Source organism: Streptomyces sp. SD15 (genome assembly GCF_054462255.1).
Genome location: NZ_JBTLMO010000030.1, coordinates 56,993 through 110,094, shown reverse-complemented (window position 1 = coordinate 110,094; position 53,102 = coordinate 56,993). Strand labels below are relative to the sequence as shown.

The following is a 53,102-nucleotide window of genomic DNA, read 5'->3' as shown; positions in this document are numbered from 1 at the left end:
CCACCTCGGCCTACTCCAACTCGCCTGCAGCATCATCTGCTTGAGACGACTCCGAACCTCATTCTGAAACGATCAGTAAGCCGTAGGTGCCGGGATCAATGGACGCAGTGCCGGCCAAGCACCGTGTGCGGCGCTGTCCTCCCGAAGACGCGCTGTCGCGCACCGGAGGTCGCCCTCGGCTCGTGCGTCCAATGAGAGGTCGTCTTCGCCTGGGCTCCCCGGGTGGTGCAGTCGGTCGGTAACCGGACAGCCCGGACACCTGCATTTTGATCTGTCCGGCCTGTTTGTGCAGGTGAGAGCCTTATCCGGACGGCCGGACAGGTAGGACACGGCCTGTCCGATGACGTGCTGTGTCCCGCGTGGCACCCTTGGCAGCGAGTGATGGAGAGAGGAGCCGAAGTGCCTGAGGCCAGTCCGCGTGGAACCTACCTGGTCGTTGCGGAGGCGTTGCGAAGCGAGATCGAAGAGGGAGAGGGCGTCGACGCCCTGCCGTCAGAAGCTGAGTTCATGCAGGCGCACGGCGTCTCGCGCAACACAATCCGCCGTGCTCTGAAGGTTCTTGAAGCCGACGGTCTTGTTGAGTCCGCTCCCGGGATCGGGTGGCGCGTCGTTCGGGGCGGTGACCGTCGGTCTCTCGCAGAGCGGATGGCCGATGTGATCACAGAGGACTCACTCTCACTGGGTGACACATACCCGTCCGAGGCGAGACTCTGCGAGCGGTTCGGTGCCTCCCGCACTGCCGTGCGCCGTGTGCTTGCCCAGATGGAAGGAAACGGCCTGCTCGCCACCGTTCATGGCAAGGGGCGAACCGTACGCGCTCTCCCGACCTCCACCGTCCGGCCGTAGTCTTGGCCGCCATGGGACTGACTGAGTGGGCGTACTCGCTCGCCGAATCGCTGCTGTCCGATCCGCTCCCGCGTAGGTGGGCGCACTCGCTAGGGGTTGCCAAGCGAGCTCGCTTTTTGGGCCCGGTCATGGGTGGCGATGCTGAGTTGCTGGAAGCCGCCGCGGTGCTGCATGACATCGGGTACTCGCCGAGCATCGCCCACACCGGCTTTCACCCGTTGGACGGGGCGCGGTTCCTCCGAGACCAGGAAAAGGCAGACGAGCGGGTCGTTCGTCTCGTGGCTCACCACTCTTGCGCCCTGCTGGAAGCCGAGGAGCGCGGGCTGAGGCAGGAGCTAGAGGGGGAGTTCGAGCTAGAGCGTCCGGACCTGGTCGATGCCCTGCTGTACTGCGACATGACGACGACGCCCGACGGGACGCAGACCACGCCGGCCGAGCGGCTGGACGAGATCGTGCAGCGGTACGGTCCGGACACGATCGTCGGGCGGTTCATTCAGCGTGCGGCCCCCGAGATCCACGGAGCGGCGAAGCGTGTCGAGGGACGGTTGGCGCAGGTCTCCACCGAAGCTCAGCCGATGTAGGGCTCTCGTCGCGATTTATCGAGTCCGTGCCGGATGCGCAGCATCATCGACGGGTGAATATCCAGTCCGTCAAGGTCCGCTGGGTCAACCCAGCGGACCTCCTTCGACTCGCTACTCGTGCGCAAGGAACCGCCGACGGGGTGTGCTCGGAAGCAGATGGAGAACTGTTGCCGGACCTCTCCATCGTCGTAGGCCAATACGTGCTCAGGGTCGGTGTAGAGCCCCACGATGCTGTCTATCTCAACGTCAATGCCGGTTTCTTCCGCGACCTCACGGACGACCGTGTCACCGATGCGCTCGCCGATGTCGTGGCCACCGCCGGGCAGTGCCCACAGATCGTTGTCCGTCTTGTGGATGAGCAGCAACCGCCCCGCGTCGTCTCGGACGATCGCGGTGACCGAGGGCACCACCGAGTTGGCCTGAGGAGCGTTCGGGTCGCGGAAGTAGTCGATGCGGCTCATCAGGCAGTGCCTTCCCAATCGGCAGGTGAAGAGATCGGGCGGGCCAATTCCCAGACCTTCTCAACGCTCTCAGCGTAGGCGTCGAAGAGTTCACCGCCGGGCACGCGCCGCAGGTGCAGCACGGGGGCCATGTAGGCGCCGACGCCGTAGAGGTGCCCGTTTGCCAGCATCTCGTCATCGGCCCGGTAGATGGAGTTGTAGAGGGTCGTACCGTGCAACCGGAACTCCACGCCGGGGAGGCCGAAGAGCGGGCCGTAGTTGATGAGGGCGTTCCGGATCTTGCCTGCCATCGCCGGGCCGATCCCTTCGTCCTCGCCGCGCACCGCCACGGCAGGCGACGTGGGCTCTCCCAGGATGAAGCGGATGGGCACTCCGTCGGCTGACTTCTCTTTCACGATGCGGTGTAACGACGCGTCTTCCGTGAGCCAGAACCCGGAGTACACCAACAGGTCAAACTGACGGGTCGCCTTGGAGTAGAGGTTCGTCCAGAGGGTTTGCATTACGACGGACCGGTGTGGATAGAGCCTGACCAACTCCGCGTTGCCGGCGGCCGCGACCTCAGCTGACGTGCGCTCGTCCGGCCACAGATAGGACACCTCGCACCGCAACAGCGATGCTGTTGCGAGCTGGAAGCGGCGATATGGCTTGCGCTCAGGTTCGTTGATCCATCGCTCGACCGTCTTGGCCGCGACCCCGAGTCGTTCGGCGACCTCATCGAGTGTCAGGCCCAAGTCCACTATCGCGCCGCGCAGTCGCTCGTTTGCCACGTCCAACCTCCCACCACTCGGGACGACTTGGTACGACTTCACGCTAGCGAAGAACGACCCAAGTCGTACAGGTACGAAGTCGAGCGTCGCCGATGCCGACGCCAGTCTGTAGGTACATCGAGCGCAAGGGGCTCGCAGCACTCAAACAGCCGAAGGGCTTGACGGAGCCAACCCATCTCTGCAAGATGAGGAACACGTAATACATGTTCCTCGAGGTGCCGGGGGCTCCGGACTCCGTACCGCCTTGACCGTGCACGTGTCCGACCTGCGGGACTCCCCAGCAAGGTCGCCCGCCGTCGGACATCTCCCTGCCCCATCGACTCAGGAGAACGTCCATGCGCATGTACATCGGCCATCAACAGGCCGTCTCGGCTGAGGACTTCGTGGAACTCGCCCTTGGCACGCCGGTTGAGCTGTGGCTCGGGGTCGAGGGCGAGACGGATGAAGAGCGCGCGGCCCGCCTGGACGCGGCGCGTGACATCCTCGCCGACCCCGAGTACAGCAACCTGCCGGACGACGTGGCCCGCATCGCCGCCGAGGTGATCGAGGCGCACGCCCCGGAGCTGTTCAACGTCGTCCCGCTGGCGCGCCCGACCAGGCGCCGCCGGTCCTCCCGGAAGGGAGCAGCGGCATGACGACCGCAACCGAAACGGCACGGCCGACGGTGCCGCCGCTGACGAAGCCGGAGATGGGCCTTGCCGGACTGGGCGCGCTGGCCGCGGCCGGGGTCGGCGCCCTGGGGCTGATCGCCTCGTTCGACGCGGTCTCCTCTGCCGCCGCCCGGTGGGGCTTCGGCGCGCCGTGGATGCTGCCGGTCGGTATCGACGTGGCCATTCCGGTGTTCACCGTGGCCAACCTGCTGCTGATCCGGATGGACATGGCTTTGGCGTGGGTGCGGTTCGTGCCCTGGGCGCTGACGCTGGTCACGTGCGGGCTGAACGTCGCCGCTGGGCACTCCCTGTGGGCGAAGGTCGCGCACGGCACGATGCCCCTGCTGTGGGTGGTGTTCTCCGAGATCGGCGCCCACGTCTACGCCGTGCGGATCGGCGCCGCGACCGGCCGGCGGATGGAGAAGGTGCGGTTCTCCCGCTGGATGCTCGCCCCGCTGTCGACGTTCGCCCTGTGGCGGCGGATGACGCTCTGGGAGATCACGTCGTACTCCGAGGCACTGAAGCGAGAGCGTGAGCGGCAGTTGGCCCGCGCCCGGCTGCGCGAGCGGCACGGGCGGCGGTGGCGCTCCAAGACGCCGCGCCCGGAACGCGTGCTGCTGAAACTGGGGGAGCTGGCCCCGGCGGGCGAGGAAGTCCCGCCCGTGCCGCCGCAGGGCCCGGAGCCGTCGAAGCAGGAGGCGCCCAAGCCGCCGCGCAAGCGCACCACGCCTGGCAAGGCCAAGGGCAAGACCGCCAAGGCGCCGCGGACCCCCGCGGAGCTGCTGGCCGAGGCGCGGAAGGCCACTGCCGAGTGGGCGGACGACGCGATCAACGCGGAAGCGATCCGCAACGTGGTGCACTGCTCGGCTGCCAACTCCCGTGTGCTGCGTGACCTGTTGCTGAGCGAGCGGGGCGAGGGGCGCCGTCTGCACCCGGTTGACGAGGACGGAGCGGCGGCATGAGCGGGCTGCGGATCGGTTCGGTGTGCACCGGATACGCCGGTCTGGACATCGCCGTACAGCAGGTGTTCGGCGGCTCGCTCGCGTGGGTCGCGGACAACGACCCCGGCGCGTCCCGGATCCTGGCCCACCACTACCCGCACGTGCCCAACCTCGGGGACATCACCGCCGTCGACTTCACTCGCGTGGCGCCGGTCGATGTGGTCTGCGGGGGCTACCCGTGCCAGCCGTTCAGCACCGCCGGCCGCCGGAAGGGAACCGCAGATGCCCGGCACATCTGGCCCCACATCGCCGCCGCCCTTGGCGTTCTTCGACCCCGCTTCGCGGTCTTTGAAAACGTCGCAGGGCACCTTTCCCTTGGCTTCGACACCGTCCTCGGTGACCTTGCCGCCCTCGGGTTCGATGCGCGCTGGGTGTGTGTACGGGCGTCCGACGTCGGCGCGGCTCATCAGCGCAACCGGCTCTTCATCCTCGCGTGGCCTGCCGACCCCGGCAGCGCGGGACTGGCGCGGGGGCGGGCAGCGCGGACAGCTCCCGACCGCTGTCAGCCTGCTGCCGACACCGTCGACCTCGGAGAACACCGGTCCGGGACACGCGGCACAGGGCGGGATGAACCTGCGGCACGTCGTCTCGCTGCTGCCCACCCCCCGCGCGTCGGAGAACGAGAACCGGCAGACCAAACGCACCCCCTCGCAGGAAGCCGGGACGCACGGCAAATGCCTGGCGGCGGAGGTGGCCAGCCTGCTGCCGACACCGGCCGCGGCCACGTGGCCGGGCAATCAGTCACCGACGCCGGGGGCGACGCTACGGCCGTCCCTGCACGCGGTGAGCACGTTGCTTGGGGCGAGTACGGTCCCGCCGTCGCCCGCTGGGAAAGCGTCCTCGGACGCCCCGCTCCCGGGCCAGTTGACGCTGTGGGACGACTGAACCCGCCGTTCGTCGAATGGCTCATGGGCCTGCCCGATGGTCACGTCACCGCCGTGCCGGGGCTGTCCCGCTCCGCTCAGCTCAAGGCACTGGGCAACGGCGTGGTGCCACAGCAGGCGGTGGCCGCGCTCTGCGCCCTGGCACTGCCCGACGGGCTGCCGGAAGCGGCGGTGGCCTGATGCCCGCAGCGTTCGGCAAGTGCTACGACCCGACCGGCGCCCTGCACGGCATCCCCACCTATCCGTGGCGCCTGGCCCCCGACGGCCTGGCCACCCGCCGGCAGCTCCGCACGCGTGGGTTGCGTCCGGGAGGTCAGCCGATCGCGGCGCAGGTGATGCGCGTCAATCGGCGGGCCGGGGGCGTGCGGGTCGCCTACTTGTACGGCGTCGACCACGCCATGCCGGTCCGGCCGATGACGTCGCGCAAGTGGGGTGCGCTCGCCCTGGCGATGCTCGCGCGGCGTACCTGCCCCCGCTGCCTGATCGATGTCGGCTACTGCATCCCGCGCTCGTACGGGATCTGCGGCCTGTGCATTGCCACCGAGGAACAGCGCGCCGCGTGACAACCGCGACGGGCCCGACCGCCCACCTCTCACAGCGTCGGCCGGGCCCGCCAACCTCCCCGTTTGGAAGGAACCCTCAGTGAAACACCCCGACGACGACCACGAACTGTTCAACCGGCTGGAAGCCGAGATGGCCTCCGCCTCCAAGGGCGACGTGGTCGACCTGGACAAGGTCCGGTCGGCCCGTGCCGAATCGGCCGACGGCACCCCCAACCCGTCGCCCGACGCGTCCGCTGACTCTGAGCCGACCGAGTTGGCCGACTCGGAGACGGGGGAGTCGGCCAACTCCGGCCCGACTCTGGTCGACCGCCCGGCGCCGACTCAGTCGGGCCCCGGTCTGATCGACCGCATTCGCGACTCCAAGCGGCTGGACGTCATCCCGGCGTGGATGAAGTCGGGTACCGAGTTCAAGGACGCGATGAAGTGGCTGGCGGGGCACGCCTGGCACACCATCGCCTTCCACGCGGTGCGGGTGCCGTTCCTGTACGTGCCCAAGCTCATCTGGCGCTCCCCGCGCGGTCTGGCCAACACCCTCACCAGGGTGGGGCGCTGGGCCGTGGATGCCGAGGGCGAGCCGCTGCGGCAGGCCGAGGCGCGCCGCGAGAACTCCGAGCTGTACCTGAAGCTCTCCCGTCAGCGCGACCGCCGGGTACGCCTTCGGATGCTCCTCACCGTGCTCGCGGGACTGTTCACCCTGGCCATGGGCCTGTTCCTGGTCTTCGGCGCGGAGCTGCGCACGCAGGTCATCGCCGCCGCGGTCACCATGCTGGCCCTCGGCTGGCTCGGAGCGCCGGCGGATGCGCCGCTGGCCACCCGCGCGGTCATCAAGACCGAGGTGCAGAAGCTGACCAGCGACATCGTGGTCAAGGCCATGGCGTCCATCGGCATCGGCCAGATCGCGTCCGCGGTCGCCAAGGGCCAGGACGGCATCAGGTTCGTCGCCCCCATCACCCGCGAGGGTCCGGGCTGGCGCGCGGACATCGACTTGCCCCTCGGGGTGACCGTGGCGGATGTGGCCGACCGGCGCGCCCGGCTCGCCTCCGGTCTGCGGCGCCCGCTGGGCTGCGTGTGGCCGGACGCCGACCCCAACGAGCACGAGGGACGGCTCGTCCTGTGGGTGGGTGACCGGGACCTGTCCAAGACCGGCATCGTCAAGTGGCCGCTCGTGAACGCCCGTCGGCACGACATCTTCAAGCGTGTGCCGTTCGGCATCGACCCGCGCGGCCGTGCCCAGTCGGTGCCGATGATCCAGCACAACATCCTGGTCGGCTCTCTGCCCGGCCAGGGCAAGACCGCTTCCGTGCGAGTGCTCGCCTGCGGTGCGGCCATGGATCCGTCGGTGGAACTGTGGCTGCACGAGAACAAGGGCACCGGCGACCTGGACTCCCTCGAATGCGTCTCGCACCGGTTCGTCTCCGGCATCGACGACGACTCGATCAAGTACGCAGCCGACTCCCTCAAGCTGCTGCGGGAGGAAGTCATGCGCCGCGCAGGCGTGATCAAGAAGCTGCCGCGGGACCTGTGCCCGGACAAGCGCATCACCCGCGCCATCGCCGACAAGCGCTCGCTGAAGCTGTGGCCCCTGGTCGGCGTCTTCGACGAGTGCCAGAACCTCTTCGCCCACCCCAAGTACGGCAAACAGGCAGGTGACGACGCCGAGTTCATCATCAAGCTCGGTCGCGCCCTGGGCGTAATCCTGGTTCTGGCCACGCAGCGACCGGACAAGGACTCGCTGCCCACCGGGATCAGCGGCAACGTCTCCATCCGCTTCGCCCTCAAGGTCGCGGGCCAGGTCGAGAACGACATGATCCTGGGCACCTCGGCGTACAAGAACGGCGTGCGCGCCACCTCGTTCCGCCCGGAGATCGACGCCGGTAACGGCTACCTCGCTGGCGCGACGGCGCTGCCGGTCGTGGTGCGCACCGCCTACCTGGACGACAACGCCACCCACGCCATCGCTCAGCGCGCGCTCGCGCTGCGCAAGGCCGAGGGCACGCTGTCCGGGCACGCGCTCGGGGAGGACGCGGAGAGCACGTCGGGGCCGTCGTACGACCTGCTTGCGGACGTCACCGCGGTCGTGCCCGCCTCGGAGGAGCGGGTGTGGAATGAGCGAATCGCTGCTCGGCTCGCGGAATTGCGGCCGGAGGTCTACGGCGGCTGGAAGGGCGAGAACGTCACCAGCGCGCTCAAGCCGCACGGCATCAAGACCACCGGCGTGGCCGGGACAACGGACGACGGCGCGCGCACCACGCGCCGCGGCATCGTCCGCGCCGACCTCACCAAGGCCATTGCGGAACGTGACGAAAACCGGGGCGTCGCCTAGCCCCACGGGGTCGCTACCGGTAGCGGGCTCGCCTGCTACCGGTAGCACCCCCGTTAGCACCCCAAACCGCACCTGATCTGCGATCTAGCGGATAGCACCCCACCTGCGCAAACCCCGAAAACCCCGAGAAAGGGCCCCCGATGACCCCTGCTCTCCTTACTGCCGCCTGCCTGATCATCGTCACGCTCGGTTACGCGACTGTGTGTGCAGGCAGCCCGTTCGGCACCTGCCGCAAGTGCAACGGCTTCGGTTTCGCCACGACCACCGACCGCAAGGGACGGCCCAAGCGCGGCAAGAGCTGCCGCCGCTGCAAGGCCACCGGCAAGCGCATACGCGTCGGCCGCTGGCTCTTCAACCGCGCTCAGCGGATCTACCGCGAAGGCACCCACTGACCACCCCGCCGCACGACTCGAAGAAGGTTCCGCCCATGGCCGTGACCGTCTCCCTGGTCCTGCTCTTCGGACTCGTCCTGTTCTTCCTGCTGCGCTCCAAGTCCGTTGGCTACGGCGCCGCGTTCATCGCCGCCGGGTTCGGCTTCTTCCTCGCCTCCACCGGCGCCGCCGGACCCATCAACGAACTCACCGCAGCCGTCATCAACGCCATCCCTGACCTGTAGAGGAGTACCGCCGTGAACCGCAACCGTCCCCCGGACGCCACCGTGGGGTTACTCGCCCCGCACATCCCCGCCGAGATCTACCGCCGTGCCGAGGCGACCGGACAGCCCATCGTCATCGTTCAGGCCGCCACGCCGCCGCGCACCAACCGGCGCGACCACCTGTATTACCTCGCCATCGGACTGGCCGGAGCAGCCGGAGTCATGGGCCTGGTCGCCGCTGCCCTGGCCCTGTTCGAGTTCGCCGTGCGCACCGCCGCACTGGTCGCCGGAGCCGCCGGACCCATCGGCATCGGCGGGATCACCCTGCGCCTGGCCCGCCCCACCACCAAGTAGCCCGGAGGAAGCCATGTTCGAGATCCGCGTCATCTGCGACCCGGCCGACAGCGACCGCGTCAGCACGGCCCTGTCTGAGTCTTTCGCCACCGAAACCGTGCGCCAGTACCCCACCCGCGACGGACAGCGCGCCCGCCTGTACGTCACCGCCGACCACCACGCCGAGCCGGAGCCGTGGCCCGCCCCGGAAGAGGCGTACGCGCTCGCCCCGAGCATCATCCGCGAGATCGGATGGACCGCCGAGCAAGCCGCCAACAAGCCGTTCGGCAGCGAGCTGCCGCGTGACTTCTGGCTCCGCAAAGCGGCAGTCCTGGACCGCATCGCCCTCAAAGACGAAGACGACGGGTTCCCGGGCGACGCGGCCGAGGTGGCCACCGAAGCGGCCCGGCGCCTGATGGACCTGGACGACGCGGCCGTCATCTGCGACCCGCGCCACTACGTCCGTCAGCAGTACGGCCGTTGGGCCAAGAACCAGTAGCAACGCCGCGGCGGCGGGACTCCCCAGCAAGGTCGCCCGCCGCCGCGGTTCTCCCTGCCCATCCGTAGACAGAACAGGAGGACCCCCAGCATGCCTCACCTGGACGGTTCCGCCCAGCTCGCCGCAGCGCTTGATGCAGCGTCGCGCGGCTGGCACGTCTTCCCCCTCGTTCCCGCCGACAAGCGGCCCGCGATCGCCGATTGGGAGCAGCACGCCACCACCGATCGCGAGCGCATCACCCGAGGCTGGGCATGCGCCGCGTACAACGTCGGCATCGCCACCGGCCCTTCGGGCCTGGTCGTCATCGACCTGGACCGGCCCAAGCACCCCGCCGACACCCCGCCGGCGGATTGGGTCCAGCATGGCGTCACGGACGGCGCCGATGTGCTCGCCGTGCTCTGCGAGCGTCACGGCCAGCTCTTCCCCGCCGACACGTACACGGTGCGCACTTGGAGCGGCGGCACCCACCTGTACTTCGCCACGCCCGAGGGCGAGGTGTTGCGCAACACCGCCGGGGACAGCGCCCGCGGGCTGGGCTGGAAGGTCGATACCCGCGCCGTCGGTGGGCTCGTGGTCGGCGCGGGCAGCACATTCGGTCAACGCCCCTACGCGGTCGCCCACAACGCGCCCGTGGCGCCCTTGCCGGGCTGGCTCGCCGAACTGCTGCGCCCGGCCCCGCTGCCCCCGCAGAAGCCCATCACGGTCGCCGTCGCCGGTCGCGGACGGCGCACCGCCTTCCTGCGCTCCGCCGTCAACGGGGAAGTGGAGCGAGTCACCGGCTCCGGACCGCACCAGCACAACGACGCGCTGTACATCGCCTCGGTCGCCCTGGGACAGCTCGTTGCCGGGGGAGAGCTGAGTGAGACCGACGTGACCGGCTGGCTGTTGACCGCCGCGCTCCAAGTCGGCCAGGGCGAGCGCGAGGCACGGCGCACCATCGCTTCCGGGCTCAGGGCCGGAGCACGACGTCCCCGGACGGTCGCCGCATGACCGCCAACCCCATCCCGCCCCTGCACCTGTACTCCGTGCCCAGCGACCCCGAGACGGCCCCGGTGGCGGCGCCGAAGCGGGAGCGCCCGCGGACCGCATGGACGGCCGATCAGCTCATGGCCGCCCACTTCCCCGAGCCGAAGTGGGCCGTGCCCGGCATCCTCGCCGAGGGCGTCAGCCTGCTCGCCGGACCGCCCAAGGTCGGCAAGTCCTGGCTGTCCCTCGGACTGGGCCTGTCGGTCGCGGCCGGGGGCAAGGCGTTTGACTCCGTGCCCGTTCAGGGCGGCCCGGTGCTCTACCTCGCCTTGGAAGACACCCCGCGCCGTCTCCAGACCCGCATGGGCAAGCTCTTGGGCGGACAGAAGGCGCCCGCCGGGCTCACCCTCGTGACAGAGTGCCCGCCCTTCCCCCAGGGCGGCACCGAAGCCATCGCCCAGTGGTTGGAGCGCAACCCCGACGCGCGCATGGTCGTCATTGACGTGTTCGCGAAGATGCGGGGGCAGGCGCCGCAAGGAGTGTCGGCGTACGACGCGGACTATGTGTCCGTCGGCTACGCCAAGCGGCTCGCCGACCACTACGGCGTGGCTGTCGTCCTCGTGCACCACGTCCGCAAGGCAGGCTCCGAGGACTTTCTCGCCGAGGTCTCTGGCACCAACGGCATCGCCGGAGCCGCGGACGCCACGCTCGTACTGAAGCGGGCCCGCGGACAGGCGGACGGCATCCTTCACGTCACCGGTCGTGACGTGGACGAAGCCGAGTACGCCCTCAGCTTCCAACCGGCCTCCGGAGCCTGGCACCTGTTGGACGGCCCGGTCTCCGACCACACCGTCAGCGACACCCGCGCCACGATCCTGCGCTACGTCCGCGCCCACCCCGGCGCGAGGCCGAAGGACATGGCGGGAGAGCTGCCGCAGGTCGACATCGACACGATCCGCCGCACGTGCAACCGCATGGCCGACGCCGGACAGCTCAGCAAGGACGCCAGCGGCCGGTACTACCCGGACACCGAGACCCGGACACAGAGCGGCCAAGAGGTGTCCGAGCTGTCCGGCTGTCTGGTTACCCCATCTGACCAGCACGAACACCCCGGACAGTCGGAATTGGAGCTGTCCTGCCTGTCCGGTGCGGACGAAGCCGAAGGGATGGTGACATGAGCGCCCGTGCAGCGGACGACAAGATGACCGTCAAGGAGGTCATCGATGATCTGAAGGTTGCCCCGTCGACCTTCTACCGGTGGCGCCAGCTCGGGAAGGGGCCCCGCTCGATCAAGCTCCCGAACGGTGACGTGCGGATCCGGCGGTCTGAGTACGAGCGTTGGCTTGCGGAGCGGGAGGACGCTGCGTGAGCACCGAAAACGACACCCCTGCCGGGCGCCCTCGCGGGTCCGCCCGGCCGGGCTACTCCTTCGACGTCAAGCTGTGGAAGGTGTCCAAGACCGGGCGCAAGTCCCGCCCGTGGCGCCTCCGGTGGGTGGTCGCAGGGCAGGTGTACGGCGACACGTTCACCACGTTTGCTCTCGCGGAGAGCCGACGGTCCGAGCTGTGGCAGGCCATGAACCGGCGCGGTGAAGCGTTCGAGATCGAATCGGGGCTGCCTGAGTCCGAGGTGCGTGCGGCGGCCGAAGCTGCCGAAGCAGCTGACGCCGAACCGCCGTTGCGGTGGTTCGAGTTCTGCCGGAAGTACGTGGCCGGGCGGTGGCGTACGAGCGCAGCCAAGACCCGCGAGGGCATGGCGGACGGCCTTGCGGCCGTGACGCTCGCCATGGTCAAGCGCGGGGATGACACTCCCGAGGATGGGTCCCTGCGGTTGGCCTTCCGGTGGGGGATCGTGCCCGCGAACGAGGGGGAGGACCCGCCGGCCGAACTCAAGGCTGCGTACGAGTGGGTCACGACGGCCGACCGGCCGTTGGGCGACCTGGCCGACGCCGATGTGTTCGAGAACGTGCTCTACCGCGTCAGCTACAAGCTGGATGGCACCCCGGCCGCGGGCGACACGTACAAGCGGCGCCGACGGGCCCTGAATGCCGCTCTCGAACACGCTGTGAGCGTGGGGGAACTCCCGGAGAACCCACTCCAGCGGACCCGCCGGAAGCGCGTGGGATCCAATGACGTGGTGGACCCGCGCGTCCTGGTGAACGCCGTACAGGCCCGGCAGTTGCTCACCGCCGTCTCCTACGTCGGGTCGTGGGATCGCTGCCGTGGGCGGCGCCTGGTGGCCTTCTACGCGGTCCTGTACTACGCGGGGCTCCGGCCTGCTGAGGCGGTCGGGCTACGGCTGTCGGACAGCCACCTGCCAGAGAAGGGCTGGGGCACGCTGACGCTCCGGGAGACGCGTCCTGTCTCCGGCAAGCAGTGGACGGACTCCGGGGAGCGGCACGACCGCCGGGGACTGAAGGCGCGGGAGGCGTCCACCGACCGGCCGGTCCCCATCCCGACCGTCCTGGTCGCGATCCTCCGGGCCCACCTGAAAGAGTTCGGGACGGCCAAGGAGGGACGCGTGTTCGGCAACGAGCGCGGGGGAGTGGTCGGCTCGTCCACCTACTGGCGGGTATGGGAGGAAGCGCGGGAGTACGCCCTACCGCCGGAGCGCATCGACTCGCCGTTGGCCGGGCGCCCGTACGACCTGCGGCACGCGTGCATCACGCGGTGGCTGAACGCTGGGGTGCCCATCGCTGAGGTGGCCCGGCGGGTCGGCAACTCGCCGGAGGTAATCCACCGCCGGTACCACGGCTGTATCGACGGCCACGAGGAAGCAGCCAACGCGAAGATCACAAAGGTTCTGGAAGAAGAGGGCGACGTGGCCTAAGCATCCGCCTGCCACGTAATTAACTACATATCTCCTAGAGCGAGTTGGACACTCAGTGTCCTCAGAGTTGACCGAGTTGCTCGCCACGAGTCGTAGGCGCATCCTGGAGAAGATGAGGGAGTCTTAGGCCCTTCCAGGGAAGCCGTTACATTGTGACCAACCCGGCTCTCCCCAACCGTGATTTCCTGAATCCTTGCGACTCCACCGACAAGGGAAACCGGGATGGTGTTGCGGGAATTTCTGTCTATTCCGCCAAAGGGAGAGAGCTGCCATGCCGACTTACAACGAAGACCCCGTCGTCAGTTCTGATGACGGTACGGCCGTCTGGGGTAAAAGCAGTACCTGGGTGGGAGTATTTGGCGAGAGTCAAAGCACGACTGGCGGCCATGGAGTGCTGGGGCAAGCCCTCGGTACCGGGGTTGCCGGAGTCAGCAAGACCTGGGTAGGCGTTTATGGAGAGTCCAGTGGTGCTGCAAATGGCCCTGCGGCGATCTGGGGAGACGGCAAGGACGGAGCCTTTGGCGTAAAGGGGCACGCGCGAGCCCAGGGAGCTGCCGGGGTAGCGGGGTATAGCCTCACCAACAAAGGTCCTGGAATCTACGGTCAAGGGAATCCGGCTGGCCAATTTGACGGAGACGTAATCGTCACCGGCGACTTGGTCCTCACCGGCGGGGACGTAGCCGAAGAGTTCGACATTGCCCAGCAAGTGGCTGACCCGAGTGACGTGTGTCCGGGCACAGTCGTCGTACTCGACAGCAACGGTGCGCTGGCGCCGTGCAGTCGCGCCTACGACGGCGGCGTTGCGGGCGCTGTCGCAGGTGCGGGTGACCGCACCCCAGCGCTGGTTCTCGATCGTCACCAACACGCGGGGCAGGACCCTCTCCTCCGACCGGCTGTCGCCATCACGGGCAAGGTCTGGTGCCGAGCAGATGCGTCCTTCAAGGCCATCCGCGTCGGAGACATGCTTACTACGTCTTCGACTCAGGGACATGCGATGGTCGCGAACGACCGTGACGCTGCATTTGGTGCAGTGCTGGGCAAGGCTTTGACCCCGCTGGACGTTGGCACTGGCCTAGTCCTTACCCTCGTCGGCCTCGCGTGATCCAGCAAGAACTTCAGCTGGGGCCGCACCCGATTCAGACTGAGCGAATAGTGTGGCCCCACTAAACCTGGTCGCGAAAGGCGAGATCATCATGCCTAAACTTCGAACTGCCATCCACAGCGCGCGCGACAGGGGTGTTCTGCCGCAGTACCGCCCAGATGGAAACGTGCGCATGCTGGCACGTAGGCTTGACCGTACAGCGCCTATCTCCATGCGCTCGTTCATTCAACTGCTCGACAGCCTGCACGTCGTAATTCCCCCTCCTACCGGGGGGACGCCTTCGCCGCAACCCCTGCCGCATATCACGGTGGGGACTGATGGTTCAGGCGCCTCAGCCGTCTTTAAGATCGACGGTACTCAATTCAAGCCGAACGTCACAGTGACGGTCAGGGTTGTTGACGACGCCCTTGCGCAGCGGACCTTCACGAAGAGCTCTGAAGCTAACGGAGATTTCCATATGCGACAGAGCATTCCCTGCATATCGGGACTAGGGTTGCATATTTCGGCCACGGACGGTCGACGAGATCCACACGATTTGACGGGGGTTGCGTGGAGTAACACGGTCGATGTGTCTTGCCCCTGAGGCTTCGGCGAGTGCGAGCCGCATCTCTGCGGGACTGCCTATCTTCGATCGTTCCCGAGTCCCCGTCAGCTTGCTGACGGGGACTTTGTGTCAGGGTGAATTCCAGTGAAGGTTGCAGAAAGTGGTCAGCCGAGTTGCGACGAGGTACGTGAAGAGTTCGGTGGGTTTCTCCCAGTTGAAGATCTTGTGGACGCGGTGACGAAGGAGACGGTCTTCGGCACTGTCGAGAGACGGAACGGTGCCCTTCGGGAACTCACAGCTTCCGCCAGGCGCCCCACACTGTGCCGGCGGTCGTGGCCAAAGCCCGATCAGCCCCACAGCCTCCGGCGATCAGGGCCAGCATTCCCTCTTCCACCAGATGGTCCTCACCTTGGCAGACGCCGCACGTCGCAGCGCTTGACGCCTGACGGGTGTGTCGGAGGTGTGTCGCGAACACTGAGAGACAACGAGAAAGAGCGGGAGTCAGTGAGACTGACTCCCGCTCTCTCATCTAGGCATCCGCCCAGCTCAGCGCATGATTCTTGCTGGCTGTGTGGCGAGTGCCCCCGGCAGGATTCGAACCTGCGCACACGGCTCCGGAGGCCGTTGCTCTATCCCCTGAGCTACGGGGGCGTGTCGGCCGCGGTGTGTGCGGCGACGGGTAGAACCCTACCAGCTCTTTCGGGGGTGACTGGCATGGGTTTACGTGGGGAGGGGCGGTGTCCTGAGGAGGGGGAGGCGGGTCGTCCGTGGGGGAGGGGTGGGGGCCCCGTATGGGGGTGGAAGTGGGGAAAACCCGGACGCGGCGGTGGGGACGGACCTACTCTCGAGTTGTGCCAGGCGCGTCCGGGCGGGTGCTTGTTGTGGACGACAACAAGGTCATCCGGCAACTGATCAGGGTCAACCTCGAGCTGGAGGGCATCGAGGTCGTGACCGCGGCCGACGGTGCCGAATGCCTGGACGTCGTGCATCACGTGCGACCCGATGTGGTGACCCTGGATGTGGTCATGCCTCGGCTCGACGGGCTGCGGACCGCCGCCCGGCTGCGTGCCGATCCACGGACCCGGAATCTTCCCCTCGCCATCGTCAGTGCCTGCACTCAGTACGAGGTCGAGAGCGGGCTCGATGTGGGTGTCGACGCCTTCCTTGCCAAGCCTTTCGAGCCTTCGGAACTCGTGCGGCTCGTAAGGGAGTTGATGGAGCGGCGGGGGAGTGAGGGTGTCGGGGGCGGAGGCGGAGGCGATGCGGGCTTGTCGTTCGAAGGTGCCTTTCGTGCGGAGGGCTTCGCCACGGAAGGGTTCGGTGCGGACGGGTTCGGGGTGGACGAGGCCGAGCGTGCTGGGCGTGCCGGGCACTGAGGTCGTAGCCGTAGTCCTAGTCGACGGAGTGACAGTCGTGCGGCCTTGTGGAGTCGTTGCGGCCGTGGGGTACGGCCGTCTGTGAGGGCGGGGTGTCTCGGCTGCCGCCCCCCCTGGAACCCTCGTCCACATCCCGGACCCCGGCAAAACCGAGTCGCCTACCCACCCCCCTCCTCCCCTACGCTTGTCCCGTGACCCCCGTCGAGCTCTCCCGTACCGTGCTGCGCGCGGTGCGTCGTGCTGTGGACGAGGGGGAGCTGAGCGTGGTCGTGCCGGTGCGGGCGGTGGTGACGCCGCCGGGGCCGGGCGGGTGCGGGGACTACGCGACGAACATCGCGTTGCAGATCGCGCGCTCGGCCGGACGGCCGCCCCGGCAGGTGGCCGAGATCCTGCGGCCCCATCTCGCCGGTACGGACGGTGTCACCGACGTGGCGATCACCGGCCCGGGGTTTCTCAACATTCGGCTCGCGGACGCGGCCGGCGCCTCCCTCGTACGGGAGATCCTGCGCGGTTCCTACGGCCACGGGGACGCCCTCGCCGGGAAGACCGTCCCGCTCCGGATCCCGTACGACGTCCGCGCGGAGGTCGTCGCCGACGCGGTCGTACGGATCGTCGCCACCCAGGGCGGCCGCGCCGAGGTGCGGCACGCCGAGCCGGTGAATCTGCGGCCCGTGCCGGCGTCCGAGGACCCCACCCCGCTCGGCCCCGACGCCGCCCGCTGGGCCCTGCTCCACCCGGCCGGCCATGATCGGCCCCGGATCACGGCGGACCACCTCGTCCAGCGCGAGAGCAACCCTCTCTTCCGCGTCCGGTACGCCCACGCCCGCACCCGGGCCCTCACCCGCAACGCCGCCGCGCTCGGCTACACCGGCGCCCCCGGCGACGTACGCCATGCCGAAGGCATCCCCGGCGCTCCCGGTGACGTACCCCACGCCGACCACCTCCTCGGCGCCCTCGCCGACCACCCCCATGCCCTGAGCGTCGCCGCGACCCACCGTGCGCCCGATCGTCTCGCCCGGCACCTCGTCAGTACCGCCGACGCCCTGCTCGCCTTTCAGCACACCGTGCTGCCGCTCGGCGACGAGAAACCCTCGGCCGCCCACCGCGCCCGGCTCGCGCTCGCCGAAGCCGCCGGGACGGTGCTGGCCGGTGGCCTGTCCCTGCTCGGCATCAGCGCACCCGACCATCTGTGACTATCTGTGAGAGAAGAATGAGCCGTTCCGCACACCCCGCCGGGCCTCGTCACGCCGATGTCCTGCCCGAGGGCCACTACTCCGCCCCGCCCGCCGACCTCAACGCCCTCGACCCGAAGGTCTGGGCGCACACCGTCACCCGTACGGACAGTGGCGCGGTCAGTGTCGGTGGCATTGATGTGACCACGCTCGCCGAGGAGTTCGGCACCCCCGCCTACTTCGTCGACGAGGCCGACTTCCGGGCCCGCGCGCGTGCCTGGCGTACCGCCTTCGGGCACGACGCCGATGTCTTCTACGCCGGCAAGGCGTTTCTCTCCCGCGCCATCGTGCGGTGGCTGCACGAGGAGGGGCTCAACCTCGATGTGTGCTCCGGTGGGGAGCTCGCCACCGCCCTCTCCGCCGGTATGCCCGCCGACCGGATCGCCTTCCACGGCAACAACAAGTCCACCGAAGAGATCACCATCGCCGTAGAGGTCGGTGTCGGGCGCATCGTCCTCGACTCGTTCCAGGAGATCGTGCGGGTCGCGCACATCGCCCGGTCGCTCGGCAAGCGGCAGCGCGTGCAGATCCGGGTGACCGTGGGCGTGGAGGCGCACACGCACGAGTTCATCGCCACCGCGCACGAGGACCAGAAGTTCGGGATCGCGCTGGCCGATGGGCAGGCCGCGGAAGCCGTGCGCCGCGCGCTCTCCCTCGACGGGCTCGAACTGGTGGGGATTCACTCGCACATCGGGTCCCAGATCTTCGACATGGCCGGGTTCGAGGTCGCCGCCCGCCGGGTCGTGTCGCTCCTCGCCGCCGTCCGGGACGAGCACGGTGTCGAGCTGCCCGAGATCGACCTCGGCGGCGGCCTCGGCATCGCCTACACCAGCGAGGACGACCCGCGCGAGCCGCACGAGATCGCCAAGGCGCTGAGCGAGATCGTGACGCGGGAGTGCGAGGCCGCCAAGTTGCGGACGCCTCGTATCTCCGTCGAACCCGGGCGCGCCATCGTCGGGCCGACCGCCTTCACGCTCTACGAGGTCGGCACCATCAAGCCCCTCGACGGGCTGCGGACGTACGTCTCCGTGGACGGGGGCATGTCCGACAACATCCGGACCGCTCTGTACGACGCCGAGTACAGCGTCGCCCTCGTGTCGCGCTCCTCCGACGCCGAGCCCATGCTCGTCCGCGTCGTCGGCAAGCACTGCGAGAGCGGGGACATCGTGGTGCGGGATGCGTTCCTGCCCGCCGATCTGGCGCCCGGTGACCTCATCGCCGTGCCGGCCACCGGTGCGTACTGCCGGTCCATGGCCAGCAACTACAACCACGCGCTGCGGCCGCCGGTCGTCGCCGTGAACGACGGCGAGGCCCGGGTGATCGTCCGTCGAGAGACGGCGGAGGACCTCCTGCGCCTCGACGTCGGGTGACGGGGTGGATGGCACAGCGGATGACACAAACGGATGACACAGGTGACCCGGTGACCCGGGTGGAAGATCTCCTGTATTCACCCACTCGAAAAATGAAATAAGCGTCTCACGATCCGGACAAAGGATAGAAAGTCCGGTCCGGTGAGTGAGACTGGTCCAACCGTAGACGGTACGAGGAAACGAGGTCGGATGATGCGTACGCGTCCGCTGAAGGTGGCGCTGCTGGGCTGTGGGGTAGTCGGCTCAGAGGTGGCGCGCATCATGACGACGCACGCCGCCGACCTCGCGGCCAGGATCGGCGCCCCGGTGGAGCTGGCCGGAGTCGCCGTCCGCCGCCCCTCCAAGGTCCGTGAGGGTATCGACCCCGACCTCGTCACCACCGACGCCACGGCGCTCGTCAAACGCGGGGACATCGACGTCGTCGTCGAGGTCATCGGCGGTATCGAGCCCGCCCGCTCCCTCATCACCACCGCCTTCGAGCACGGCGCCTCCGTCGTCTCCGCCAACAAGGCGCTGCTGGCCCAGGACGGCGCGGCGCTGCACGCCGCCGCCGAGGAGCACGGCGAGGACCTCTACTACGAGGCGGCCGTCGCCGGTGCCATCCCGCTCATCCGGCCGCTGCGCGAGTCCCTCGCCGGCGACAAGATCAACCGCGTGATGGGCATCGTCAACGGCACCACGAACTTCATCCTCGACAAGATGGACTCCACGGGGGCGGGCTACCAGGAAGCCCTCGACGAGGCCACCGCGCTCGGGTACGCCGAGGCCGACCCGACCGCCGACGTCGAAGGCTTCGACGCCGCCGCCAAGGCCGCGATCCTCGCCGGAATCGCCTTCCACACGCGCGTGCGGCTCGACGACGTGTACCGCGAGGGCATGGCCGAGGTCACCGCCGCCGACTTCGCCTCGGCGAAGGAGATGGGCTGCACCATCAAGCTGCTCGCCATCTGCGAGCGGGCCGCCGACGGGGGGTCGGTGACCGCGCGTGTGCATCCCGCGATGATTCCGCTGACCCACCCGCTCGCCTCCGTGCGCGGCGCGTACAACGCCGTGTTCGTCGAATCGGATGCCGCCGGGCAGCTCATGTTCTACGGTCCGGGCGCCGGCGGCGCCCCCACCGCGTCCGCCGTGCTCGGCGACCTCGTCGCCGTCTGCCGCAACAAGCTCAGCGGTGCGACCGGCCCCGGCGACTCCGCATACACCCAGCTGCCCGTCTCGCCCATGGGCGAGGTCGTCACGCGTTACCACATCAGCCTCGACGTGGCCGACAAACCGGGTGTTCTCGCCCAGGTGGCCACCGTCTTCGCCGAGCACGGCGTGTCGATCGATACGGTTCGACAGCAGGGCAAGGCCGGCGAGGCCTCTCTCGTCGTCGTCACCCATCGAGCGTCCGACGCGTCCCTGAACGGGACCGTGGAGGCGCTGCGCAGCCTCGACACCGTGCGGGGTGTCGCCAGCATCATGCGGGTTGAAGGAGAGTAACCAGCAATGACCCACCAGTGGCGCGGAATCATCGAGGAGTACCGGGACCGGCTTCCGGTGTCCGACAGTACGCCGGTCGTGACGCTCCGTGAGGGCGGTACGCCGCTCGTGCCCGCGCAGGTGCTCTCCGAGCGCACGGGCTGCGAGGTCCACCTCAAGGTGGAGGGCGCGAACCCGACCGGGTCCTTCAAGGACCGCGGTATGACCATGGCCATCTCGAAGGCCAAGGAGGAGGGCGCGAAAGCCGTCATCTGCGCCTCCACCGGCAATACGTCCGCGAGCGCCGCGGCTTATGCCGTACGCGCCGGGATGGTCTGTGCCGTTCTCGTGCCGCAGGGCAAGATCGCGATCGGCAAGATGGGTCAGGCCCTCGTGCACGGCGCGAAGATCCTCCAGGTCGACGGCAACTTCGACGACTGTCTGACGCTGGCGCGCTCGCTGTCGGACAACTACCCGGTGGCGCTGGTCAATTCGGTCAACCCGGTGCGCATCGAGGGCCAGAAGACCGCCGCGTTCGAGATCGTGGACATGCTCGGCGACGCACCCGACATCCACGTCCTGCCGGTGGGCAACGCGGGCAACATCACCGCGTACTGGAAGGGCTATCAGGAGTACGCCGCCGACGGCATTGCCCGGCAGACCCCGCGCATGTGGGGCTTCCAGGCCGCCGGTTCCGCGCCCATCGTGCGCGGCGAGGTCGTCAAGGACCCCTCGACCATCGCCACCGCGATCCGCATCGGCAACCCGGCCTCGTGGAAGTTCGCGCTGGCCGCGCGGGACGAGTCCGGCGGCCTCATCGACGAGGTGACGGACCGTGAAATCCTGCGCGCCTACCGGCTGTTGGCCGCGCAGGAGGGCGTCTTCGTCGAACCCGCGTCCGCCGCGTCCGTCGCCGGTCTGCTGAAGGCCGCCGAGCAGGGCAAGGTCGACCCCGGCCAGAGGATCGTCTGCACGGTCACTGGAAACGGGCTCAAGGATCCGGACTGGGCCGTCGCCGGCGCCCCGCAGCCGGTCACCGTTCCGGTGGACGCGGTCACGGCGGCGGAGCGGCTCGGACTGGCGTAAAGCCGCCTGACACAAACCCGCCAGAGGCAACCCGTCGGGCGCGAACCTGCCGGACGTAATCTGTCAGGCGCGAACCCGCCAGACGCAACCTGTCAGGCGACAGACGCGAACCCGTCCAACCCGTCCAACGCGGCCCGGGAAAGGCCGTAGTCAGGGCCACCCCTACCGCAACCCGATGGGGGGTGCACAGGGGGCTTACGACACGCATCGTGCGCCTCCTGTGCGCCCTATGTCGCCACAGAACCTTCCTTCGATAGGCTGTACCTAACCCGCCTGCCGCATATGCCTCCGCATACGGCACGGTGCCGCGCCGTCATTGCGGCCAGAGGGTCTCCACGTACCTATCGAATGTCTTCGACAATCACGCAGCTCAAGGAGAGTCATCGAGCGATGGCCGGTCCAGCGTTCCGTGCCGCCGCCGTCCGGGTGCGCGTCCCCGCCACCAGCGCCAATCTCGGGCCGGGCTTCGACGCCTTCGGCCTGTCACTGGGGCTGTACGACGACGTGGTCGTCCGGGTGGCCGACTCCGGGCTGCACATCGACATCGCAGGTGAGGGCAGCGAGACCCTCCCGCGCGACGAGAGTCATCTCCTCGTACGCTCCCTGCGCACCGCCTTCGATCTGCTGGGCGGACAGCCGCGCGGCCTCGAGATCGTCTGCGCCAACCGCATCCCGCACGGGCGGGGCCTCGGCTCGTCCTCGGCCGCGATCTGCGCCGGCATCGTCGCCGCGCGTGCCGTGACGATAGGCGGCGACAGTAAACTCGACGACACCGCGCTGCTCGAGCTCGCCACCGAGATCGAGGGACACCCCGACAATGTCGCGGCCTGTCTGCTCGGCGGCTTCACGCTTTCCTGGATGGAGGCCGGTGCCGCGCGCGCGATCAGGATGGATCCCGCCGATTCCATCGTTCCGGTGGTTTTCGTACCGGGAAAGCCGGTCCTCACCGAGACCGCGCGCGGTCTGCTGCCACGCACCGTTCCGCATGTCGACGCCGCCGCCAACGCGGGCCGTGCCGCACTGCTCGTGGAGGCCCTGAGCCGCCGCCCCGAGCTGCTGCTGCCCGCCACCGAGGACCGGCTGCACCAGGAGTACCGCGCCCCGGCGATGCCGGAGAGCGCGGCGCTGGTGGAGCGGCTGCGGGCCGACGGCATCCCCGCGGTGATCTCCGGCGCGGGCCCCACGGTCCTCGCGCTGGCCGACCACGAGTCGGCCGACAAAGTCGCCCACCTCGCAGGTCAGGGCTGGGCCGCCAATCGACTGGACCTCGATGCCCAAGGGGCGAGCCTGTTGCCGCTCGCCCCGGTCGGTGTCCAGTAAAGGCGCGCGGTTGCCGGATTTCGAGAGGGGGAATGTTTGTTGGATCCGGTAGTGTTAACCTCAAGTCTGCACCCGACCCCACCACGGCGAGGTGCTTCACGTCCCCGTCCGGGACAACCATTCTTCCGGGAGCCTCCCAAACTGCTTTGTGCCGTGCATTGGGTGCTATGCGCCGAGCAGTGTTGAGCACGCTCCGGAACCGGCGTGACCGTGCCGATGACACCGCAATTCAGTGCCACGGATCCGGAATCGTCATCACCAGATATGTCTTCCGCCGCTTTGGCGGACCACCGCCCCGGCACGGTCCACACAGCAAGGACCAAAGCCGGACAGCACAACCGGTCGCCGAGCCAGACAGGCCGACGTCCGCTCCAGGGAAGGACCCTTCGTGAGCGACACCACCGATCTGATGGGCGCACGTGTCGAGGAGACCGCTGCCGCGCCCGCCACGGACGCCTCTGCCGCGCCTGCCTCCGGTGCCGGCTCCCGGCGGCGCCGCGGTACCGGCCTCGAGGGCATGGTGCTGGCCGAGCTGCAGCAGGTCGCGTCCGGCCTCGGTATCAGGGGCACCGCGCGGATGCGCAAGAGCCAGCTGATCGAGGTCATCAAGGAGGCGCAGGCCGGGGGAGGAACCTCGGCGAAGAGCGCCGCATCCTCGCCCGCCGGGGACGCCGCCGAGGCCAAGCCGAGGCGCCGCGCCACCTCCAAGGCCCGTACGGGCGAGGAGGCCGCCGCGGCCGAGAGCAAGGCCGGAAAGGCAGCGGACAAGGCCGTGGCCCCCGTGGCCCAGCAGCAGATCGAGATTCCCGGCCAGCCGGCCAGCGACGACGCCCCTGTGGGCGAGCGTCGCCGTCGCCGCGCCGTGGCCGAGGCGGGCAGCCCCGAGACGGTCACCGCCGAGGCGAAGAGCGAGCCGAAGGTCGAGGTCTCCGTGGAGGCCAAGGCCGACGGTGACAGCGCCGAGGGCCGTCAGGGCCGCCGTGACCGCCGTGACCGCGCCGACCGTGACCGTGGCGGCCGTGACCGCGACCGCCGGGGTGGCAAGGGCGACGAGCAGCAGGGTCAGGGCCAGGGCGGCGGCGCCGGTCAGCAGCGCCAGGAGCGCCAGGAGCGCCAGGACCGGCAGCAGCAGGGTGGCGGCCGTCAGGATCGCCAGGACCGTCAGCAGCGCGACAACGGCCCGCAGGACGACGATGACTTCGGCGACGGCCGTCGCGGGCGTCGCGGGCGCTACCGGGATCGCCGTGGCCGTCGTGGCCGCGAGGACTTCGGGCCCAACGAGCCGCAGGTCGCGGACGACGACGTCCTGATCCCCGTCGCGGGCATCCTCGACATCCTCGACAACTACGCGTTCATCCGTACGTCCGGCTACCTGCCGGGTCCGAACGACGTGTACGTCTCCCTCGCCCAGGTCCGCAAGAACGGTCTGCGCAAGGGTGACCACGTCACCGGCGCGGTCCGGCAGCCGAAGGAGGGCGAGCGCCGCGAGAAGTTCAACGCGCTCGTGCGCCTGGACTCCCAGAACGGCATGGCGCCCGAATCCGGCCGCGGGCGACCGGAGTTCAACAAGCTGACGCCGCTGTACCCGCAGGACCGGCTCCGTCTGGAGACCGACCCGGGCGTGCTGACCACCCGCATCATCGACCTCGTGTCGCCGATCGGTAAGGGCCAGCGCGGTCTGATCGTGGCCCCGCCGAAGACCGGCAAGACCATGATCATGCAGGCGGTCGCCAACGCGATCACGCACAACAACCCCGAGTGCCACCTGATGGTCGTCCTGGTCGACGAGCGTCCGGAAGAGGTCACCGACATGCAGCGGTCGGTCAAGGGCGAGGTCATCTCCTCGACCTTCGACCGCCCGGCCGAGGACCACACCACGGTCGCCGAGCTCGCCATCGAGCGCGCCAAGCGCCTGGTGGAGCTGGGCCACGACGTCGTCGTCCTGCTCGACTCGATCACGCGTCTGGGCCGTGCGTACAACCTCGCCGCCCCGGCCTCCGGCCGCATCCTGTCCGGTGGTGTCGACTCGACGGCCCTCTACCCCCCGAAGCGCTTCTTCGGTGCGGCCCGCAACATCGAGGACGGCGGTTCGCTGACCATCCTCGCGACCGCGCTCGTCGACACCGGGTCCCGCATGGACGAGGTGATCTTCGAGGAGTTCAAGGGCACCGGCAACATGGAGCTCAAGCTCGACCGGAAGCTCGCCGACAAGCGCGTCTTCCCGGCGGTGGACGTCGACGCGTCCGGTACCCGTAAGGAAGAGCTCCTGCTCGGCAGCGACGAGCTCGCCGTCACCTGGAAGCTGCGTCGCGTGCTGCACGCGCTCGACCAGCAGCAGGCGATCGAGCTGCTGCTCGACAAGATGAAGCAGACGAAGTCGAACGGCGAGTTCCTGCTGCAGATCCAGAAGACGACGCCGTCGCCGGGCAACGGCAACGACTGACGTCAGCAGGATCAGTAGTCGGTAGTCAGTAGCCGGTCGGTAACTGGTCAGTAGCGCAAAGGGCCGCCCCCGTCACCCAGGTGACGGGGGCGGCCCTTTGCGTGGAATGGGACAGGTGTACGATCGCGATTCTTTGAAACTTCTTAGAACTCGCAAGCTCCAGGGGGGACTTGAGTGAATACGTCCATGTCCGGGCGTGGTCGTCACAGACGCCGTATACGTATAGCCGTGCCTGTCGCGGCGGCGACTCTGGCGGCCGCCGTCGGCGGCGCGCTCCTGATGTCGTCCGCGAACGCCGCACCCACGCCGTCGACGTCGATGGCGAAGCCCAGCACCTCCTCGCCCTCCCTGACCGAGCTGCAGCAGCGGATAGCGGGAGCCGTCGCCAGTGACGGCACGGCCGGTGGGACGGCGACGAAGAAGTCCGCGCTGAGCGCGGGCACGGGCGGCACGACCATCGAGCCGAAGATCATCGGCGGCACCACGACGGCCATCGCCACGGCCCCGTGGATGGCGCAGCTCTGGTACCTCGACGACAAGGGCACCAGCAGCACCAGCGACGACTTCGGCTTCTTCTGCGGTGGCGCCGTGGTGTCGCCGACGAAGATCCTCACCGCCGCGCACTGCGTCAAGGGCTACGACTGGCACGCGAACGGCGCCATCGTGACCGGCACCTCGCAGCTCCCCTCGGCCGACGGCACCGACGTGCACGGCGGTACCGTCTCGGGCGTCTGGCGGCAGTGGAACCACCCCTCGTACAGCGCGTCGACCATCAACAACGACATCGCGGTGCTCACCCTGCCCAACCCCGTCAAGGCCAAGCCGATCCGGATGACGACGTCGGGCGACACCGCCTCGTACAAGTCCGGCACCGAGGCGACGGTCTACGGCTGGGGCCGCACCAGCTCCACCACCCAGGACATCTCCGAGAACCTGAAGACGGCCACGCTGCCCATCAAGTCGGACGCCACCTGCGCCGCCACCTACGGCAGTGACTTCATCAAGGGCCACATGGTCTGCGCGGGCACCCCGGCGACCGGCAGCGACACCGGCACCACCTCGGCCTGCAACGGCGACTCCGGCGGCCCGCTGGTCGTCGGCGGCGTCAACGGCCGGATCGTGGGTGTCGTCTCCTGGGGTGTGAAGGACTGCGTCGCGAAGGGCGCGTACAGCGTCTTCACGAAGGTCAGCACCTACGTCGGTGCCACGTATCCGCGGATCGAGGACACCAACCTCAGCGGTGACCACAAGGCCGACCTGTTCGTGCGCAAGTCCTCCGGCAAGGAGGCCTTCGAGAAGGACTCCAAGGGCACCTCGTTCGGTGCGCGTCAGTCGTGGGGCATCTGGAGCAGGTCCAACCTGATCCTCCAGACCGACCTCAACCGGGACGGCTACCAGGACTTCATCGAGCGCGTGAGTTCCAGCGGCGACATCCGCTGGCGGCACTACGTGCCGTCCACGGACTCCTGGGCCGACACGAAGCTCTTCACCGACTGGAAGACCCGCACCCGCGTCGTCGCCCCCGGTGACGTGACCGGCGACGCCCTGCCCGACCTGCTCTCCGTCGACTCCGGCGGCGCCCTGTGGATCTACCCGGGCAAGGGCAACGGCACCTTCTCGGCGCGCGTCAAGGTCGGCTCCGGCTGGAACCAGTACAACCTCCTGCGCGGCCACGGCGACTTCACCGGCGACGGCAAGGCCGACCTGATCGCGCGCAGCAAGAGCGGCTCGTACATCTATCTGTACAAGGGCACCGGCAAGGCGGGCAGCGGGGCGTTCTCGGCCCGCGTCAAGGTGCGCACCTGGGCCGGCTACAACGCCTTCGTCGCCCCCGGTGACGTCACCGGCGACGGCAAGGCCGACTTCCTGGCCCGTACGCCCGGCGGCACGCTCTACCTGTACAAGGGCACGGGCAAGGCCACCAGCGAGATCTTCGCCACAAGAATCAAGATCGGTACCGACTTCAAGCAGTACGACATCTTCGCCTGAAACCGCAGGTGAGGCGGGGTTTCCCCGAGCTCGCCGGTGACGCAGCGTGCCCATCGCACCACGTGGTGGGCACGCTGTGTCGTGCAACCCTTTCCCGAGTTTCCCCGTCTGACCGTACGGAGTGACCATGGAGCGGTACGCGTCACCACGACAGGCGGGGCCTGACCCTGAAAGCAGGGGGTAACCGAACGTAGAGGGACTGAGGAGCGCATGCCTGCCGAGAGCACGTCCGAACTCGGTGCCGCGGGCGAGCCCGACATAGCGGGCGAGACCGGTACCCGTACCAGTGGCCCACGCCGCCGCGCGAAGGGCCGCCGCCGCAAGCCGCGCGGCAAACACGGCAAGGCCCTGCTCATCACGGCCTGGACCGCGGCGGGCATCGTCGTCCTGGGCGGCACCGGCGCCGGATACCTGTACTTCAAGCTCAACGGCAACATCAAGAGCGTCGACATCAACAACGCTCTCGGCGCCGACCGGCCCCTGAACGTCGACAACGGCTCCCAGGACATCCTGGTGCTGGGCTCGGACACCCGCTCCGGCGCCAACGAGGAACTGGGCGGCGGCAGCGACGACGGCACCGCCCGCTCGGACACGGCGATGATCGTGCACGTGTACGAGGGTCACAAGAAGGCCAGCGTGGTCTCCATACCCCGCGACACCCTCATCGAGCGCCCCTCCTGCACCGATGCCAACGGCGACAAGCACGACGCGGCCTCCGACGTGATGTTCAACTCCGCGTACTCCACCGGCGGCGCCGCCTGCGCCGTGAAGACCGTCGAGTCCATGACCGGTATCCGCATGGACCACTACATCGAGGTCGACTTCAGCGGCTTCCAGAAGCTCATCGACGACCTGGGCGGTGTGGACATCACCACCACCGAGGACATCTCCGACCCGGACAGCCATCTGGAGCTGAAGGCCGGCGAACACACGCTGAACGGCGAGCAGGCGCTCGGTCTGGTCCGTACCCGGCACGGCGTCGGCGACGGCTCCGACCTCGGCCGCATCCAGCTTCAGCAGGCGTTCATCAAGGCCCTGGTCGAGCAGGTCAAGGACATCGGCGTGCTGACCCACCCCACCAAGCTGATCAAGATCGCCGACAGCGCGACCAAGACCGTCACCACCGACTCCGACCTCGCCTCGGTCAGGAACCTCGCGTCCTTCGCCAGCGGTCTCAAGGGCATCAGCTCGTCGAAGATGAGCATGGTGACGATGCCGGTCCAGTACGACAGCGCGGACGTCAACCGCGTCCTCGTCGACGAGGACAAGTCCCAGCTGGTCTGGAAGGCCCTCAAGAACGACCGGGCGATCCCGAAGGCGGCCACCGAAGGCACGGCCACCGGCACCGCGAAGGGCGTCGTCAGCACGTCGTGAGCCTCCCGACGGAGCCAGGGAATAGATCGCGGCGCCCCCCGGTTTTGGGGGATGCGGCCAGTCCTGGCAGACTGGTACGTCGGCTCCGGTTCACGCCTCCGCAATCCGCGGCAGCGACCCGGCGCCCTCCCGAAACTAGGAGACACCTTGAAGCGCGACATCCACCCCGAGTACGTCGAGACGCAGGTCAGCTGCACCTGTGGCGCGTCGTTCACCACCCGTAGCACGATCTCCAGCGGCAGCATCCGCGCCGAGGTCTGCTCCGAGTGCCACCCGTTCTACACGGGCAAGCAGAAGATCCTCGACACCGGTGGCCGTGTGGCCCGCTTCGAGGCCCGCTTCGGCAAGGCTGCCGCTGCCAAGAAGTAGCGAGCCCACAGCGCCGGTCTTCGGCGTCCCCGGCATGGGGGCGCCGGGACCGGCGCTTTGCGGTGCAGCCCCCTCCCCCGAGCTCTCGACTTCGATCGAGCAGGGGGGACCCCCATGCCGTACCTACGTCCCCGAGCCCATCATGGAGCTGGGGACAGCCCATTGGAGCCGGAGATGTTCGAGGCGGTCGAGGAACTCATCGGCGAGCACGCCGATCTGGAGAAGAAGCTCGCTGACCCGTCGGTCCACGCCGACCAGGCCAACGCGCGCAAGCTCAACAAGCGCTACGCCGAGCTGACCCCGATCGTCGCGACGTACCGCTCCTGGAAGCAGACCGGCGACGACGTCGGCACGGCGAAGGAGTTCGCGGCCGACGACCCGGACTTCGCGGCCGAGGTCAAGGAGCTGGAGAAGCAGCGCGAGGAGCTGACGGAGAAGCTGCGTCTGCTGCTGGTCCCGCGCGACCCCAGCGACGACAAGGACGTCATCCTCGAGATCAAGGCGGGCGCGGGCGGCGACGAGTCGGCCCTCTTCGCCGGCGACCTGCTGCGCATGTATCTGCGCTACGCCGAGCGCGTCGGCTGGAAGACCGAGATCATCGACTCCACCGAGTCCGAGCTCGGCGGCTACAAGGACGTCCAGGTCGCCGTGAAGACCAAGGGCGGCCAGGGTGCCACCGAGCCGGGCCAGGGTGTCTGGGCCCGCCTGAAGTACGAGGGCGGTGTGCACCGCGTACAGCGTGTGCCGTCGACCGAGTCGCAGGGCCGCATCCACACCTCCGCCGCCGGTGTGCTGGTCACGCCCGAGGCCGAGGAGGTCGACGTCGAGATCCACGCGAACGATCTGCGGATCGACGTCTACCGCTCGTCGGGTCCCGGCGGCCAGTCCGTCAACACGACCGACTCCGCGGTGCGCATCACGCACATTCCCACCGGAGTCGTCGCTTCCTGCCAGAACGAGAAGAGCCAGCTGCAGAACAAGGAGCAGGCGATGCGTATCCTGCGCTCCAGGCTCCTGGCGGCGGCACAGGAGGAAGCGGAGCGGGAGGCCGCGGACGCCCGCCGCAGCCAGGTCCGCACCGTCGACCGCTCCGAGAAGATCCGTACATACAACTTCCCGGAGAACCGCATCTCGGACCACCGCGTCGGATTCAAGGCGTACAACTTGGACCAGGTGCTCGACGGAGACCTCGACGCCATGATCCAGGCGTGCGTCGACGCGGACTCGGCCGCGAAGCTCGCCGCTGCATAAACGCTCACGACAACAGCTCAGCCCGGAGGACCAGCGTGCAGCAACATATTGGGGGGCGACCCCCAAACCCCCGCGGCGTGCTGCTCGCGGAAGTGGCCCAGGCCACCCAGCGGCTGGCCGACGCCGGCGTGCCCTCGCCGCGCAACGACGCCGAGGAGCTCGCCGCCTTCGTGCACGGCGTGAAGCGGGGCGAGCTGCACACCGTCAAGGACGCGGACTTCGACGCCCGCTACTGGGAGGTGATCGCGCGCCGCGAGGCCCGCGAGCCGCTCCAGCACATCACCGGACACGCCTACTTCCGCTACCTGGAACTCCAGGTCGGGCCAGGTGTGTTCGTGCCCCGGCCGGAGACCGAGTCGGTGGTCGGCTGGGCCATAGACGCCGTACGCGCGATGGATGTCGTGGAGCCCCTGATCGTCGACCTGTGCACCGGCTCGGGCGCCATCGCGCTCGCCCTCGCGCAGGAAGTCCCGCGCTCCCGCGTACACGCCGTGGAGCTGTCCGAGGACGCCCTGAAGTGGACCCGCAAGAACGTCGAGGGGTCCAGGGTCGACCTGCGCCAGGGTGACGCCCTGGACGCCTTCCCCGACCTCGACGGCCATGTGGACCTGGTCATCTCCAACCCGCCGTACATCCCGCTCACGGAATGGGAGTACGTCGCACCGGAGGCCCGGGACTACGATCCCGAACTCGCCCTGTTCTCGGGCGAGGACGGACTCGACCTCATCCGCGGCATCGAGCGCACCGCGCACCGGCTGCTGCGCCCCGGCGGCGTCGTCGTCATCGAGCACGCCGACACCCAGGGCGGGCAGGTGCCGTGGATCTTCACCGAGGAGCGGGGCTGGGCCGACGCGGCCGACCACCCGGACCTCAACAAGCGACCGCGGTTCGCGACCGCCCGTAAGGCGATGCCGTGAGCGCGCGCAGTTCAGGAACGTCAACCCAGCAGTACGTGTACGAGGAGGCCCGCTAAATGGCACGGCGATACGACACCAACGACGCGACCGACCGCACCACCGGTCTGCGTGAGGCCGCGTCCGCCGTCCGCCGTGGCGAGCTGGTGGTCCTCCCGACGGACACGGTGTACGGCGTGGGCGCCGACGCGTTCTCCTCGGAGGCCGTCGCCGATCTCCTCGAAGCGAAGGGGCGGGGCCGCAACATGCCCACCCCCGTCCTCATCGGCTCCCCGAACACCCTGCACGGGCTTGTCACGGACTTCTCCGAGATGGCCTGGGAGCTGGTCGACGCGTTCTGGCCGGGCGCGCTCACCCTCGTCGCCAAGCACCAGCCGTCCCTGCAGTGGGACCTGGGGGACACCCGTGGCACCGTAGCCGTGCGCATGCCGCTGCACCCGGTCGCCATCGAACTGCTCACCGAGGTCGGCCCGTTGGCCGTTTCCTCCGCGAACCTCACGGGCCACCCCGCGCCGGAGGACTGTGACGCCGCGCAGGAGATGCTCGGCGACTCGATCTCCGTCTACCTGGACGGCGGCCCGACCCCCGGCAACGTTCCGTCGTCGATCGTCGACGTCACCGGCAAGGTGCCCGTGCTGCTGCGCGAGGGGGCACTGTCGGCGGAGGAGCTGCGGAAGGTCGTACCCGACCTCGAGGTGGCGAATTGACAGCCCCTGACGCGGGGCGTGGCATAGGCACGGGGATCACGGGGACCAACGGGTCCCCCAGGGGATCCTTCCGCATCCTCCACGTCAGCACCGGCAACGTGTGCCGCTCGCCGATCACCGAGCGGCTGACCCGTCATGCCCTGGCGGACCGGCTCGGCGACCCCCTGTGGGGCGGCCTGACCGTGGAGAGCGCGGGCACCTGGGGCCACGAGGGCGCCCCCATGGAGGCCAACGCCGAGACGGTCCTCGCGGACTTCGGCGCGGACCCCTCCGGCTTCGTCGGCCGCGAGCTCCTCGACGACCACGTCATCCGCGCCGACCTGGTCCTCACCGCCACCCGCGACCACCGCGCCCAGGTCATCTCCATGGGCCACTCGGCGGGCCTGCGCACCTTCACCCTGAAGGAGTTCACCCGCCTGGTCCGCGCAATAGATCCGGCCACCCTCCCGCCCCTGGACGAGGGCGTGATCGAGCGCGCTCGCGCTCTGGTCCGGGCCGCCGCCGCTCTACGCGGGTGGCTGCTGGCTCCGACGGCGGAGGCGGACGAGGTGTATGACCCGTATGGCGCACCTCTGCCCTTCTTCCGGTCGATCGGTGAGGAGATCAATGAGGCGCTGGATCCCGTGGTCACGGCGCTGACGGGTGTGCGGGCGCGCGCGTAACACCGGGCGACCCACCGGTCCCGGTTCTACATTGGACGTAGCGCGCCCCCGTCGAGGTCGCACCCCCGCCCGAGGTCCGGAGTCCACCATGCCGGTCGCACAAATGCTGGAAGCGGATGTCCTGCGGCGTCAGGACCCGGAGCTCGCCGAGATCCTGATCGGGGAGCTGGAGCGGCAGTCGACGACGCTGCAGTTGATCGCGGCCGAGAACTTCACCTCGCCCGCCGTGCTGGCCGCGCTCGGGTCGCCGCTGGCGAACAAGTACGCCGAGGGGTATCCCGGCGCACGCCACCACGGCGGCTGCGAGATCGTCGACCTCGCGGAGCGGATCGCCGTGGACCGGGCAAGGGGCCTCTTCGGTGCCGACCACGCCAACGTGCAGTCGCACTCCGGATCTTCGGCCGTCCTCGCCGCGTACGCCGCGCTGCTGCGGCCCGGGGACACCGTCCTGGCCATGGGGCTGCCGTTCGGCGGCCACCTCACGCACGGGTCGCCCGCGAACTTCTCCGGCCGCTGGTTCGACTTCGTCGGGTACGGGGTGGAGGCCGAGAGCGGGCTCATCGACTACGCGCAGGTGCACGCGCTGGCTCGTACGCACCGTCCGAAAGCCATCGTCTGCGGTTCCATCGCCTATCCCCGGCACATCGACTACGCCGTCTTCCGGGAGATCGCCGACGCGGTCGGCGCCTATCTGATCGCCGACGCCGCCCACCCCATCGGGCTCGTCGCCGGGGGAGCGGCGCCCAATCCGGTGCCGTACGCCGACGTGGTCTGCGCCACCACGCACAAGGTGCTGCGCGGCCCCCGCGGCGGCATGATCCTCTGTGGCGGTGAACTGGCCGAGCGCGTCGACCGGGCGGTCTTCCCGTTCACCCAGGGCGGCGCCCAGATGCACACGATCGCCGCCAAGGCCGTCGCGTTCGGCGAGGCGGCGACTCCGGCCTTCACGGCGTACGCCCATCAGGTCGTCGTCAACGCGCGCGTGCTGGCCGAGGCGCTGATCGCGGAGGGGCTCCACATCACCACCGGTGGGACCGACACCCACCTGCTGGTCGTCGACCCCGCGCCGCTCGGCGTCGACGGACGCGGCGCCCGCGGTCGGCTGGCTGCCGCCGGGATGGTCCTGGACACCTGTGCGCTGCCGCACGGAGACGCCCGTGGCCTGCGGCTCGGCACGGCGGCGCTCACGACTCAGGGCATGGGCGAAGAGGAGATGGCGCAGATCGCGGCGCTGTTCGCCGCGGTGCTGCGGGACGAGACCGACAGCAGGACGGCTCGTGAAGAAGTGCGGGAGCTGGCCGGAAGATTTCCGCCCTATCCGGACTAGCGAGGGGTATGCGCACTCCTGTGCACAGCCACTCGTGCAACCATCGTCGCTACCCGGAAGTCCTCAGCCATATGCGCGCATCGCTAGGCTGTGGGGCTGAGATGGCCGGCGAGACCTGTGGGGAAGCCCGTGCGTGAATATCTGCTGACGCTCTGCATCACGGCCGCGGTGACGTATCTGCTGACAGGGCCGGTACGGAAGTTCGCGATCGTGGCCGGAGCCATGCCGCAGATCCGTGCGCGTGACGTGCACCGGGAACCCACGCCGCGGCTCGGCGGCATCGCGATGTTCTTCGGTCTGTGCGCGGGCCTGCTCGTCGCCGACCACCTGACGAACCTCAACAAGGTCTTCTCCAGCTCCAACGAGCCGCGCGCGCTGCTCTCCGGCGCGGCACTGATCTGGCTGATCGGCGTCCTGGACGACAAGTTCGAGATCGACGCGCTGATCAAGCTGGGCGGTCAGATGATCGCCGCGGGCGTGATGGTCATGCAGGGTCTGACGATCCTGTGGCTTCCCGTCCCGGGAGCGGGCCTGGTCGCGCTCACCCAGTGGCAGAGCACCCTGCTGACGGTGGCGCTGGTGGTCATCACGATCAACGCGGTGAACTTCGTGGACGGCCTCGACGGCCTCGCCGCCGGCATGGTGTGCATCGCCTCCGCCTCGTTCTTCCTGTACGCGTACCGGATCTGGTATTCGTACGGCATCGAGGCCGCCGCCCCGGCGACGCTCTTCGCGGCGATCCTCATGGGCATGTGTCTGGGCTTCCTGCCGCACAACATGCACCCCGCGCGGATCTTCATGGGCGACTCCGGCTCGATGCTGATCGGGCTGGTGCTGGCCGCCGGCGCCATCTCCATCACCGGCCAGATCGACCCCGACGCGTTGAACCTGTTCTCCGGCTCGGAGCGCAACACCGTGCACCAGACGGTGCCGGTCTACATCCCGCTGCTGCTGCCGCTGACGATCATCGCGGTCCCGGCCGCCGACCTGGTGCTCGCGATCGTGCGGCGCACCTGGCGCGGACAGTCCCCATTCGCCGCCGACCGCGGACATCTGCACCACCGTCTGCTGGAGGTCGGCCACTCGCACAGCCGGGCCGTCCTGATCATGTACTTCTGGTCGGGACTGATCGCCTTCGGCGCCCTGGCCTTCTCGGTGAACTCGGCGTCCATGTGGATCGTGCTCGGCATCGCGGCGCTCAGCGCGGTGGGTCTCGTACTGCTTCTGCTGCCGCGCTTCACACCGCGCGCCCCGCGCTGGGCGGAGCACCTCGTGCCGCCGCGCTATCGCCGCCGGCGCCGGGCCGCCGTGGCGGAGGAGGCGGCTGTCGCGTACCGGGCGGAGGCGCCGGGGGAGCCGGGGGAGGAGGACCGCGAGCACCGCGCCCCGGTCGCTGCGGGAGTCTCAGGTGTCTCAGGAGTCAACGGAGCGACGGCGATCGGCCCCCGTTCGCGCTTCCTGGATCGGCGCAAAGCCGGGTCTTCGCGCTGACGCACAGCACCCAACGTAAGAATTGGGTAAGAGAGATCATCGGCGAACCGTCCCAATACCAGACAAGCCGACCCTCGAAGTGCACAGACGCGCAGCATCACTCTCATGTGTGACAGCGAGCACACCATCTAGGTAAAGACCGCATCAAATAGTTTGTGATACCGTTCACGAGAACCCGGGCTAGAGCCGAAGGACCGTCAAGGGACGGCCCCTTGGCGTGAGGTTCTCTTTCAGCCCGGGACTACGCTCGTCCATGACGACACCCTGCCCCCCTGAGCAAGCGGAGTTGCCGCCATGCCGTCCAATGACGTCCGGATCCTCCTTCAAGCAGCTGTGCCCACAGCCGCCGTCGGCGCGATTGCCGCCGTCGTCTGCGGTGTGGTCGCCGGTGGCAAGGGAGTGGTGGGGGCGATCGTCGCGACGCTGGTCGTGATCCTCTTCATGGGCATCGGGCTCTACGTTCTGCAGCGCACTGCCAAATCGCTTCCGCATTTGTTCCAGGCGATGGGTCTGATGCTGTACACGGCGCAGATTCTTCTGCTGTTCATCTTCGTCGCCGCGTTCAAGAACACGACGCTGTTCAACCCCAAGGCCTTCGCGATCACGCTGGTCGCCGCCACGCTCGCGTGGATCGGCGCACAGGCGCGTGCCCAGATGAAGGCCAAGATCCTCTACGTCGAACCCGAGTCTTCGAAGGGCGACAAGCCCGAAAAGACTGGGCACTCGTCGTGAGGGGTAGGGCCGGGATAAGTGGGCCGAAGAGAGCCTGCTATCGTCCGGTGCCAACTGCGGCATCGCGGGCGCGGGCATCTGAGCTGACGCCTGCTCAAACGCGAGGCTTGATGCCCCACAGCCGCCCCCACATCCGTAACACCAGTCCAGTGCCGAACCGCGGCTGCGCGCCGCGCCGACACAACGAGGTTGCCGTACCTATGCGCCACGCTGAAGGAGCCCGCGGTGAGTGCTGACCCGACGCAGGTGCTCGCCTTCGAGACCGACTGCCACATCTTCGACGGCTGTGGATTCCCGGCTCCCGGCCTGCACTCGTTCCTGTTCGAGCCCCTCGTGGGCGACGCGGACAGCAGCGTCTATTTCAACAAGACGATGCTCCTGGCGCTGCTCGGCTCGGTCATTGTCGTCGGCTTCTTCTGGGCCGCCTTCCGTAAGCCGAAGGTTGTCCCGGGCAAGCTGCAGATGGTCGCCGAGGCGGGCTACGACTTCATCCGCCGCGGTGTCGTCTACGAGACGATCGGCAAGAAGGAAGGCGAGAAGTACGTACCGCTGGTCGTCTCGCTGTTCTTCTTCATCTGGATGATGAACCTCTGGTCGATCGTTCCGGTCGCCCAGTTCCCGGTCACGTCGGTCATCGCGTACCCCGCGGTCCTCGCGCTGATCGTCTACATCGTCTGGGTCTCGCTGACCTTCAAGCGGCACGGATTCGTCGGTGCGTTCAAGAACTTCACCGGCTACGACAAGTCGCTGGGCCCGGTTCTCCCGCTGGCCATGTTCATCGAGTTCCTCTCGAATCTGCTGGTCAGGCCGTTCACCCACGCCGTACGACTCTTCGCGAACATGTTCGCGGGCCACACGCTGCTGCTGCTCTTCACGATCGCCAGCTGGTACCTGCTGAACGGCATCGGCATCGCCTACGCCGGCGTCTCTTTCATCATGGTCCTCGTGATGACGGTCTTCGAGCTCTTCGTCCAGGCCCTGCAGGCGTACGTCTTCGTGCTCTTGACCTGCACGTTCATCCAGGGCGCGCTCGCCGAGCACCACTGAGCCAACCCCCCTGTAAAACCCCCTAAGCGTCCGGTGGCCAACCCCCGCCGGTCCGTACAGAGAAGGAAGAATCAGCATGGCTGCCACTGAGACCCTCGCCGCCGTCACCGGTTCGCTCGGTTCCATCGGCTACGGCCTCGCCGCCATCGGCCCTGGCGTCGGCGTCGGCATCATCTTCGGTAACGGCACCCAGGCGCTTGCCCGCCAGCCCGAAGCCGCCGGCCTGATCCGCGCCAACCAGATTCTCGGCTTCGCCTTCTGTGAGGCGCTCGCCCTCATCGGTCTGGTCATGCCGTTCGTCTACGGCCCGTGATCGTCGGATCCACGACAGCCCACTAGACGAAAGGCATTGATATGAGCCAGCTGCTCACTGTCGCGGCTGAGGAGATGGAAAATCCCCTCATTCCGCCGATCCCCGAGCTGGTCATTGGCCTGATCGCCTTCGTCATCGTCTTCGGCTTCCTCGCCAAGAAGCTCCTCCCGAACATCAACAAGGTTCTGGAAGAGCGTCGCGAGGCCATCGAGGGCGGTATCGAGAAGGCCGAGGCCGCTCAGACCGAAGCCCACAGCGTGCTGGAGCAGTACAAGGCCCAGCTCGCCGAGGCCCGGCACGAGGCCGCGCGGCTGCGCCAGGAGGCGCAGGAGCAGGGCGCCACGCTCATCGCCGAGATGCGCGCGGAAGGCCAGCGGCAGCGTGAGGAAATCATCGCCGCCGGTCACACGCAGATCGAGGCCGACCGCAAGGCCGCCGCACAGGCGCTGCGCGGCGACGTGGGCAAGCTCGCCACCGACCTGGCCGGCAAGCTCGTCGGCGAGTCCCTGGACGACCACGCCCGGCAGAGCCGCGTCATCGACCGCTTCCTCGACGAGCTCGAGGAGAAGGCCGAGGCGGCTCGATGACAGCACACGGAGCGAGCCGCGAGGCAACCGCAGCCGCACGTGAGCGTCTCGACGCGCTGACGGACAGCACCTCGGTGGACGCGGCGCAGCTCGCCGACGAGCTGGCCTCGATCACCGCGCTGCTGGACCGCGAGGTGTCGCTGCGTCGGGTCCTCACGGACCCGGCGCAGCCCGGCGAGGCCAAGGCCGAGCTGGCCCAGCGCCTGCTCGGTGGTCAGGTAGGCGGCCCCGCCGCGGACCTGGTGGCCGGAATGGTGCGCTCGCGCTGGACGCAGTCGCGCCACCTGGTGGACGCCCTCGAGGAGCTGGCGAACGCAGCCGACCTCACGGCGGTCCAGCGGGTGAACGCGCTCGACGACGTCGAGGACGAGCTGTTCCGGTTCGGCCGGATCGTCTCTTCGAACACCCAGCTGCGCGCCGCACTGACCGACCGCACCGCCTCGAAGGCGGCCAAGAGCGAGCTGCTGCGCAGCCTGCTCGGCGGGCGGGCCAACGCGACGACCGAGCGTCTGGTGACGCGCCTTGTGACCGCGCCGCGGGGACGTAGCCTGGAGGCGGGACTCGAGTCCCTGTCCAAGCTCGCCGCCGATCGCCGCGATCGCATGGTCGCCGTCGTCACCTCGGCGGTCCCGCTGAGCGACGGACAGAAGCAGCGCCTCGGCGCCGCTCTGGCGAAGCTCTACGGCCGCCCGATGCACCTCAACCTCGACGTGGACCCCGAGGTCCTCGGTGGGATCCGGGTGCAGGTCGGTGACGAGGTCATCAACGGCTCCATCGCGGACCGACTTGAGGACGCCGCCCGCCGCATGGCGAGCTAGCAACTCCATAAGCACAGCAGTACGCAATTACGGCCCTCGTTGGGCCGTGCAGAGGATTCACCTCTCTTAGGGGGAGTCCCCATCCCCCCAAGTGAAACTTCGGGCCCAACAAGGAGAGCAGGGAACCCAGATGGCGGAGCTCACGATCCGGCCGGAGGAGATCCGGGACGCGCTGGAGAACTTTGTCCAGTCGTACAAGCCGGACGCGGCCTCGCGCGAGGAGGTCGGTACGGTCACCCTTGCCGGCGACGGCATCGCGAAGGTCGAGGGTCTCCCCTCGGCCATGGCCAACGAACTGCTGAAGTTCGAGGACGGCACCCTCGGCCTCGCGCTCAACCTGGAAGAGCGCGAGATCGGCGCCATCGTCCTCGGTGAGTTCAGCGGCATCGAGGAGGGCCAGCCGGTGCAGCGCACCGGTGAGGTGCTCTCCGTGGCCGTCGGCGAGGGCTACCTCGGCCGCGTTGTCGACCCGCTCGGCAACCCGATCGACGGCCTCGGCGAGATCGAGACGTCCGGTCGCCGCGCCCTCGAGCTGCAGGCCCCGGGCGTCATGGCCCGTAAGTCGGTGCACGAGCCGATGGAGACCGGCTACAAGGCCGTCGACGCGATGACCCCGGTCGGCCGTGGCCAGCGCCAGCTGATCATCGGTGACCGCCAGACCGGCAAGACCGCGCTCTGCGTGGACACGATCATCAACCAGCGCGACAACTGGCGCACCGGCGACCCGAAGAAGCAGGTCCGCTGCGTCTACGTCGCCATCGGTCAGAAGGGCTCCACCATCGCCTCCGTGCGTGGTGCGCTCGAAGAGGCCGGCGCGCTGGAGTACACGACCATCGTCGCCGCCCCGGCGTCCGACCCGGCCGGCTTCAAGTACCTTGCGCCGTACACCGGTTCGGCCATCGGCCAGCAGTGGATGTACGAGGGCAAGCACGTCCTCATCATCTTCGACGACCTCTCGAAGCAGGCCGACGCCTACCGCGCCGTGTCCCTGCTGCTGCGCCGCCCGCCGGGCCGCGAGGCCTACCCGGGTGACGTCTTCTACCTGCACTCCCGTCTGCTGGAGCGCTGCGCGAAGCTCTCCGACGAGATGGGCGCGGGCTCGATGACCGGTCTGCCGATCGTCGAGACGAAGGCCAACGACGTCTCGGCGTTCATCCCGACCAACGTCATCTCCATCACCGACGGCCAGTGCTTCCTGGAGTCGGACCTGTTCAACGCCGGTCAGCGCCCCGCGCTGAACGTCGGTATCTCCGTCTCCCGCGTCGGTGGTTCCGCCCAGCACAAGGCGATGAAGCAGGTCTCCGGCCGTCTGCGCGTGGACCTCGCCCAGTTCCGTGAGCTGGAGGCGTTCGCCGCCTTCGGTTCCGACCTGGACGCCGCGTCGAAGGCCCAGCTGGAGCGCGGTCAGCGGATGGTCGAGCTGCTCAAGCAGGCTCAGTACCAGCCGATGTCGACCGAGGACCAGGTCGTCTCCGTGTGGGCCGGTACCACCGGTCGCATGGACGACGTACCGGTCGTCGACATCCGCCGCTTCGAGAAGGAGCTCCTGGAGTACCTGCACCGCAAGGAGCAGGGCCTCATGACCTCCATCAAGGAGGGCGGCAAGATGTCCGACGACACCCTCACCGCTGTCGCCGACGCCATCGCGGACTTCAAGAAGCAGTTCGAGACCTCGGACGGGAAGCTTCTCGGCGAGGTCGCTCCGGCCGCTGCCAAGTGACGTAAGGAAGGGACCTGACTCATGGGAGCCCAGCTCCGGGTCTACAAGCGTCGCATCCGATCCGTCACCGCGACCAAGAAGATCACCAAGGCGATGGAGATGATCGCCGCCTCGCGTGTCGTCAAGGCGCATCGCAAGGTGACGGCCTCCACGCCGTACGCGACCGAGCTCACCCGCGCGGTCACGGCGGTCGGTACCGGTTCGAACACCAAGCACCCGCTGACCACGGAGGCGGAGACGGCGACCCGTGCCGCGGTGCTGCTCCTCACGAGCGACCGCGGACTGGCCGGTGCCTTCAACTCCAACGCCATCAAGCAGGCGGAGCAGCTGACCGCCCGTCTTGAGGCCGAGGGCAAGGAGGTCGACTCGTACATCGTCGGCCGCCGCGGTCTCGCCCACTACAACTTCCGCGATCGCAAGGTCGTGGAGTCGTGGTCGGGCTTCACCGACGAGCCCACCTACGCGGACGCGAAGAAGGTCGCGGGTCCGTTGATCGAGGCCATCGAGAAGGAGACGGCGGACGGCGGCGTGGATGAACTCCACATCGTCTACACCGAGTTCGTCTCGATGATGACGCAGACGGCGGTCGACGGCCGCCTGCTGCCGCTGCGCCTCGAAGAGGTCGCGGAGGAGGCGCCCAGCAAGGGCGAGATTCTTCCGCTGTTCGAGTTCGAGCCGTCGGCGGAGGACGTCCTTGACGCCCTGCTGCCGCGGTACGTCGAGAGCCGTATCTACAACGCGCTGCTCCAGTCGGCTGCCTCCAAGCACGCCGCCACGCGCCGCGCGATGAAGTCGGCGACCGACAACGCGGGAGACCTGATCACCTCGCTCTCCCGCCTTGCCAACGCGGCCCGCCAGGCCGAAATCACCCAGGAAATCAGCGAGATCGTCGGTGGCTCCGCAGCCCTTGCCGACGCGACCGCGGGGAGTGACAAGTAATGACGACGACTTCTGAGACGGCCGTTGCCACGGGCCGCGTCGCCCGGGTCATCGGCCCGGTCGTCGACGTGGAGTTCCCCGTCGACGCGATGCCGGACATCTACAACGCCCTTCACGTCACGGTGGCCGACCCGGCCAACGCCGGCGAGAAGAAGACGCTGACCCTGGAAGTCGCCCAGCACCTGGGTGACGGCCTGGTCCGCACGATCTCCATGCAGCCCACCGACGGTCTGGTCCGCCAGTCCCCGGTCACCGACACCGGCGACGGCATCACCGTCCCCGTCGGTGACTTCACCAAGGGCAAGGTGTTCAACACCCTCGGTGAGGTGCTGAACGTCGACGAGAAGTACGACGGCGAGCGTTGGTCCATCCACCGCAAGGCCCCGCGCTTCGACGAGCTCGAGTCGAAGACCGAGATGTTCGAGACCGGCGTCAAGGTCATCGACCTTCTCACCCCGTACGTCAAGGGTGGAAAGATCGGTCTGTTCGGTGGTGCCGGTGTCGGCAAGACGGTGCTCATCCAGGAGATGATCTACCGCGTCGCCAACAACCACGACGGTGTCTCCGTGTTCGCCGGTGTCGGCGAGCGCACCCGTGAGGGCAACGACCTCATCGAGGAGATGTCGGAGTCCGGCGTCATCGACAAGACGGCGCTTGTCTTCGGCCAGATGGACGAGCCCCCGGGCACCCGTCTGCGCGTGGCCCTCGCGGGTCTGACGATGGCGGAGTACTTCCGTGACGTCCAGAAGCAGGACGTGCTGTTCTTCATCGACAACATCTTCCGCTTCACGCAGGCCGGTTCCGAGGTCTCGACCCTGCTCGGCCGTATGCCCTCCGCGGTGGGCTACCAGCCGAACCTGGCCGACGAGATGGGTCTCCTCCAGGAGCGCATCACCTCGACCCGTGGTCACTCGATCACCTCGATGCAGGCGATCTACGTCCCCGCGGACGACCTGACCGACCCGGCCCCGGCCACCACCTTCGCCCACCTCGACGCGACGACGGTTCTGTCCCGTCCGATCTCCGAGAAGGGCATCTACCCGGCCGTGGACCCGCTGGACTCCACGTCCCGCATCCTGGACCCGCGCTACATCGCGGACGACCACTACACGGCCGCCATGCGCGTGAAGTCGGTTCTCCAGAAGTACAAGGACCTCCAGGACATCATCGCGATCCTCGGTATCGACGAGCTGGGCGAGGAGGACAAGCTCACCGTCCACCGTGCCCGTCGCGTGGAGCGCTTCCTGTCCCAGAACACCCACGTCGCCAAGCAGTTCACCGGCGTCGACGGGTCGGACGTCCCGCTGGACGAGTCGATCGCGGCCTTCAACGCGATCATCGACGGCGAGTACGACCACTTCCCGGAGCAGGCGTTCTTCATGTGCGGTGGCATTGAGGACCTCAAGGCCAACGCCAAGGAGCTCGGCGTCTCCTGAACCTGGTGTTCCTGAGGAACTCGTGTCCTGAGGAACTCGTGTTCGTGAGGAGGGGGGCGGGGCCGCACCTCGCGGGGTGCGTCCCGTCCCCCTCCGTACGCCCATTAGACTTTGACCCAACACCCGGCGGCAACGGCCGGGTGGTGACCCGAGGAGCCCACCTTGGCTGCTGAGCTGCATGTCGAGCTCGTCGCCGCGGACCGCAGTGTCTGGTCCGGCGAGGCCACCCTGGTCGTCGCGCGTACCACGTCCGGCGACATTGGCGTCATGCCCGGTCACCAGCCGCTGCTCGGTGTGCTGGAGTCGGGCCCGGTGACCATCCGTACGAGTGATGGTGAAACGGTCGTGGCCGCGGTGCACGGCGGTTTCATCTCGTTCGCGGACGACAAGCTGTCGCTGCTGGCCGAGATCGCCGAGCTGTCGGACGAGATCGATGTCCAGCGTGCGGAGCGGGAGCTCGAGCGCGCGAAGGCGGAGGGCGACGAGTCCGCCGAGCGCCGCGCGGACGTCCGACTTCGTGCGGTGTCGGCGCGCTGACCCAGCGCGTCGTGTGATGCTTTGCCTCAGCCGCGGCGGGGACCGGATGACTCCGGACCCCGCCGCGGCTGAGGCGAATGCGGAGGTTTTTTCTTTTCCGTTACCTAGGAGACGAGGAGGTCGGTGTCGATGGTCCTCGCTCTGACTGTGTGCGGATTGGTAGTGGCCCTTGTGGTGGTGGGGCTGTTCGTCTTCGGCCTGCGCCGCCGACTGATCCAGCGCTCCGGCGGCACCTTCGACTGCAGCCTGCGCTGGGACGTCCCGGAGAAGAGCGACACCAACGGCAAAGGCTGGGGCTACGGCGTCGCCCGCTACAACGGCGACCGCATCGAGTGGTACCGCGTCTTCTCCTACGCCCCCCGCCCGCGCCGCGTCCTGGAACGCTCGGCGATCGAGGTGGCCGGCCGCCGCACCCCGGAGGGCGAGGAGGAGCTGGCCCTGCTCTCCGACGCGATCATCCTGGCCTGTGTGCACCGGGGTACGCGGCTCGAACTGGCGATGAGCGAAGACGCGCTGACCGGTTTCCTCGCGTGGCTCGAGGCGGCGCCTCCGGGGCAGCGGGTGAACGTCGCCTGATGGCTGTTGTGGTCTGACCGGCCGCATCAGCCGGTGCCGCGAACGGCACCGGCTGAACGGGATCCAAATTCTCCACCAGGGGTGCCCATCGCGGTATGCCGGTGTGATCACCCGAGCTCCTGCAGAAAAGCCGCAGGTGGACCGACTGCCGCATCCCCCGGCGGGAATGGGCGGCCCACCGGTTAGATCCATTCCAGTAATCCATTTCCCGGGCAGCAGCCGCAAGGCAATTGGCATATGTCACCCGAATGGCTCAGGTTCATAACCGCTTCCGGCCGCTGAGGCGTGCCGGATCCCTGAGGGAGCACCGGCCGGGGTGAAGAACGTTCGGGCGCCGGCAACGACCGCGTTACTGAGTGCTTCGGTATCCGTGGACAGGGCGGAGGACTGTTCACCGCCGGCCGACGTGGCCGCCTCGGCCGGCGGAGGCATCGCCGACGACGGCAGCACGCTGCGACTGCCGGCCACGGAGGTGGACGGCAACCACGCCGGAGGCTCGGTCACCCTGACGGGTACGCGGGTGGCGGACAACGCACCCGACGAGTGGACGCCCCCCGGAGCGGTCCCCGGCTGCCCGGCGTGACCGATGGTCGGGGCCAAGCCCCGGGCCTGGCCCCGACCATCGTGTCCAGACAAGAGTGGGGCCAAGGAACGGAAGTTCGACAGAAGGAGGGGCGAGAAGGGAAAAAGGGGCGAGAACGTACTCCGTTCGGGTGATAGGGGCGGCTGTGTCTTGTCGCTCAATTGGATGCATGGGTCACTGAGAGTGTGAACCGGCGGGCTGCCCATCCCGAGCCGGGGGAACGTTCGGACAGGCAGCGCTCGCCGGTTTTTCCTTGCCCGGGAGAGACAGCGGTAGCTGCGGTGCACCCGGCCATCGCGCGAGGTCAGTGCCGGTTCGTTCCCCTGGGGCGCGGCAGCACCCGCTGAGCGGTGCTCGCCGCATCGGAACGGAGCAGGAAGAGGCCGACGTGCTTTCGGCGGCGGTCCCACCTCTGCGACGCGGCAGCCAGTGGCTGGCCCAACCTTGTCGGTTCCTCGCAATGTCCCCAGCAACGAGCGAGGAGTGTCCTCATGCCCATCTCTCCGAATCAAGGTTCCACCGGGGGCGGAACCCTGGTGACCATCACCGGCACGAACCTGTCCAACACCAGCGCGGTGAAGTTCGGCAGCAAGTCCGCCACGAGCGTCACCAACGTCTCCCCGACGCAGGTCACCGCGGTCTCTCCGTCGGGAACCGGCACGGTCGGGATCACGGTGACCACCCCGGGCGGCACCAGCAGCCCCGTGTCGTTCTTCTACGTCGGCGCCCCGTTCAAGGCGGCCCTGAGCGCCACCTCCGGGCCGCTGGCCGGCACCAACACGATCACCATCAGCGGCACGGGTCTGTCGACGGCCACCAGTGTGGCCTTCGGCGCGAACTCCGCCACGCCGACCGTGATCAGTGACAGCTCGGTCAGCGTCGTCGTGCCCGCGGGCGCGGCGGCCGGTGCGGTGTCAGTGAGCGTGACCACCGCGGGCGGCACCAACAACGGGTTCAGCTACACCTACATCGACCTCCCCGCGATCACCACCATCAGCCCGGACACGGGTCCGACCTCGGGCGGTACGGCGGTCACCATCACCGGCTCCAACCTGGGCAGCACGGAATCGGTCACCGTCGGCGGCGCCACGGCGCCGTTCTCGGCGATCAACGCCAGCACGCTGTCCGTGGTCACCCCGCCCGGCACCGCGGGAGCGGCCGACGTGGTCGTGACCAACCCGGCCGGATCGGACACCGAAATCGGCGGCTTCGACTACGTCGCCGGGCCCGGTATCTGACCGGTCCGATCGCCTCCAGTACAGGGAGGCGCAAACCCCCGTCCGGGCGGCAGTCCCCCCTCCGCCCGGACGGGCTCGACTCCGAAGCCCTGCCATTTCGTGGCCGCACGCGTCATCGATCCCTCAGTCCTGTGTGAAGGAGTACAGCCATGGCCGCCCCTGTGGTCTCTTCGGTCAGCCCCAACCAGGGGCCGCCCTCGGGTGGTACCACCGTCATCGTGACCGGAACTGATTTCACGTCAGTGGCAACCGTCCGGTTCGGATTCACCCCCGCCACGTCATTCACCGTCAACAGCAGCACGCAGATCACGGCTGTGACCCCGTCCGGCAGCGGAACCGTGAACGTCAACGTCATCACAACCCAGGGCACCAGCACCCAGTCCGTGCCCTTCACCTATGCCACGGCTCCCACCCTCTCGGGCCTGTCGCCGAATCAGGGTCCGGTCTCCGGCGGGACGACGGTGACGCTGACGGGCACGGGATTCACCAATGTGACGGCGGTGCGGTTCGGCGGGGTGGCGGCCACCTCGTTCACCGTCAACAGCGGCACCCAGATCACCGCGGTCAGCCCGGCCCGCGCCGCAGGCCCGGCCGACGTCACCGTGACCGCTTCGAGCGGCACCAGCAACGCCCTCACGTTCACCTACGTCGCCGCTCCCTCCGTCACCGGTCTGTCGCCGAATCAGGGTCCGGTCTCCGGCGGGACGACGGTGACGCTGACGGGCACGGGATTCACCAATGTGACGGCGGTGCGGTTCGGCGGGGTGGCGGCCACCTCGTTCACCGTCAACAGCGGCACCCAGATCACCGCGGTGACCCCTGCCCGCGCGGCAGGCGCCGCGGCCGTCACGGTGACCACTCCCTCCGGCACCAGCGACCCCGACGACCCCAACGCGTTCTTCTTCTACGTCGCGTTGCCCACGCTGACCGCCCTCGATCCTGCCTCCGGACCCACGGCGGGCGGCACCACGGTCAGGCTCACCGGCAACAACCTCCTCGGTGCGACAGCGGTGCGGTTCGACGGCGTGGCGGCGGCCTCGTTCACCGTCGACTCCGCCACGCAGATCACCGCGGTGACCCGGAGCCATGCCCCTGGTGCCATCGAGGTCACGGTGACCACCCCCGGCGGCACCAGCAACCCCCTCGGCTATGTCTTCCTCGACGCGCCCGTGCTGGCCTCCCTGGTACCGGCCCAGGGGCCGACACACGCCGGTACGGTGGTCACGCTGACCGGCAGCAATCTCGCGACCGCCACCCGCGTCCAGTTCGGCGCGGTCACCGCGTCGTTCACGGTGGTCTCCCCGACGCAGGTCACCGCCGTCGCGCCGGCAGGGCCCGCCGGGCCGGTCTCCGTCACGGTGACCACGCCCGCCGCCACCAGCAACGGCCTGACGTACACACGGGTCGCTTCGCCCGCCATCTGACCGTATCCCGCGCCCTGAGCGCGGGTGAAGCCGGAGAGGCAGGGGGACCTGCCTCTCCGGCTTCAGATTTCGGAGTGCGGTTGCCCGGGCGTCAGTTCAGCCCGTTGCTGATGGCGTTCACCAGCTCACCGTTGCTGGTGTCTCCGCTGAACTCCCAGAAGAACGCGCCACCCAGGCCCTGATTCCTGGCCCAGGTCATCTTCCCGGCGATCGTCGACGGGGTGTCGTACGACCACCAGTTGCTGCCGCAGTGCGCGTACGCGGTGCCCGCGACGGTGCCGGTGACCGGGCAGGAGTTCTTCAGGACCTTGTAGTCCTCGATGCCCGCCTCGTAGGTGCCGGGTGCCGCACCGGTCGCCGTGCCGCCGGGGGCGGACTGGGTGACGCCGGTCCAGCCGCGGCCGTAGAAGCCGATGCCGAGCAGGAGTTTGGCGGACGGGACGCCCTTGGCCTTGAGCTTGGCGATCGCGTCGGCGGAGTTGAAGCCCGCGGCCGGGATGCCGGGGTACGAGGTGAGCGGCGAGTGCGGGGCGGTCGGGCCGTCCGCGTCGAAGGCGCCGAAGTAGTCGTACGTCATCACGTTGTACCAGTCGAGGTACTGTGCGGCGCCGCCGTAGTCGGCCGCGTCGATCTTGCCGCCGGAGGAGCCGTCGGCGGTGATGGCCGCGGTGACCAGGTAGTTCGAGCCGAACTCGGTGCGCAGCGCGGACATCAGGTTCTTGAACGCCGCCGGGCCGGAGGTGTCGCAGGTCAGGCCGCAGGCGTTCGGGTACTCCCAGTCGATGTCGATGCCGTCGAAGACGTCGGCCCAGCGCGGATCCTCCACGACGGCCTTGCAGGACTTGGCGAACGCCGCTGCGTTGGCCGCGGCCTGGCCGAAGCCGCCGGAGTAGGTCCAGCCGCCGAAGGAGTACAGCACCTTGATATGCGGGTACTTGGCCTTCAGCTGGCGCAGCTGGTTGAAGTTGCCGCGCAGCGGCTGGTCCCAGGTGTCGGCGACGCCGCTGACGGACTGGTCGGCGGTGTACGCCTTGTCGGTGGCCGCGTAGGCGTCGTCGAGCACGCACTGGCCGTTCTTGACGTTGCCGAACGCGTAGTTGATGTGCGTGATCTTGGACGCGGAGCCCGAGGTCACCAGGTTCTTCACGTGGTAGTTGCGGCCGTAGACGCCCCACTCGGTGAAGTAGCCGAGCTTGACGGCGGAGCCGGTGGGCGGGGGAGTGGTGGTGCCGCCGGTGGTGTGCACCGCGACCGCGCCGCTCACCGGACCGGTCTGGTCGGCGGTGTCACGGGCCTGGACGGTGTACGAGTAGTCGGTGCCGGCGGTGAGACCGGTGTTCGTGTACGACGTCGTCGTCACGGTGGCGACCTTGGTGCCGTCGCGCAGCACGTCGTAGTTCTTGACGCCCTTGTCGTCGGTGGCAGCGCTCCAGTCGAGCTTCACCGAGGTGTCGGTGATCGAGGAGGCGGTGGGAGTGCCGGGAGCGGAGGGCGGATTGTCGCCGGGGACGGTGGGACCGCCGTCACAACTTCCGCCGTTCAGCAGACAGTTGGAGGGTGCGCCGGAACCGGCGCCGTTGAAGCCGAAGGAGACGGAGGCACCGGCGGCGAGGGTGCCGTTCCAGGACTTGTTCTTGGCGGTCCAGTGGGTGCCGGAGGATGTGACGTCCGCGTCCCAGGCCGAGGTGACGGACGTACCGGAGGGGAAGTCCCACTCGATCGTCCAGGAGCTGATGCTGGTGGTCCCGGTGTTGGTGACCGTCCACTTGCCTTCGAAGCCCGTACCCCAGTCCTGGGTCTTGGCGTACGTGGCGGTGGCGGAGGTGGCCGCCTGGGCGGGGCTCGCGAGGCCGACCAATCCGGCGAGCGGGAGCAGCAGGGACGCGAACCCTGCCGCGACTCGGTGTCTGAAGCGCATGCTGCGCCTCCTCTCCTGTTGTGCGCCTCCGGGGCGGGGCGCCGGGTGTCGTGGGCATGGCATGACATAGCGCAGTGCGGGGAGCATAGAAAGGTCTGGACCAGAGGTCAATAGGTCTGGACCACTGAGCCGCAGGTCTGCTCAGACCCCCAACTCCTGCGCCAGCACTGCCGCTTGGACCCGGCTGCGCAGCTCGAGCTTCCCCAGCAGGCGGCTGACGTGCGTCTTCACCGTCGTGGTAAGAAGAGCTCCGGGACCTGCGACTACCCCGGTGACTCCGGCGGGCCCATCTACACCGTGCTCGGGAACGGCCACGTCTATGCCAAGGGTGTGATCTCCGGCGGGCTCTGCTCCGGTTGGGGCATCGGCTCCGACGGCGACGACGACGGCTGGAACGACGACAAGGACTGCTCCGACGCCACCGACTACGACTGCGAGATCATCTTCACCGACATCAAGCCGGCCGAGGACGCGCTGCCGGCCTGGTGAAGAAGTGGTGAGCCGGGCCCTGCGCTGTGCCGGTGCCGTCGTCGCCGCACTGGGGGTGCTGACCGCCTGTGGCGGGACGGCGAAGCCGTGCCAAGTGCTCGACGTCATCCCACAGGTCTCCGTGACCTGGCAGGCCGAAGCCCTCCCCTACGGCCCGGACGCCACGTACTGGCTGTGCGTCGCCACGCACTGTGGAAGCGGTGCGCCGAGGGTGTACGGCGACAAGGTCCGGGTCAAGCTGCGGCTGCCCGAAGGCTTCGACGAACGGCGGCCGGAAGTGAGCCTGAAGCTGTCCGGCGGGCAGGGCACACCGGACCTGGAGGCTTCCCGCACGGTCACCCTGCGGCAGGCCAAGGAAGGGTGCGACCAGGCCCTGACAGGGGCGTTGGGGCTCACCGCGGACGGTGAGCTCCAGCAGGACACCTGAGAGGTGCCGGGCGGGGTCAGCGCTCCCCGCCCGGCACCCACAGCACGTCGCCCGTCTCCTTGTTCGCGGTGCGGGCCAGGATGAACAGCAGGTCCGACAGGCGGTTGAGGTAGGTCGCGGTCAGCGGGTTCATCGCCTCCGCGTGGACCTCGAGAGCCGCCCACGTGGAGCGCTCGGCCCGTCGTACGACCGTGCACGCCTGGTGCAGCAGTGCCGCGCCGGGTGTGCCACCGGGCAGGATGAAGGAGCGGAGCTTCTCCAGCTCGTCGTTGAAGCGGTCGCAGTCCGCCTCCAGCTTGTCGATGTAGAACTGCTCGACACGCAGCGGCGGAAACTTGGGATCCTCGACCACCGGGGTCGACAGGTCCGCCCCCACGTCGAACAGGTCGTTCTGCACGCGGGTGAGGACCGTGACGAGCTCCTCGTCGAGCCCGCCGAGCGCGATCGCCGTGCCGATCACCGCGTTCGCCTCATTGGCGTCCGCGTACGCCGAGATCCGAAGATCGGTCTTGGCGACCCGGCTCATGTCCCCGAGGGCGGTGGTGCCCTGGTCGCCGGTCCTGGTGTAGATGCGCGTCAGATTGACCATGACTCCAGCGTAGTTTCGCCCCGGCCGTCCGCCCACCATCGGCCGCGGGACGGAGGACCTGTTGGGTGAGGGGGCGCTCAACTGCGCCGTGCGGGACACGGGGTGAGCCATCCGGTGTGACGTCCGTCAGATGAGACGTGACGCGCATTACTTACCGGTCACACAGGCCCTCACGAGCGCTAGTGTCCGCCCGAGAGGCAGATATGAACAGCGCGTCAGGGGAGTCGCACAGTGGCACGGAAGCTCGCCGTCATCGGAGCCGGACTCATGGGGTCCGGTATCGCTCAGGTGTCCGCGCAGGCGGGCTGGGACGTCGTTCTGCGTGATGTCACCGACGAGGCGCTGACCCGCGGCCTCGACGGCATCAAGGCCTCGTACGACAAGTTCGTGAGCAAGGGCAAGCTGGAGGCGCACGACGCCGACGCCGCGCTCGCCCGCATCTCCGCCACCACCGACCTGGACGCCGCCGCGGACGCGGACATCGTCGTCGAGGCCGTGTTCGAGAAGCTCGAGGTCAAGCACGAGATCTTCCGGGCCCTCGACAAGATCGTCCGCGGTGACACCGTGCTCGCCTCCAACACCTCCGCGATCCCGATCACCAAGATCGCGGCGGCCAGCGAGCGCCCGGAGCGGGTCGTCGGCGTGCACTTCTTCTCGCCGGTCCCGATGATGCAGCTGTGCGAGCTGGTGCGCGGCTACAAGACGAGCGACGAAACCCTCGCCACCGCACGGGAGTTCGCCGAATCCGTCGGCAAGACCTGCATCGTCGTCAACCGTGATGTGGCCGGCTTCGTGACCACCCGCCTCATCTCCGCGCTCGTCGTCGAGGCGACGAAGCTGTACGAGTCCGGCGTGGCGAGTGCCGAGGACATCGACCTCGCCTGCAAGCTGGGCTTCGGCCATGCCATGGGACCCCTCGCCACGGCCGACCTGACGGGCGTGGACATCCTCCTGCACGCCACCGGCAACATCTACACCGAAACCCAGGACGAGAAGTTCGCCCCGCCGGAGCTGATGCGCCGGATGGTTGACGCCGGTGACATCGGGCGTAAGAGCGGGCAGGGCTTCTACAAGCACTGAAACCGCACGTGCCTCTCGCGTGTCACCTCATGGGGTGAATTCGGTATCGGTTCGCTTACAGACGGCAACCTGACCGCCACTCAGGCAGTCAGTCCTTGCACATCCACAGACACGGAGTACGAGAAGCACTCTCGGGGAGCGCATATGTACATCAGGGGCGACCACGCCGAGCTGGTCGTCGGGGGCCGCCTCGACGTACGCAGCGCGGCGGACGCCCGTACGGTCCTGCACTCGGCCGTCGACGACGGAGCCGGCGACCTGGTGCTCGACCTGTCCGAGCTGGACTCCTGGGACGCCACCGGCCTCGGTGTCATCATGGGAGCCCACCGACGAGCCGGGCGGTGCGGCCGAAGGCTCGTGCTGCGCGGCGTACCACCACAGATGCAGCGCCTGCTGGTGGCCACCCGACTGCACCGGATCCTGGCCATCGAGGGCGGCATCGGGGTCGAATCACTGCCCAGGGTGTGACCGCGTACGCGCCCACAGCGGCGTACGAAACACACCTCACGCACAATCCTCACGAAGCTGTGACGTCTCGGACGGCGCGGTACCCCGCCTGTTCATAGATACTGTGCGAAGGTTTAGGGTTCGGCTGCCCGCCGCCTGAAACCCTACGAGCGGGCACCGGACCAGAAGCGACAGCGCGGTGTGCAGCAAGGCCGGGAGGGGCCTGGGTACTGTCGCCGGACTCCCGTCTGCTGCGCGACGCCTGGCACGCACGCTCGCCGGGTTGCCGAAACGCCCTGGTAGCTCCGCTACGAGGGCATTCCGGCGCCTTGCGATCGGACGCACCAGACGCCGCGCGGCCCGCCCTTCGGGCGGACGCCGGGAGTCCGGCGACAGCACCCGCACACGACGCTTTTGGGGGGCTTGGAACATGGACCCGAACAACCGGGGACCCGAAGAGTACGGCCATGACGACGACGGCCAGGCGCCTCGCTCGCGCCCGCCGCGCGACCCGCTCACGGCCGACCTGGGCCCGAACACACCCGCACTCGCCCGCACCGTCCAGCTCGTGTCGGGCGACTACCTGCTCACCGTCAACCCCGTCGACGGCAGCGAGATCGAGGTCTGCCCGCCGGGGGAACGCCCGCCACGGCCCACGAAGTTCAATGCCGCCGAGCGCGCCGAACTGAACCGCGCCACCCGGCCGCCCGTACCGCCGGGACCGGCCCAGTCCCGACTGCCGCTCCTGGAGCGCGAGGAGGAGCGTGAGCGGCTCGTCCGCCTCCTGGCGCGCGGGCGCTCCGTACGCCTCACCGGCCCCGCGGGATCGGGCCGCACCAGCCTGCTCGACGCCGTCGCCGACGACTGCGCGGACCTCGCACCCGAC

The 53,102-nt window shown here is 68.6% G+C and carries 55 protein-coding genes, 1 tRNA gene and 2 pseudogenes (1 of these 58 cut by a window edge); 52 read left to right on the top strand and 6 right to left on the bottom strand.

What is annotated here, in order from left to right:
- Positions 1-399: 399 nt before the first annotated feature.
- A complete protein-coding gene (locus tag ACX28W_RS27310; RefSeq protein ID WP_459002166.1) occupies positions 400-846 on the top strand; it encodes a GntR family transcriptional regulator in 447 nt (148 codons plus the stop codon).
- 11 nt (positions 847-857) lie between these two features.
- Entirely contained in the window at positions 858-1,427 is a 570-nt protein-coding gene (locus tag ACX28W_RS27305; protein ID WP_459002165.1) for an HD domain-containing protein, read from the top strand.
- Here ACX28W_RS27305 and ACX28W_RS27300 read toward each other — a convergent pair.
- Together ACX28W_RS27300 and ACX28W_RS27295 are read right to left on the bottom strand one after the other, a co-directional pair.
- Entirely contained in the window at positions 1,415-1,888 is a 474-nt protein-coding gene (locus ACX28W_RS27300) for an NUDIX domain-containing protein (protein WP_459002163.1), read from the bottom strand. The two genes, ACX28W_RS27305 and ACX28W_RS27300, sit on opposite strands and share 13 nt — an antisense overlap.
- Positions 1,888-2,655 carry a helix-turn-helix domain-containing protein gene (locus ACX28W_RS27295; RefSeq protein ID WP_459002161.1) on the bottom strand — a complete coding sequence of 256 codons (768 nt, stop codon included), beginning with the start codon at positions 2,653-2,655 and terminating at the stop codon, positions 1,888-1,890. The genes ACX28W_RS27300 and ACX28W_RS27295 overlap by 1 nt, the downstream gene beginning before the upstream one ends.
- Before the next feature lie 335 nt (positions 2,656-2,990).
- Here ACX28W_RS27295 and ACX28W_RS27290 point away from each other — a divergent pair, with 335 nt between their 5' ends.
- From ACX28W_RS27290 to ACX28W_RS27215, 16 genes and pseudogenes are all read left to right on the top strand, one after another.
- Positions 2,991-3,290 (top strand): hypothetical protein, encoded by a 300-nt coding sequence (locus ACX28W_RS27290; RefSeq protein ID WP_459002160.1) that lies wholly within the window; start codon positions 2,991-2,993, stop codon positions 3,288-3,290.
- Positions 3,287-4,267, top strand: a complete 981-nt coding sequence (locus ACX28W_RS27285; RefSeq protein WP_459002159.1) for a DUF2637 domain-containing protein — start codon at positions 3,287-3,289, stop codon at positions 4,265-4,267. Before ACX28W_RS27290 ends, ACX28W_RS27285 begins: the two co-directional genes overlap by 4 nt.
- A pseudogene (locus tag ACX28W_RS27280) lies at positions 4,264-4,683 on the top strand (DNA cytosine methyltransferase); the annotation flags it as partial. The gene ACX28W_RS27285 and the pseudogene ACX28W_RS27280, both read left to right, overlap by 4 nt.
- Positions 4,684-4,873: 190 nt before the next feature.
- A complete protein-coding gene (locus ACX28W_RS27275) occupies positions 4,874-5,191 on the top strand; it encodes a hypothetical protein (protein WP_459002186.1) in 318 nt (105 codons plus the stop codon).
- The gene (locus ACX28W_RS27270; RefSeq protein ID WP_459002184.1) at positions 5,179-5,370 is read left to right on the top strand and encodes a hypothetical protein; all 192 of its coding nucleotides are present in this window, start codon (positions 5,179-5,181) and stop codon (positions 5,368-5,370) included. The genes ACX28W_RS27275 and ACX28W_RS27270 overlap by 13 nt, the downstream gene beginning before the upstream one ends.
- Positions 5,370-5,753: an RRQRL motif-containing zinc-binding protein gene (locus ACX28W_RS27265; RefSeq protein WP_459002157.1), complete on the top strand. Its 384-nt coding sequence runs from the start codon at positions 5,370-5,372 to the stop codon at positions 5,751-5,753. The genes ACX28W_RS27270 and ACX28W_RS27265 overlap by 1 nt, the downstream gene beginning before the upstream one ends.
- A gap of 79 nt (positions 5,754-5,832) precedes the next feature.
- Positions 5,833-8,076 carry a P-loop NTPase family protein gene (locus ACX28W_RS27260; protein WP_459002156.1) on the top strand — a complete coding sequence of 748 codons (2,244 nt, stop codon included), beginning with the start codon at positions 5,833-5,835 and terminating at the stop codon, positions 8,074-8,076.
- A gap of 140 nt (positions 8,077-8,216) precedes the next feature.
- Positions 8,217-8,468: a hypothetical protein gene (locus tag ACX28W_RS27255; RefSeq protein ID WP_459002155.1), complete on the top strand. Its 252-nt coding sequence runs from the start codon at positions 8,217-8,219 to the stop codon at positions 8,466-8,468.
- A gap of 35 nt (positions 8,469-8,503) precedes the next feature.
- Positions 8,504-8,692, top strand: coding sequence for a hypothetical protein (locus tag ACX28W_RS27250; RefSeq protein WP_459002153.1), 189 nt, complete (start codon positions 8,504-8,506; stop codon positions 8,690-8,692).
- Positions 8,693-8,704: 12 nt separating this feature from the next.
- Positions 8,705-9,025 (top strand): hypothetical protein, encoded by a 321-nt coding sequence (locus tag ACX28W_RS27245; protein ID WP_459002151.1) that lies wholly within the window; start codon positions 8,705-8,707, stop codon positions 9,023-9,025.
- Between the two features lie 13 nt (positions 9,026-9,038).
- Positions 9,039-9,503: a hypothetical protein gene (locus ACX28W_RS27240; protein WP_459002149.1), complete on the top strand. Its 465-nt coding sequence runs from the start codon at positions 9,039-9,041 to the stop codon at positions 9,501-9,503.
- Positions 9,504-9,593: 90 nt separating this feature from the next.
- Positions 9,594-10,493, top strand: a complete 900-nt coding sequence (locus tag ACX28W_RS27235) for a bifunctional DNA primase/polymerase (RefSeq protein ID WP_459002147.1) — start codon at positions 9,594-9,596, stop codon at positions 10,491-10,493.
- Positions 10,490-11,647: an AAA family ATPase gene (locus tag ACX28W_RS27230; RefSeq protein WP_459002145.1), complete on the top strand. Its 1,158-nt coding sequence runs from the start codon at positions 10,490-10,492 to the stop codon at positions 11,645-11,647. Before ACX28W_RS27235 ends, ACX28W_RS27230 begins: the two co-directional genes overlap by 4 nt.
- A complete protein-coding gene (locus ACX28W_RS27225) occupies positions 11,644-11,838 on the top strand; it encodes a helix-turn-helix transcriptional regulator (protein WP_459002144.1) in 195 nt (64 codons plus the stop codon). Before ACX28W_RS27230 ends, ACX28W_RS27225 begins: the two co-directional genes overlap by 4 nt.
- The gene (locus ACX28W_RS27220; RefSeq protein ID WP_459002142.1) at positions 11,835-13,298 is read left to right on the top strand and encodes a tyrosine-type recombinase/integrase; all 1,464 of its coding nucleotides are present in this window, start codon (positions 11,835-11,837) and stop codon (positions 13,296-13,298) included. Before ACX28W_RS27225 ends, ACX28W_RS27220 begins: the two co-directional genes overlap by 4 nt.
- A gap of 271 nt (positions 13,299-13,569) precedes the next feature.
- On the top strand, positions 13,570-14,400 hold the full coding sequence (locus tag ACX28W_RS27215) for a hypothetical protein (protein WP_459002140.1): 831 nt from the start codon (positions 13,570-13,572) through the stop codon (positions 14,398-14,400).
- Between the two features lie 1,123 nt (positions 14,401-15,523).
- Here the strand turns inward: ACX28W_RS27215 and ACX28W_RS27210 are convergent.
- Positions 15,524-15,595 (bottom strand) — tRNA-Arg (locus tag ACX28W_RS27210).
- 221 nt (positions 15,596-15,816) lie between these two features.
- Between ACX28W_RS27210 and ACX28W_RS27205 the strand changes: the two genes are divergently transcribed.
- From ACX28W_RS27205 to ACX28W_RS27065, 29 genes are all read left to right on the top strand, one after another.
- The gene (locus tag ACX28W_RS27205) at positions 15,817-16,320 is read left to right on the top strand and encodes a response regulator (RefSeq protein ID WP_459002181.1); all 504 of its coding nucleotides are present in this window, start codon (positions 15,817-15,819) and stop codon (positions 16,318-16,320) included.
- Between the two features lie 191 nt (positions 16,321-16,511).
- On the top strand, positions 16,512-17,513 hold the full coding sequence (gene nrtL / locus ACX28W_RS27200; RefSeq protein WP_459002138.1) for an ArgS-related anticodon-binding protein NrtL: 1,002 nt from the start codon (positions 16,512-16,514) through the stop codon (positions 17,511-17,513).
- Positions 17,514-17,530: 17 nt separating this feature from the next.
- A complete protein-coding gene (gene lysA, locus ACX28W_RS27195) occupies positions 17,531-18,922 on the top strand; it encodes a diaminopimelate decarboxylase (protein ID WP_459002136.1) in 1,392 nt (463 codons plus the stop codon).
- Between the two features lie 189 nt (positions 18,923-19,111).
- Complete coding sequence (locus ACX28W_RS27190; RefSeq protein WP_459002134.1) at positions 19,112-20,404, top strand: homoserine dehydrogenase; 1,293 nt, start codon at positions 19,112-19,114, stop codon at positions 20,402-20,404.
- A gap of 6 nt (positions 20,405-20,410) precedes the next feature.
- On the top strand, positions 20,411-21,469 hold the full coding sequence (gene thrC, locus ACX28W_RS27185) for a threonine synthase (RefSeq protein ID WP_459002133.1): 1,059 nt from the start codon (positions 20,411-20,413) through the stop codon (positions 21,467-21,469).
- 390 nt (positions 21,470-21,859) lie between these two features.
- A complete protein-coding gene (gene thrB / locus ACX28W_RS27180; protein WP_459002131.1) occupies positions 21,860-22,789 on the top strand; it encodes a homoserine kinase in 930 nt (309 codons plus the stop codon).
- Between the two features lie 388 nt (positions 22,790-23,177).
- Positions 23,178-25,232, top strand: a complete 2,055-nt coding sequence (rho, locus tag ACX28W_RS27175; protein ID WP_459002130.1) for a transcription termination factor Rho — start codon at positions 23,178-23,180, stop codon at positions 25,230-25,232.
- 186 nt (positions 25,233-25,418) lie between these two features.
- The gene (locus ACX28W_RS27170) at positions 25,419-27,221 is read left to right on the top strand and encodes a trypsin-like serine protease (protein ID WP_459002128.1); all 1,803 of its coding nucleotides are present in this window, start codon (positions 25,419-25,421) and stop codon (positions 27,219-27,221) included.
- 210 nt (positions 27,222-27,431) lie between these two features.
- Positions 27,432-28,595 carry an LCP family protein gene (locus ACX28W_RS27165; RefSeq protein ID WP_459002126.1) on the top strand — a complete coding sequence of 388 codons (1,164 nt, stop codon included), beginning with the start codon at positions 27,432-27,434 and terminating at the stop codon, positions 28,593-28,595.
- 147 nt (positions 28,596-28,742) lie between these two features.
- A complete protein-coding gene (rpmE, locus tag ACX28W_RS27160; protein WP_033323852.1) occupies positions 28,743-28,964 on the top strand; it encodes a 50S ribosomal protein L31 in 222 nt (73 codons plus the stop codon).
- 174 nt (positions 28,965-29,138) lie between these two features.
- The gene (prfA, locus tag ACX28W_RS27155; protein ID WP_459002123.1) at positions 29,139-30,215 is read left to right on the top strand and encodes a peptide chain release factor 1; all 1,077 of its coding nucleotides are present in this window, start codon (positions 29,139-29,141) and stop codon (positions 30,213-30,215) included.
- A 77-nt stretch (positions 30,216-30,292) separates the two neighbouring features.
- A complete protein-coding gene (prmC, locus tag ACX28W_RS27150; protein WP_459002121.1) occupies positions 30,293-31,132 on the top strand; it encodes a peptide chain release factor N(5)-glutamine methyltransferase in 840 nt (279 codons plus the stop codon).
- Between the two features lie 56 nt (positions 31,133-31,188).
- On the top strand, positions 31,189-31,836 hold the full coding sequence (locus ACX28W_RS27145) for an L-threonylcarbamoyladenylate synthase (RefSeq protein WP_459002120.1): 648 nt from the start codon (positions 31,189-31,191) through the stop codon (positions 31,834-31,836).
- Positions 31,833-32,498 (top strand): arsenate reductase/protein-tyrosine-phosphatase family protein, encoded by a 666-nt coding sequence (locus ACX28W_RS27140; protein ID WP_362077131.1) that lies wholly within the window; start codon positions 31,833-31,835, stop codon positions 32,496-32,498. The genes ACX28W_RS27145 and ACX28W_RS27140 overlap by 4 nt, the downstream gene beginning before the upstream one ends.
- Positions 32,499-32,586: 88 nt before the next feature.
- On the top strand, positions 32,587-33,825 hold the full coding sequence (locus ACX28W_RS27135; protein ID WP_459002119.1) for a serine hydroxymethyltransferase: 1,239 nt from the start codon (positions 32,587-32,589) through the stop codon (positions 33,823-33,825).
- A gap of 129 nt (positions 33,826-33,954) precedes the next feature.
- Positions 33,955-35,316, top strand: coding sequence for an MraY family glycosyltransferase (locus ACX28W_RS27130; RefSeq protein ID WP_459002117.1), 1,362 nt, complete (start codon positions 33,955-33,957; stop codon positions 35,314-35,316).
- A 294-nt stretch (positions 35,317-35,610) separates the two neighbouring features.
- Positions 35,611-36,048: a hypothetical protein gene (locus ACX28W_RS27125; protein ID WP_362077122.1), complete on the top strand. Its 438-nt coding sequence runs from the start codon at positions 35,611-35,613 to the stop codon at positions 36,046-36,048.
- Between the two features lie 210 nt (positions 36,049-36,258).
- Positions 36,259-37,095 (top strand): F0F1 ATP synthase subunit A, encoded by an 837-nt coding sequence (atpB, locus tag ACX28W_RS27120; protein ID WP_459002179.1) that lies wholly within the window; start codon positions 36,259-36,261, stop codon positions 37,093-37,095.
- A gap of 76 nt (positions 37,096-37,171) precedes the next feature.
- Positions 37,172-37,408, top strand: a complete 237-nt coding sequence (locus ACX28W_RS27115) for an ATP synthase subunit c family protein (RefSeq protein ID WP_459002115.1) — start codon at positions 37,172-37,174, stop codon at positions 37,406-37,408.
- A 41-nt stretch (positions 37,409-37,449) separates the two neighbouring features.
- Positions 37,450-37,995, top strand: a complete 546-nt coding sequence (locus ACX28W_RS27110) for a F0F1 ATP synthase subunit B (RefSeq protein ID WP_459002113.1) — start codon at positions 37,450-37,452, stop codon at positions 37,993-37,995.
- Positions 37,992-38,813 (top strand): F0F1 ATP synthase subunit delta, encoded by an 822-nt coding sequence (locus ACX28W_RS27105; RefSeq protein WP_459002112.1) that lies wholly within the window; start codon positions 37,992-37,994, stop codon positions 38,811-38,813. Before ACX28W_RS27110 ends, ACX28W_RS27105 begins: the two co-directional genes overlap by 4 nt.
- A gap of 130 nt (positions 38,814-38,943) precedes the next feature.
- Positions 38,944-40,533 (top strand): F0F1 ATP synthase subunit alpha, encoded by a 1,590-nt coding sequence (atpA, locus tag ACX28W_RS27100; RefSeq protein ID WP_459002111.1) that lies wholly within the window; start codon positions 38,944-38,946, stop codon positions 40,531-40,533.
- Positions 40,534-40,554: 21 nt separating this feature from the next.
- The gene (locus ACX28W_RS27095) at positions 40,555-41,472 is read left to right on the top strand and encodes a F0F1 ATP synthase subunit gamma (protein WP_459002110.1); all 918 of its coding nucleotides are present in this window, start codon (positions 40,555-40,557) and stop codon (positions 41,470-41,472) included.
- On the top strand, positions 41,472-42,908 hold the full coding sequence (gene atpD, locus ACX28W_RS27090; RefSeq protein WP_459002108.1) for a F0F1 ATP synthase subunit beta: 1,437 nt from the start codon (positions 41,472-41,474) through the stop codon (positions 42,906-42,908). Before ACX28W_RS27095 ends, atpD begins: the two co-directional genes overlap by 1 nt.
- A 162-nt stretch (positions 42,909-43,070) precedes the next feature.
- On the top strand, positions 43,071-43,445 hold the full coding sequence (locus ACX28W_RS27085) for a F0F1 ATP synthase subunit epsilon (RefSeq protein ID WP_459002107.1): 375 nt from the start codon (positions 43,071-43,073) through the stop codon (positions 43,443-43,445).
- Between the two features lie 129 nt (positions 43,446-43,574).
- Complete coding sequence (locus tag ACX28W_RS27080; protein WP_362077100.1) at positions 43,575-44,021, top strand: DUF2550 domain-containing protein; 447 nt, start codon at positions 43,575-43,577, stop codon at positions 44,019-44,021.
- 370 nt (positions 44,022-44,391) lie between these two features.
- On the top strand, positions 44,392-44,604 hold the full coding sequence (locus ACX28W_RS27075; RefSeq protein WP_459002105.1) for a hypothetical protein: 213 nt from the start codon (positions 44,392-44,394) through the stop codon (positions 44,602-44,604).
- 491 nt (positions 44,605-45,095) lie between these two features.
- The gene (locus ACX28W_RS27070; protein WP_459002104.1) at positions 45,096-45,842 is read left to right on the top strand and encodes an IPT/TIG domain-containing protein; all 747 of its coding nucleotides are present in this window, start codon (positions 45,096-45,098) and stop codon (positions 45,840-45,842) included.
- 149 nt (positions 45,843-45,991) lie between these two features.
- The gene (locus ACX28W_RS27065) at positions 45,992-47,266 is read left to right on the top strand and encodes an IPT/TIG domain-containing protein (RefSeq protein ID WP_459002103.1); all 1,275 of its coding nucleotides are present in this window, start codon (positions 45,992-45,994) and stop codon (positions 47,264-47,266) included.
- 91 nt (positions 47,267-47,357) lie between these two features.
- Here the strand turns inward: ACX28W_RS27065 and ACX28W_RS27060 are convergent, their stop codons facing one another.
- Together ACX28W_RS27060 and ACX28W_RS27055 are read right to left on the bottom strand one after the other, a co-directional pair.
- A complete protein-coding gene (locus ACX28W_RS27060) occupies positions 47,358-49,184 on the bottom strand; it encodes a glycosyl hydrolase family 18 protein (RefSeq protein ID WP_459002101.1) in 1,827 nt (608 codons plus the stop codon).
- 141 nt (positions 49,185-49,325) lie between these two features.
- Positions 49,326-49,421 (bottom strand): annotated as a pseudogene (locus ACX28W_RS27055) (LuxR C-terminal-related transcriptional regulator); the annotation flags it as partial.
- Here ACX28W_RS27055 and ACX28W_RS27050 point away from each other — a divergent pair.
- Positions 49,404-49,673 carry a hypothetical protein gene (locus tag ACX28W_RS27050; protein WP_459002183.1) on the top strand — a complete coding sequence of 90 codons (270 nt, stop codon included), beginning with the start codon at positions 49,404-49,406 and terminating at the stop codon, positions 49,671-49,673. The pseudogene ACX28W_RS27055 and the gene ACX28W_RS27050 overlap by 18 nt on opposite strands.
- A 7-nt stretch (positions 49,674-49,680) precedes the next feature.
- Positions 49,681-50,100: a hypothetical protein gene (locus tag ACX28W_RS27045; RefSeq protein ID WP_459002100.1), complete on the top strand. Its 420-nt coding sequence runs from the start codon at positions 49,681-49,683 to the stop codon at positions 50,098-50,100.
- A gap of 16 nt (positions 50,101-50,116) precedes the next feature.
- Here ACX28W_RS27045 and ACX28W_RS27040 read toward each other — a convergent pair whose 3' ends face one another.
- Positions 50,117-50,689: a cob(I)yrinic acid a,c-diamide adenosyltransferase gene (locus tag ACX28W_RS27040; RefSeq protein WP_459002098.1), complete on the bottom strand. Its 573-nt coding sequence runs from the start codon at positions 50,687-50,689 to the stop codon at positions 50,117-50,119.
- Positions 50,690-50,920: 231 nt separating this feature from the next.
- On the opposite strand from ACX28W_RS27040, the gene ACX28W_RS27035 reads away from it, so the two are divergent.
- The 3 genes from ACX28W_RS27035 to ACX28W_RS27025 all read left to right on the top strand — a co-directional run.
- Positions 50,921-51,769, top strand: a complete 849-nt coding sequence (locus tag ACX28W_RS27035) for a 3-hydroxyacyl-CoA dehydrogenase family protein (RefSeq protein ID WP_459002097.1) — start codon at positions 50,921-50,923, stop codon at positions 51,767-51,769.
- Positions 51,770-51,913: 144 nt separating this feature from the next.
- Positions 51,914-52,237, top strand: coding sequence for an STAS domain-containing protein (locus tag ACX28W_RS27030; protein WP_261707178.1), 324 nt, complete (start codon positions 51,914-51,916; stop codon positions 52,235-52,237).
- A 409-nt stretch (positions 52,238-52,646) separates the two neighbouring features.
- Positions 52,647-53,102, top strand: partial view of an ATP-binding protein gene (locus tag ACX28W_RS27025; RefSeq protein WP_459002095.1) — the 5' end (the start) only. The gene runs 2,130 nt beyond the window's last position; 456 of the gene's 2,586 nt are visible here — the first part of the coding sequence; the start codon lies at positions 52,647-52,649; its stop codon lies beyond the right edge, outside the window.

Excerpts from the sequence above, each read along its gene's own strand:
- ACX28W_RS27080 (WP_362077100.1), top strand. The coding sequence starts at position 43,575 with ATGGTCCTCGCTCTGACTGTGTGCGGATTGGTAGTGGCCCTTGTGGTG.
- ACX28W_RS27065 (WP_459002103.1), top strand. The coding sequence starts at position 45,992 with ATGGCCGCCCCTGTGGTCTCTTCGGTCAGCCCCAACCAGGGGCCGCCC.
- lysA (WP_459002136.1), top strand. The coding sequence starts at position 17,531 with ATGAGCCGTTCCGCACACCCCGCCGGGCCTCGTCACGCCGATGTCCTG.
- ACX28W_RS27165 (WP_459002126.1), top strand. The coding sequence starts at position 27,432 with ATGCCTGCCGAGAGCACGTCCGAACTCGGTGCCGCGGGCGAGCCCGAC.
- ACX28W_RS27095 (WP_459002110.1), top strand. The coding sequence starts at position 40,555 with ATGGGAGCCCAGCTCCGGGTCTACAAGCGTCGCATCCGATCCGTCACC.
- ACX28W_RS27300 (WP_459002163.1), bottom strand. The coding sequence starts at position 1,888 with ATGAGCCGCATCGACTACTTCCGCGACCCGAACGCTCCTCAGGCCAAC.
- ACX28W_RS27125 (WP_362077122.1), top strand. The coding sequence starts at position 35,611 with ATGCCGTCCAATGACGTCCGGATCCTCCTTCAAGCAGCTGTGCCCACA.
- ACX28W_RS27305 (WP_459002165.1), top strand. The coding sequence starts at position 858 with ATGGGACTGACTGAGTGGGCGTACTCGCTCGCCGAATCGCTGCTGTCC.
- thrC (WP_459002133.1), top strand. The coding sequence starts at position 20,411 with ATGACCCACCAGTGGCGCGGAATCATCGAGGAGTACCGGGACCGGCTT.
- ACX28W_RS27250 (WP_459002153.1), top strand. The coding sequence starts at position 8,504 with ATGGCCGTGACCGTCTCCCTGGTCCTGCTCTTCGGACTCGTCCTGTTC.
- ACX28W_RS27145 (WP_459002120.1), top strand. The coding sequence starts at position 31,189 with ATGGCACGGCGATACGACACCAACGACGCGACCGACCGCACCACCGGT.
- ACX28W_RS27230 (WP_459002145.1), top strand. The coding sequence starts at position 10,490 with ATGACCGCCAACCCCATCCCGCCCCTGCACCTGTACTCCGTGCCCAGC.
- ACX28W_RS27070 (WP_459002104.1), top strand. The coding sequence starts at position 45,096 with ATGCCCATCTCTCCGAATCAAGGTTCCACCGGGGGCGGAACCCTGGTG.
- ACX28W_RS27215 (WP_459002140.1), top strand. The coding sequence starts at position 13,570 with ATGCCGACTTACAACGAAGACCCCGTCGTCAGTTCTGATGACGGTACG.
- ACX28W_RS27110 (WP_459002113.1), top strand. The coding sequence starts at position 37,450 with ATGAGCCAGCTGCTCACTGTCGCGGCTGAGGAGATGGAAAATCCCCTC.
- ACX28W_RS27240 (WP_459002149.1), top strand. The coding sequence starts at position 9,039 with ATGTTCGAGATCCGCGTCATCTGCGACCCGGCCGACAGCGACCGCGTC.
- ACX28W_RS27030 (WP_261707178.1), top strand. The coding sequence starts at position 51,914 with ATGTACATCAGGGGCGACCACGCCGAGCTGGTCGTCGGGGGCCGCCTC.
- ACX28W_RS27115 (WP_459002115.1), top strand. The coding sequence starts at position 37,172 with ATGGCTGCCACTGAGACCCTCGCCGCCGTCACCGGTTCGCTCGGTTCC.
- ACX28W_RS27285 (WP_459002159.1), top strand. The coding sequence starts at position 3,287 with ATGACGACCGCAACCGAAACGGCACGGCCGACGGTGCCGCCGCTGACG.
- ACX28W_RS27060 (WP_459002101.1), bottom strand. The coding sequence starts at position 49,184 with ATGCGCTTCAGACACCGAGTCGCGGCAGGGTTCGCGTCCCTGCTGCTC.
- ACX28W_RS27275 (WP_459002186.1), top strand. The coding sequence starts at position 4,874 with ATGAACCTGCGGCACGTCGTCTCGCTGCTGCCCACCCCCCGCGCGTCG.
- ACX28W_RS27190 (WP_459002134.1), top strand. The coding sequence starts at position 19,112 with ATGATGCGTACGCGTCCGCTGAAGGTGGCGCTGCTGGGCTGTGGGGTA.
- atpD (WP_459002108.1), top strand. The coding sequence starts at position 41,472 with ATGACGACGACTTCTGAGACGGCCGTTGCCACGGGCCGCGTCGCCCGG.
- atpA (WP_459002111.1), top strand. The coding sequence starts at position 38,944 with ATGGCGGAGCTCACGATCCGGCCGGAGGAGATCCGGGACGCGCTGGAG.
- ACX28W_RS27135 (WP_459002119.1), top strand. The coding sequence starts at position 32,587 with ATGCCGGTCGCACAAATGCTGGAAGCGGATGTCCTGCGGCGTCAGGAC.
- ACX28W_RS27235 (WP_459002147.1), top strand. The coding sequence starts at position 9,594 with ATGCCTCACCTGGACGGTTCCGCCCAGCTCGCCGCAGCGCTTGATGCA.
- ACX28W_RS27290 (WP_459002160.1), top strand. The coding sequence starts at position 2,991 with ATGCGCATGTACATCGGCCATCAACAGGCCGTCTCGGCTGAGGACTTC.
- ACX28W_RS27170 (WP_459002128.1), top strand. The coding sequence starts at position 25,419 with ATGTCCGGGCGTGGTCGTCACAGACGCCGTATACGTATAGCCGTGCCT.
- prfA (WP_459002123.1), top strand. The coding sequence starts at position 29,139 with ATGTTCGAGGCGGTCGAGGAACTCATCGGCGAGCACGCCGATCTGGAG.
- ACX28W_RS27040 (WP_459002098.1), bottom strand. The coding sequence starts at position 50,689 with ATGGTCAATCTGACGCGCATCTACACCAGGACCGGCGACCAGGGCACC.
- ACX28W_RS27255 (WP_459002155.1), top strand. The coding sequence starts at position 8,217 with ATGACCCCTGCTCTCCTTACTGCCGCCTGCCTGATCATCGTCACGCTC.
- ACX28W_RS27265 (WP_459002157.1), top strand. The coding sequence starts at position 5,370 with ATGCCCGCAGCGTTCGGCAAGTGCTACGACCCGACCGGCGCCCTGCAC.
- thrB (WP_459002131.1), top strand. The coding sequence starts at position 21,860 with ATGGCCGGTCCAGCGTTCCGTGCCGCCGCCGTCCGGGTGCGCGTCCCC.
- ACX28W_RS27225 (WP_459002144.1), top strand. The coding sequence starts at position 11,644 with ATGAGCGCCCGTGCAGCGGACGACAAGATGACCGTCAAGGAGGTCATC.
- ACX28W_RS27105 (WP_459002112.1), top strand. The coding sequence starts at position 37,992 with ATGACAGCACACGGAGCGAGCCGCGAGGCAACCGCAGCCGCACGTGAG.